Annotated in this window: 58 protein-coding genes, 2 tRNA genes and 1 riboswitch (2 of these 61 only partly in view); of the genes, 15 read left to right on the forward strand and 45 right to left on the reverse strand. The window is 72.9% G+C overall.

Features of this window, described 5'->3' with window-relative positions:
- The 4 genes in view from smc to IMZ35_RS02100 are tightly spaced (at most 56 nt apart) and all read right to left on the reverse strand, a layout consistent with a single transcriptional unit that may run on beyond the window.
- Positions 1–421 carry the beginning of a chromosome segregation protein SMC gene (gene smc / locus IMZ35_RS02085; protein WP_199439126.1) on the reverse strand. 3242 nt of this gene lie to the left of the window's left edge, so only the first 421 of its 3663 coding nucleotides appear in the window; its start codon is at positions 419–421; its stop codon lies beyond the left edge, outside the window.
- A 56-nt stretch (positions 422–477) separates the two neighbouring features.
- The gene (locus tag IMZ35_RS02090; protein ID WP_199439127.1) at positions 478–1245 is read right to left on the reverse strand and encodes a zf-HC2 domain-containing protein; all 768 of its coding nucleotides are present in this window, start codon (positions 1243–1245) and stop codon (positions 478–480) included.
- Positions 1242–1787, reverse strand: a complete 546-nt coding sequence (locus IMZ35_RS02095; protein ID WP_438816808.1) for a sigma-70 family RNA polymerase sigma factor — start codon at positions 1785–1787, stop codon at positions 1242–1244. The genes IMZ35_RS02090 and IMZ35_RS02095 overlap by 4 nt, the downstream gene beginning before the upstream one ends.
- A 16-nt stretch (positions 1788–1803) precedes the next feature.
- On the reverse strand, positions 1804–2064 hold the full coding sequence (locus IMZ35_RS02100; RefSeq protein ID WP_199439598.1) for an acylphosphatase: 261 nt from the start codon (positions 2062–2064) through the stop codon (positions 1804–1806).
- Between the two features lie 165 nt (positions 2065–2229).
- On the opposite strand from IMZ35_RS02100, the gene IMZ35_RS02105 reads away from it, so the two are divergent.
- From IMZ35_RS02105 to IMZ35_RS02115, 3 genes are all read left to right on the forward strand, one after another.
- Complete coding sequence (locus IMZ35_RS02105) at positions 2230–2949, forward strand: CAP domain-containing protein (protein ID WP_229369259.1); 720 nt, start codon at positions 2230–2232, stop codon at positions 2947–2949.
- A gap of 24 nt (positions 2950–2973) precedes the next feature.
- The gene (locus IMZ35_RS02110; RefSeq protein WP_199439129.1) at positions 2974–3639 is read left to right on the forward strand and encodes a hypothetical protein; all 666 of its coding nucleotides are present in this window, start codon (positions 2974–2976) and stop codon (positions 3637–3639) included.
- A gap of 210 nt (positions 3640–3849) precedes the next feature.
- The gene (locus IMZ35_RS02115; protein ID WP_199439130.1) at positions 3850–4392 is read left to right on the forward strand and encodes a hypothetical protein; all 543 of its coding nucleotides are present in this window, start codon (positions 3850–3852) and stop codon (positions 4390–4392) included.
- A 197-nt stretch (positions 4393–4589) separates the two neighbouring features.
- Here the strand turns inward: IMZ35_RS02115 and IMZ35_RS02120 are convergent, their stop codons facing one another.
- Both IMZ35_RS02120 and IMZ35_RS02125 read right to left on the reverse strand, forming a co-directional pair.
- Positions 4590–5273 carry a response regulator gene (locus IMZ35_RS02120; RefSeq protein ID WP_199439131.1) on the reverse strand — a complete coding sequence of 228 codons (684 nt, stop codon included), beginning with the start codon at positions 5271–5273 and terminating at the stop codon, positions 4590–4592.
- Entirely contained in the window at positions 5270–7810 is a 2541-nt protein-coding gene (locus tag IMZ35_RS02125) for a sensor histidine kinase (protein WP_307867669.1), read from the reverse strand. The genes IMZ35_RS02120 and IMZ35_RS02125 overlap by 4 nt, the downstream gene beginning before the upstream one ends.
- Positions 7811–8140: 330 nt before the next feature.
- Here IMZ35_RS02125 and IMZ35_RS02130 point away from each other — a divergent pair, with 330 nt between their 5' ends.
- A complete protein-coding gene (locus tag IMZ35_RS02130) occupies positions 8141–8578 on the forward strand; it encodes a MarR family winged helix-turn-helix transcriptional regulator (RefSeq protein ID WP_199439132.1) in 438 nt (145 codons plus the stop codon).
- A gap of 130 nt (positions 8579–8708) precedes the next feature.
- Here the strand turns inward: IMZ35_RS02130 and IMZ35_RS02135 are convergent, their stop codons facing one another.
- The 12 genes from IMZ35_RS02135 to IMZ35_RS02190 form a co-directional block, all read right to left on the reverse strand.
- On the reverse strand, positions 8709–9887 hold the full coding sequence (locus tag IMZ35_RS02135) for an HAAS signaling domain-containing protein (protein WP_199439133.1): 1179 nt from the start codon (positions 9885–9887) through the stop codon (positions 8709–8711).
- Complete coding sequence (locus IMZ35_RS02140) at positions 9884–10207, reverse strand: PadR family transcriptional regulator (protein WP_199439134.1); 324 nt, start codon at positions 10205–10207, stop codon at positions 9884–9886. The genes IMZ35_RS02135 and IMZ35_RS02140 overlap by 4 nt, the downstream gene beginning before the upstream one ends.
- Before the next feature lie 110 nt (positions 10208–10317).
- On the reverse strand, positions 10318–11208 hold the full coding sequence (gene mutM / locus IMZ35_RS02145) for a bifunctional DNA-formamidopyrimidine glycosylase/DNA-(apurinic or apyrimidinic site) lyase (protein ID WP_199439135.1): 891 nt from the start codon (positions 11206–11208) through the stop codon (positions 10318–10320).
- A gap of 109 nt (positions 11209–11317) precedes the next feature.
- On the reverse strand, positions 11318–11485 hold the full coding sequence (locus IMZ35_RS02150; protein ID WP_229369261.1) for a hypothetical protein: 168 nt from the start codon (positions 11483–11485) through the stop codon (positions 11318–11320).
- A gap of 66 nt (positions 11486–11551) precedes the next feature.
- The gene (rnc, locus tag IMZ35_RS02155; RefSeq protein WP_199439137.1) at positions 11552–12349 is read right to left on the reverse strand and encodes a ribonuclease III; all 798 of its coding nucleotides are present in this window, start codon (positions 12347–12349) and stop codon (positions 11552–11554) included.
- Between the two features lie 28 nt (positions 12350–12377).
- Positions 12378–12560 carry a 50S ribosomal protein L32 gene (gene rpmF, locus IMZ35_RS02160; RefSeq protein ID WP_199439138.1) on the reverse strand — a complete coding sequence of 61 codons (183 nt, stop codon included), beginning with the start codon at positions 12558–12560 and terminating at the stop codon, positions 12378–12380.
- A 2-nt stretch (positions 12561–12562) separates the two neighbouring features.
- The gene (locus IMZ35_RS02165) at positions 12563–13150 is read right to left on the reverse strand and encodes a YceD family protein (RefSeq protein WP_199439139.1); all 588 of its coding nucleotides are present in this window, start codon (positions 13148–13150) and stop codon (positions 12563–12565) included.
- A 103-nt stretch (positions 13151–13253) separates the two neighbouring features.
- Positions 13254–13970: a flotillin family protein gene (locus tag IMZ35_RS02170; protein WP_199439140.1), complete on the reverse strand. Its 717-nt coding sequence runs from the start codon at positions 13968–13970 to the stop codon at positions 13254–13256.
- Positions 13971–14239: 269 nt separating this feature from the next.
- Positions 14240–14722 (reverse strand): pantetheine-phosphate adenylyltransferase, encoded by a 483-nt coding sequence (gene coaD / locus IMZ35_RS02175; RefSeq protein ID WP_199439141.1) that lies wholly within the window; start codon positions 14720–14722, stop codon positions 14240–14242.
- A gap of 54 nt (positions 14723–14776) precedes the next feature.
- On the reverse strand, positions 14777–15343 hold the full coding sequence (gene rsmD, locus IMZ35_RS02180) for a 16S rRNA (guanine(966)-N(2))-methyltransferase RsmD (RefSeq protein WP_199439142.1): 567 nt from the start codon (positions 15341–15343) through the stop codon (positions 14777–14779).
- Positions 15344–15416: 73 nt separating this feature from the next.
- Positions 15417–16496 (reverse strand): MBL fold metallo-hydrolase, encoded by a 1080-nt coding sequence (locus IMZ35_RS02185; protein WP_438816809.1) that lies wholly within the window; start codon positions 16494–16496, stop codon positions 15417–15419.
- Between the two features lie 123 nt (positions 16497–16619).
- Positions 16620–19997: a pyruvate carboxylase gene (locus IMZ35_RS02190; RefSeq protein WP_199439143.1), complete on the reverse strand. Its 3378-nt coding sequence runs from the start codon at positions 19995–19997 to the stop codon at positions 16620–16622.
- 601 nt (positions 19998–20598) lie between these two features.
- Here IMZ35_RS02190 and IMZ35_RS02195 point away from each other — a divergent pair.
- Entirely contained in the window at positions 20599–21903 is a 1305-nt protein-coding gene (locus tag IMZ35_RS02195) for a coiled-coil domain-containing protein (protein ID WP_199439144.1), read from the forward strand.
- A 104-nt stretch (positions 21904–22007) separates the two neighbouring features.
- Here IMZ35_RS02195 and recG read toward each other — a convergent pair whose 3' ends face one another.
- Both recG and IMZ35_RS02205 read right to left on the reverse strand, forming a co-directional pair.
- The gene (gene recG / locus IMZ35_RS02200) at positions 22008–24221 is read right to left on the reverse strand and encodes an ATP-dependent DNA helicase RecG (protein ID WP_199439145.1); all 2214 of its coding nucleotides are present in this window, start codon (positions 24219–24221) and stop codon (positions 22008–22010) included.
- Positions 24222–24267: 46 nt separating this feature from the next.
- Positions 24268–25896 carry a DAK2 domain-containing protein gene (locus tag IMZ35_RS02205; protein WP_199439146.1) on the reverse strand — a complete coding sequence of 543 codons (1629 nt, stop codon included), beginning with the start codon at positions 25894–25896 and terminating at the stop codon, positions 24268–24270.
- Positions 25897–26066: 170 nt separating this feature from the next.
- Between IMZ35_RS02205 and rpmB the strand changes: the two genes are divergently transcribed.
- Positions 26067–26258, forward strand: coding sequence for a 50S ribosomal protein L28 (rpmB, locus tag IMZ35_RS02210; RefSeq protein ID WP_199439601.1), 192 nt, complete (start codon positions 26067–26069; stop codon positions 26256–26258).
- 262 nt (positions 26259–26520) lie between these two features.
- Here rpmB and IMZ35_RS02215 read toward each other — a convergent pair whose 3' ends face one another.
- The 4 genes from IMZ35_RS02215 to IMZ35_RS02230 form a co-directional block, all read right to left on the reverse strand.
- A complete protein-coding gene (locus IMZ35_RS02215) occupies positions 26521–27198 on the reverse strand; it encodes a uracil-DNA glycosylase (RefSeq protein WP_199439147.1) in 678 nt (225 codons plus the stop codon).
- An 11-nt stretch (positions 27199–27209) separates the two neighbouring features.
- Positions 27210–27737: a gamma carbonic anhydrase family protein gene (locus IMZ35_RS02220; protein ID WP_199439148.1), complete on the reverse strand. Its 528-nt coding sequence runs from the start codon at positions 27735–27737 to the stop codon at positions 27210–27212.
- Positions 27738–27831: 94 nt separating this feature from the next.
- Positions 27832–28308: a GNAT family N-acetyltransferase gene (locus tag IMZ35_RS02225; protein WP_199439149.1), complete on the reverse strand. Its 477-nt coding sequence runs from the start codon at positions 28306–28308 to the stop codon at positions 27832–27834.
- A 9-nt stretch (positions 28309–28317) separates the two neighbouring features.
- Positions 28318–29286, reverse strand: a complete 969-nt coding sequence (locus IMZ35_RS02230; RefSeq protein ID WP_307867670.1) for a thiamine-phosphate kinase — start codon at positions 29284–29286, stop codon at positions 28318–28320.
- A gap of 97 nt (positions 29287–29383) precedes the next feature.
- Here IMZ35_RS02230 and IMZ35_RS02235 point away from each other — a divergent pair, with 97 nt between their 5' ends.
- Positions 29384–29617 (forward strand): Lrp/AsnC ligand binding domain-containing protein, encoded by a 234-nt coding sequence (locus IMZ35_RS02235; RefSeq protein WP_199439150.1) that lies wholly within the window; start codon positions 29384–29386, stop codon positions 29615–29617.
- Between the two features lie 10 nt (positions 29618–29627).
- On the opposite strand, the gene IMZ35_RS32050 is transcribed toward IMZ35_RS02235, so the two are convergent.
- The gene (locus tag IMZ35_RS32050) at positions 29628–29753 is read right to left on the reverse strand and encodes a hypothetical protein (RefSeq protein ID WP_199439151.1); all 126 of its coding nucleotides are present in this window, start codon (positions 29751–29753) and stop codon (positions 29628–29630) included.
- A 94-nt stretch (positions 29754–29847) separates the two neighbouring features.
- Here IMZ35_RS32050 and IMZ35_RS02245 point away from each other — a divergent pair, with 94 nt between their 5' ends.
- Positions 29848–30402 (forward strand): DUF3515 domain-containing protein, encoded by a 555-nt coding sequence (locus IMZ35_RS02245; RefSeq protein WP_229369946.1) that lies wholly within the window; start codon positions 29848–29850, stop codon positions 30400–30402.
- A gap of 36 nt (positions 30403–30438) precedes the next feature.
- Here IMZ35_RS02245 and IMZ35_RS02250 read toward each other — a convergent pair whose 3' ends face one another.
- Entirely contained in the window at positions 30439–31509 is a 1071-nt protein-coding gene (locus tag IMZ35_RS02250) for a D-alanine--D-alanine ligase family protein (RefSeq protein WP_199439152.1), read from the reverse strand.
- 77 nt (positions 31510–31586) lie between these two features.
- Positions 31587–33020, reverse strand: coding sequence for a MocR-like pyridoxine biosynthesis transcription factor PdxR (gene pdxR / locus IMZ35_RS02255; protein WP_199439153.1), 1434 nt, complete (start codon positions 33018–33020; stop codon positions 31587–31589).
- A gap of 70 nt (positions 33021–33090) precedes the next feature.
- Here pdxR and IMZ35_RS02260 point away from each other — a divergent pair, with 70 nt between their 5' ends.
- Entirely contained in the window at positions 33091–33720 is a 630-nt protein-coding gene (locus tag IMZ35_RS02260) for a pyridoxamine 5'-phosphate oxidase family protein (RefSeq protein WP_199439154.1), read from the forward strand.
- Here IMZ35_RS02260 and IMZ35_RS02265 read toward each other — a convergent pair.
- The 4 genes from IMZ35_RS02265 to IMZ35_RS02280 all read right to left on the reverse strand — a co-directional run bounded on the left by IMZ35_RS02265 (position 33704) and on the right by IMZ35_RS02280 (position 37250).
- Positions 33704–34171: a cysteine dioxygenase gene (locus IMZ35_RS02265; protein ID WP_199439155.1), complete on the reverse strand. Its 468-nt coding sequence runs from the start codon at positions 34169–34171 to the stop codon at positions 33704–33706. The two genes, IMZ35_RS02260 and IMZ35_RS02265, sit on opposite strands and share 17 nt — an antisense overlap.
- A gap of 264 nt (positions 34172–34435) precedes the next feature.
- On the reverse strand, positions 34436–35527 hold the full coding sequence (locus IMZ35_RS02270; protein ID WP_199439156.1) for a cystathionine gamma-lyase: 1092 nt from the start codon (positions 35525–35527) through the stop codon (positions 34436–34438).
- Positions 35524–36534: an NAD(P)H-dependent glycerol-3-phosphate dehydrogenase gene (locus IMZ35_RS02275; RefSeq protein ID WP_199439157.1), complete on the reverse strand. Its 1011-nt coding sequence runs from the start codon at positions 36532–36534 to the stop codon at positions 35524–35526. Before IMZ35_RS02275 ends, IMZ35_RS02270 begins: the two co-directional genes overlap by 4 nt.
- Entirely contained in the window at positions 36534–37250 is a 717-nt protein-coding gene (locus IMZ35_RS02280; protein WP_199439158.1) for a lysophospholipid acyltransferase family protein, read from the reverse strand. The genes IMZ35_RS02275 and IMZ35_RS02280 overlap by 1 nt, the downstream gene beginning before the upstream one ends.
- Before the next feature lie 91 nt (positions 37251–37341).
- On the opposite strand from IMZ35_RS02280, the gene cofC reads away from it, so the two are divergent.
- The 4 genes from cofC (at position 37342) to IMZ35_RS02300 (ending at position 41583) form a co-directional block, all read left to right on the forward strand.
- Positions 37342–37989, forward strand: a complete 648-nt coding sequence (gene cofC, locus IMZ35_RS02285) for a 2-phospho-L-lactate guanylyltransferase (protein WP_307867672.1) — start codon at positions 37342–37344, stop codon at positions 37987–37989.
- 13 nt (positions 37990–38002) lie between these two features.
- The gene (locus IMZ35_RS02290; protein ID WP_229369265.1) at positions 38003–38281 is read left to right on the forward strand and encodes a hypothetical protein; all 279 of its coding nucleotides are present in this window, start codon (positions 38003–38005) and stop codon (positions 38279–38281) included.
- A gap of 70 nt (positions 38282–38351) precedes the next feature.
- Entirely contained in the window at positions 38352–40622 is a 2271-nt protein-coding gene (locus IMZ35_RS02295; protein ID WP_199439160.1) for an RNA degradosome polyphosphate kinase, read from the forward strand.
- 31 nt (positions 40623–40653) lie between these two features.
- Positions 40654–41583: an NUDIX hydrolase gene (locus IMZ35_RS02300; RefSeq protein WP_307867761.1), complete on the forward strand. Its 930-nt coding sequence runs from the start codon at positions 40654–40656 to the stop codon at positions 41581–41583.
- Positions 41584–41834: 251 nt separating this feature from the next.
- On the opposite strand, the gene IMZ35_RS02305 is transcribed toward IMZ35_RS02300, so the two are convergent.
- The 3 genes from IMZ35_RS02305 to leuC all read right to left on the reverse strand — a co-directional run bounded on the left by IMZ35_RS02305 (position 41835) and on the right by leuC (position 44851).
- Positions 41835–42599, reverse strand: a complete 765-nt coding sequence (locus IMZ35_RS02305; RefSeq protein ID WP_199439161.1) for an HU family DNA-binding protein — start codon at positions 42597–42599, stop codon at positions 41835–41837.
- Between the two features lie 219 nt (positions 42600–42818).
- The gene (leuD, locus tag IMZ35_RS02310; protein WP_199439162.1) at positions 42819–43421 is read right to left on the reverse strand and encodes a 3-isopropylmalate dehydratase small subunit; all 603 of its coding nucleotides are present in this window, start codon (positions 43419–43421) and stop codon (positions 42819–42821) included.
- A gap of 14 nt (positions 43422–43435) precedes the next feature.
- A complete protein-coding gene (leuC, locus tag IMZ35_RS02315; RefSeq protein ID WP_199439163.1) occupies positions 43436–44851 on the reverse strand; it encodes a 3-isopropylmalate dehydratase large subunit in 1416 nt (471 codons plus the stop codon).
- Between the two features lie 112 nt (positions 44852–44963).
- Between leuC and IMZ35_RS02320 the strand changes: the two genes are divergently transcribed.
- Positions 44964–45665 (forward strand): IclR family transcriptional regulator, encoded by a 702-nt coding sequence (locus IMZ35_RS02320; protein ID WP_199439164.1) that lies wholly within the window; start codon positions 44964–44966, stop codon positions 45663–45665.
- A gap of 333 nt (positions 45666–45998) precedes the next feature.
- On the opposite strand, the gene IMZ35_RS02325 is transcribed toward IMZ35_RS02320, so the two are convergent.
- The 4 genes from IMZ35_RS02325 to gltX all read right to left on the reverse strand — a co-directional run bounded on the left by IMZ35_RS02325 (position 45999) and on the right by gltX (position 48689).
- A tRNA-Glu gene (locus tag IMZ35_RS02325) sits at positions 45999–46071 on the reverse strand.
- Positions 46072–46142: 71 nt separating this feature from the next.
- Positions 46143–46214, reverse strand: a tRNA-Gln gene (locus IMZ35_RS02330).
- Between the two features lie 142 nt (positions 46215–46356).
- Complete coding sequence (locus IMZ35_RS02335) at positions 46357–47094, reverse strand: HAD family hydrolase (protein WP_307867675.1); 738 nt, start codon at positions 47092–47094, stop codon at positions 46357–46359.
- Positions 47095–47198: 104 nt separating this feature from the next.
- Positions 47199–48689 (reverse strand): glutamate--tRNA ligase, encoded by a 1491-nt coding sequence (gene gltX, locus IMZ35_RS02340; RefSeq protein WP_199439165.1) that lies wholly within the window; start codon positions 48687–48689, stop codon positions 47199–47201.
- A 96-nt stretch (positions 48690–48785) separates the two neighbouring features.
- On the opposite strand from gltX, the gene IMZ35_RS02345 reads away from it, so the two are divergent.
- Positions 48786–50066, forward strand: coding sequence for an FAD-dependent oxidoreductase (locus IMZ35_RS02345; RefSeq protein WP_199439166.1), 1281 nt, complete (start codon positions 48786–48788; stop codon positions 50064–50066).
- On the opposite strand, the gene IMZ35_RS02350 is transcribed toward IMZ35_RS02345, so the two are convergent.
- The 7 genes from IMZ35_RS02350 to IMZ35_RS02380 form a co-directional block, all read right to left on the reverse strand.
- On the reverse strand, positions 50063–50845 hold the full coding sequence (locus IMZ35_RS02350) for a fumarylacetoacetate hydrolase family protein (RefSeq protein WP_199439167.1): 783 nt from the start codon (positions 50843–50845) through the stop codon (positions 50063–50065). The genes IMZ35_RS02345 and IMZ35_RS02350 overlap by 4 nt on opposite strands.
- Positions 50846–50888: 43 nt before the next feature.
- Positions 50889–52493, reverse strand: coding sequence for a citramalate synthase (gene cimA, locus IMZ35_RS02355; RefSeq protein WP_199439168.1), 1605 nt, complete (start codon positions 52491–52493; stop codon positions 50889–50891).
- Positions 52494–52704: 211 nt separating this feature from the next.
- Positions 52705–53382 carry a (2Fe-2S)-binding protein gene (locus IMZ35_RS02360; RefSeq protein ID WP_199439169.1) on the reverse strand — a complete coding sequence of 226 codons (678 nt, stop codon included), beginning with the start codon at positions 53380–53382 and terminating at the stop codon, positions 52705–52707.
- Positions 53379–54371 carry an ABC transporter substrate-binding protein gene (locus IMZ35_RS02365; protein ID WP_199439170.1) on the reverse strand — a complete coding sequence of 331 codons (993 nt, stop codon included), beginning with the start codon at positions 54369–54371 and terminating at the stop codon, positions 53379–53381. The genes IMZ35_RS02360 and IMZ35_RS02365 overlap by 4 nt, the downstream gene beginning before the upstream one ends.
- The gene (locus IMZ35_RS02370) at positions 54361–55131 is read right to left on the reverse strand and encodes an ABC transporter ATP-binding protein (protein WP_199439171.1); all 771 of its coding nucleotides are present in this window, start codon (positions 55129–55131) and stop codon (positions 54361–54363) included. Before IMZ35_RS02370 ends, IMZ35_RS02365 begins: the two co-directional genes overlap by 11 nt.
- Positions 55132–56202, reverse strand: coding sequence for a FecCD family ABC transporter permease (locus IMZ35_RS02375; RefSeq protein ID WP_199439172.1), 1071 nt, complete (start codon positions 56200–56202; stop codon positions 55132–55134).
- Between the two features lie 82 nt (positions 56203–56284).
- Positions 56285–56400: riboswitch (cobalamin riboswitch) on the reverse strand.
- Between the two features lie 112 nt (positions 56401–56512).
- Positions 56513–56733: the end of a 3-isopropylmalate dehydrogenase gene (locus tag IMZ35_RS02380; protein ID WP_199439173.1), read on the reverse strand. It continues 820 nt past the right edge of the window; only the last 221 of its 1041 coding nucleotides appear in the window; its start codon lies beyond the right edge, outside the window — the gene reads right to left on this strand; its stop codon occupies positions 56513–56515.

Consider the following 56733-nt stretch of genomic DNA (forward strand, 5'->3'; position numbering starts at 1 on the left):
CGATCACGTGCATCTCGCGGCCGATGCCGGAGTCCGACAGCAGCTCCTGGACGTCCATCAAGCGGCACGAGCTGCCGTTGATCTCGTACTCGGTGGCGCCCTCGCGGAACATCCGCCGGGTGATCGAGACCTCGGTGTAGTCGATCGGCAGCGCGCCGTCGGTGTTGTCGATGGTCAGGGTCACCTCGGCGCGGCCCAGCGGCGCGCGGCCGGAGGTGCCCGCGAAGATGACGTCCTCCATCTTGCCGCCGCGCAGGTCCTTGGCGCCCTGCGTGCCCATGACCCACTTGAGGGCGTCGAGGACGTTGGACTTGCCCGAACCGTTCGGGCCGACCACGCAGGTGATGCCGGGCTCGAAGCGCAGCGTCGTGGCCGAGGCGAAGGACTTGAAGCCCTTCAGCGTCAGGCTCTTGAGGTGCACGTCGCGCTGCCCTCTCCACGGCGACCGGGGACGGTGGTCGGCCGAGGGTATACCGGTCAGCCCGGACGCAGTGTGACCAGCACCTCCGAGTCGGCGACGACCTCCAGGTGGGCGATCCTCCCCACCGGGAACGAGGTCGCGCCGGGGATGCGCTCGCCCCCGGTGGAGGCGCTGCCCCACCAGCCGCCGATCTCGCTGCGGCCGTTCTCGTCGTGCACGACGAGCTTGCAGCGCGCGCCGGGCGGCACGTTGCCCAGCTCCAGCTCCACCTCGGTGCCCCACGGCCGGTCGCGCAGGGCGGCCGTCGCCGAGGTTCCGGTGCCGTGGTCGGTCGCGGCCCAGGTCACCGCAGCGGCCCGTTCGCCGGTGCTGGCCGGTGGCGCGGACGTGGTCAGCTCCGGAGCCGCCGGAGCCCGCTGCCGGTCCAGCAGCTGCGGCAGCAGGCCCGCGAGCACGAGCAGCGCGCCGATGGCGAGACCGGCGGCGGCGAACAGCCAGCGCTTGCCGCGGCGGTCGTGACGATCACCGACGTCGTGGCGATCACGGAGGTCGACGAGGTCACCGGGGTCTCCGCGCTCGCGCCGCTTCCGGCGCGGGCGCTCGGGAGCGGCGATGGTGATCAGCGGCGGCAGGTCGAGGGGCTCGGGTGCGGGCAGGTCGTCCAGCGTGAGCTGGCCGAGCAGGCCGGGCAGCGGCGCCAGGCGGACCATCTCGTCGCGGCACCGCGCGCAGTCGGACACGTGCCGCTCGAACTCCGAGCGCTCCGCCGGGTCGAGCGAGCCGAGCAGGTAGGCGCCGAGCGCCACGGTGCGCGCGCAGCTCACGGCTCCGTCACCCCCCGCTCCTCCAGCGCGTTGCGCAGGGCGCGCAGGGCGTAGAACGCCCGCGACTTGACCGTGCCCCGCGGGATGCCGAGCGACGCGGCGGCCTCGGCCACCGTGTGCCGGCGGTAGTACAGCTCCACGACGACGTCGCGGTGGTCCGCGGTGAGGGCGCGCAACGCCTCCGCGATCTGCCAGGTCTGCAGTACGTGCTCCACCTCGTCGCCGACAGCGGGCAGGTCGTTCGGTTCGATCGGCACCTCCACCGCCCTGGCTCCCCGCCGGCGGTAACCGGAGATGACGAGGTTGCGGGCGACGGTGTGCAGCCAGGGACCGGCCTCCTCGGGGGTCAGCTCGCCGGAGTGCCGCCAGGCCCGCAGCAGCGTTTCCTGCACCACGTCCTCCGCCTGCTGGTGGTCCCCGCCGACCAGGCGCAGGACGTAGTTGTGCAGCGGGCCGCTCCACCGACCGTAGAGCTGCCTGACGACGTCCTCACCGGGGTCCACTCCCTGTACTACGCCGAAGCGGGCCGAGACGTTCAGCACCAGCGGCAACGTCCCCCTAACGCTCCACGAAACCCGCCGTTCCGCCCCTCGGCTCCGACCAGCGTTCCACCACCGTGTCCACCCGGCCGGGTGTTTCACCTGATCGGAGGGCGGCGAGGAGCGCTCGGCACGCCTCGTCGGACCCCTCCGCGACGACCTCGACCCGGCCGTCGCGCAGGTTGGCCGCGCTTCCGGTGAGACCGAGCGCCAGCGCGCGGCTCCTGGTCCACCAGCGGAACCCGACACCCTGCACGTGACCCCGCACCCACGCCGTCATGCGGACGGGGGTCTGCGGGTCGTTCTGAGCGGCACACACAGCGGAAATGATCCCTCGGGGGTGGAATCGGTCCCCGGCAACCCCTGATCACGTCACCCGTTGGTGGTACGGTGCGCCACCGTGAGTGCCCATCGCAGTAACCGAGGCGCCGTCGTCGGAGGCTTGTTGAGCCTGTTGATCGGCGCGGTCGGCGCGAGCGGAGCGGCCTTCGCCAGCATCGGCGTCGAGGGTGGCGCGTCCGCGGCGGAACAGCCCGTCGGCTTCCTCGGGCTCGACTCCGCCGGCAGCGTGAGCGGGCGGGAGCGGGGCGGGAACGGGGACGCCTCGTCGCCGGACGTCACCAGCGCACCTCCGCAGACGTCCTCCGCAGCCCCCACGACCACCACCGCGACCAGCACGACCACCACCACCACCGAGACGACGACCACGACCACCGAGACCACGTCGTCGACGACCGCTCCCCCTCCCGAGCCGCCGAGGACGACCACGACGAAGGCGGCACCTCCGCCGGCGTCGGCCGACGAGGAGGACCTGGTCGTCGCGATCGTCAACGCGAAGCGGGCCGAGGCGGGCTGCGCCGCGCTGAAGATCGACGACCGCGTCACCACCGCGGCCCAGAAGCACAGCTCCGACATGGCCGCGCGCAACTACTTCTCGCACACCACCCCCGAGGGCGTCGACTTCGGGACGCGGATGAAGGCGGCGGGCTACCCCAGCCCCGGTGGCGAGAACATCGCCGCGGGCCAGAGGACCCCCGAGCAGGTCATGGAGTCCTGGATGAACTCCCCCGGCCACCGCCGCAACATCCTGGACTGCTCGTTCGCGACGATCGGCGTCGGACTCGACACCAACGGCTGGTACTGGACCCAGAACTTCGGCCGCTAGGAAATACCCCCGCGAGGAGACGGTGTGAACGACGGGCCGCACGACGCCCAGCAGGACCCCACGCGCTTCGACGTCCTCCCGACCGGCGCCGACGACGGTGTCGAGCACGACGGCGCCGGGCACGACGGTGTCGAGTACGACGCTCCGCAGCACCGGCGGCCGCCGCTGCGCGCCGCGCCGCAGGTGGTGCTCGCGGCGGCCGGTGTCGTGGTCGCGACGCTGTTCGCGGCCGTGGCGACCATCGTCTCCGGCAGCGCGGACGAGGACGGGCCGGTGCGCCAGCCGACGCCGCGCGAGGACGTGGTCGCCCGCAGCACCCTCGGCAGCTCCGCGCCCCGCGAGACCAGCGGCACGCAGGTCTCCACGACCGAGGCTCCCCCGTCGAGCACGGTGCTCACGGACACCAGCACCGTGCCGTCGCGCGCCCCGCGCTACACGACGGTGACGCGGGCCGACGGCACCACGACCACGGTCGAGGACACCACGGTCCCCGTCGACGACGACACGCCCCCGCCCCCCGGTCCCGGCACGAACCCCGGCACGAACCCCGGTGCCGATCCGGGCACGAACCCCGGCGGCGGTGGCACCGCGGTCGTCCCGCCGGAGACGACGGACACCAGCGTCCCCACGAACACCACGACGCCGGAGACCACCACACCGGAGACCACCCAGCCCAGCACCAGCACCTGACGGCCGCTCGCACCGGAGGGCCGCTCCCGCCACGTCGTTCGTGGCGGGAGCGGCCCTCCGGCGCGAGGAGGACCAACGAGCGGGGAACGCCGAGGTCACTGCACACCACACGAAGGTGTGATGACGCGGCCAGCGGCTGCGGACGACACGGCCGAGTGCCGATAACTCGAACGCAATTCCACCCCGATCGGGTCCCCTCAGGGAGATGGTGTGTTCGAGGAAGCTCCACAGGAGAGGCCGAAGCGGCGGACGCGCTCGGTGGTCCTGCTGTCCTTCGGCGGCGTCGTCGTGGCCACGCTGTTCGCGACGTTCGCCTCCATGCTCGCCGCGGAGAACGAGCGCGCCACGGAACCCCAGAAGAAGCAGCCCGAGGCCGGCCAGGAGTCACCTCCCCGCACCGAGACCTCCCTGGTGATCTCGCCGGACGGCACGACGTCCACCGTCGTGCTGACGGTCTCCACGTCCCCGCGCGACCGGTCGGTGCCGGTGTCCGGTGACCAGCCGCCGCGGGCGGGGGACGGGCCGTCCGACGGCGAGCACCAGCACCAGCAGCACGAGCACGAGGACGAGCAGCAGGAGCAGCACGAGCAGCGGCCGCAGGAGCAGGCCGAGGAGGAGCGCCCCGCGCCCCCCGTCACGGCGGTCCCCAGCTCACCGCCGTCGACGGCGACGACGTCCCAGCTCCCGTCGACCTCCCCGGTGGCAGAACCGACCACCACGACGCTCCCGCCCGCCCAGACCACCACGAGTTGATCGTTCAGGCACCACGGGTGGAGCGTTCCAGCACTCCGAGCGGACCGTTCGGAACGCGGACGTCGCGGCCGTGGAACGCGGCGACGCCCCGAACGCTCCACTCGCGGTGCTGGAACGCTCCACTCGCGGTGCTGGAACGCTCCACTCGCGGTGCTGGAACGCTCCACTCGCGGTGCTGGAACGCTCACCTCGCGCGGTCAGAGCTCGAAGCGGTAGCCCATGCCCGGTTCCGTCAGCAGGTGGCGGGGCCGGGAGGGCTCCGGTTCCAGCTTGCGGCGCAGCTGCGCCAGGTAGACCCGCAGGTAGTGCGTCTCCCTGGCGTAGGACGGCCCCCACACCTCCAGCAGCAGCTGCTTCTGCGCGACGAGCCGTCCCCGGTTGCGGACGAGGATCTCCAGCAGGCCCCACTCGGTGGGCGTGAGGTGCACCTCGGCGCCGTCGCGGCGCACCTTCTTCGCGGCCAGGTCCACGGAGAACGAGGCCGTGGTGACCACCGCCTCCTCGCCGTCCGGGGCTGCGGTGGCCGAGCGGCGCACGGCGGCGCGCAACCGGGCCAGCAGTTCGTCCATCCCGAACGGTTTCGTCACGTAGTCGTCCGCGCCGGCGTCGAGCGCCTCGACCTTGTCCGACGAGCCGACCCTGGCCGACAGCACGATGATCGGCACGCTGCTCCAGCCGCGCAGACCGGCGATGACCTCGGTGCCGTCGATGTCGGGCAGGCCCAGGTCGAGCACCACGACGTCCGGCCTGTCCTCGGCCGCCCGCGCCAGCGCGGTGGCCCCGTCGTGCGCGATCAGCACGTCGTAGCCGCGCGCGGTGAGGTTGATGCGCAGCGCGCGGACGATCTGCGGTTCGTCGTCGACGACCAGCACCGTGGTCATGCCGTGCCCTCCTCGTGCGCGGGCAGCGAGATGACGACGGTCAGGCCACCGCCGGGGGTGTCCTCGGCGCGGATGCTGCCGCCCATCGCCTCGGTGAAGCCCTTGGCCACGCTGAGACCGAGGCCGGTGCCGGGAGTGGCGTCCCGGTCGCCCAACCGCTGGAACGGCGCGAACACCTCGTCGGCCGCCCCGCGCGGCAGGCCGCGGCCCCGGTCCACGACGCGCAGCTCCACGAGGTCGGCGTGCGCGCTCGCCCGGACCGCCACGGCGGGTTCGCCGTCGTCCCGGCGCGGGTGCGCGCGGCCGTGCCGCAGCGCGTTGTCCACGACGTTCGCCACGACCCGCTCCAGCAGGCCCACGTCCGCCCGCACGGGCGCGAGGCGCTCGTCGACGTCGACCACGACCTCGTCGCGGTCGTCCACCCCGGACAGGGCGCGGGCCACGACCTCGTCGTAGCCGACCGCGCGGAACAGCGGGTGGACGGCGCCGGTGGCGAGCCGGGAGGAGTCGAGCAGGTTGTCCACCAGCCCGGCGAGCCGGTCCGCGGACTCCTCCACGGTCGCGAGGAGCTCGCCGGTGTCCTCCGGCGACAGCGTCAGCTCCGGGTCGCGCAGGCTGCTCGCGGCGGCCTTGATCGACGTCAGGGGCGTGCGCAGGTCGTGTCCCACGGCGGACAGCAGGGCGGTGCGCAGCTCGGTGGTCTCCGCACGGGCCTGCGCGGCACGGGTCTGCTCGGTCAGCCGCTGCTGGCGCAGCGCGAGCAGCGCCTGCCCGGCCGCCGCCTCCAGGACGCGCCGGTCGGACGCGGGCAGCGACCGGCCCCGCAGGGCCAGGTGCACGTCCGCGGTCACCGGCACGTCCACGTCGGCGTCGTCCGGCTCGTCGCACGGGGCCGGGCCGACGCACGCCACGCGCGTCCACCGGCCGCCGGTGTTCTCCAGCAGTGCCACCGAGTCGAGGCCGAAGTTCTCCCGCACCTTCTCCAGCAGCCGGGCCAGCGGGTGCGGGTGGGTGAGGACGGTGCGCGCGTAGGACGCGAGGAGCGTGGCCTCGGTGCGGGCCAGCGCCGCCTGCTCGGCGCGGCGCGCGGCCCGGTCGACCACCAGCGCGACGGTCACCGCCACGACGAGCATCGCGACGAGCGTGACCAGGTCCTGCTGGGTGTCGACGGCGAAGGTGAACAGCGGCGCGGTGAAGAAGAAGTTCAGCAGCAGGGCGGAGAGGACGGCCGCGCACAGCGCCGGGCCGAGGCCGCCGACGAGCGCGACGAGGATCGTGGCGAGGAAGTGGTCGAGGACGTCGGTGGACAGGAGCAGGTCGTCGTGGAACACCAGTCCCGCGGTGGTGGCCGCGACGGGGGCGAGCACGGCGAGCAGCCACCCGAGAGCGCGCCGGGACGGCGACAGCGCGCTGCGGACCCGCCGACCGCGCCTGCCGCCCGCGGAGTGCTGGTGCGTCACCGCGTGCACGTCGATGGAGCCGGACCGCTGCACGACGGTCGCCCCGATGCCCTCGTCGAACAGCCTGGCCAGCCGGGAGCGCCGCGACGTGCCGATCACGAGCTGGGTGGCGTTGACGCCGCGGGCGAACTCCAGCAGCGCCGTGGGCACGTCGTCGCCCACGACGGTGTGGAACGTGGCTCCCACGTCGTCGCTGAGCCTGCGGTACCGCGCGACGGCGTCCGGCGGGGCGCCGGCGAGACCGTCGCCGCGCAGCACGTGCAGCACCATCAGCTCCGCCCCGGCCCTGGTGGCGATGCGGCGCGCCCGGCGGATCAGCGTCTCGCTCTCGCCGCCGCCGGTGATGGCCGCCACGACGCGTTCGCGGGCCTCCCAGGTGTCGGTGATCCGCTGCTCGGCCCGGTAGCGCTGCAGCGCCACGTCCACCTGGTCGGCGACCCACAGCAGCGCCAGCTCGCGCAGCGCGGTCAGGTTGCCCACCCTGAAGTAGTTGCCGAGCGCGGCGTCGATCTTGTGCGCGGGGTGCACGTTGCCGTGGGCGAGACGGCGGCGCAGCGCCTCGGGGGTCAGGTCCACCAGTTCGACCTGCTCGGCGCGGCGCACCACCTCGTCGGGCACGGTCTCCCGCTGCGGCACGCCCGTGATGCGCCGCACGACGTCGTTGAGGCTCTCCAGGTGCTGCACGTTGAGGGTGGACAGCACGTCGACGCCCGCGTCGAGGAGCTCCTCCACGTCCTGCCACCGCTTGGCGTTGCGCGAGCCGGGAGCGTTGGTGTGGGCGAGCTCGTCCACGACGGCCACCTCGGGGCGGCGGGCCAGCAGCGCGTCGAGGTCCATCTCGGTGAGGTCGAGCCCGCGGTGCCGCTCGACCCGGCGCGGCACCTCGTCGAGCCCGGCGAGGAGCTCGGCGGTCCTGGGCCTGCCGTGGGTCTCCACGAGCCCGACGACGACGTCGGTGCCGCGCTCGCGGCGGCGGTGCGCCTCGCCGAGCATCGCGAAGGTCTTGCCCACGCCGGGAGCGGCGCCCAGGTAGATGCGCAGCTCCCCCCGGCGCGGTGTCGTCGGTGTCCCGTCCACGCGATCAGTCTGCTCCCCGGACGGCGCGCTGGCCGGTGCTCGCGCGGTGTGCTGGGTGATCGGTCCGCGCCCCGTGGCGGTCACCGGGGGAAGAATGCGCCGACACGTCGGCCGATCGGGTGACACTGACGGAGTTTTGACGCTTCTGATCTCGGCTTTTACGCGATCCTGAGACGGGAGGTGACGACGGTCTCCCCAGTGGTCCTGTCGGGTGACGACCGCACGGGCGCGCGGCGGCGGGCCGCGGGTGCGCCCGGTTGGACACCGCAGGTGCGGGGATGCCAGTGTCGCGTCCGGATCGGACGGACGAGCAGGGCGACGGGGTGTGCCATGACGGCGATCGTGACCAGCCAGGAAGCACTTCAGCTCGTGGTGTCGGTGCACCGGCTGGTGCGCGGCCTCCGCCAGTCGGTCACCGCGCCGCGGCTCCAGCCCACGCAGCTCCTGGTGCTCTCCGAGCTGCACCAGCACGGACCGATGCGCATCGGTGAGATCGCGGTGCGCGCGCTGTGCTCCCAGCCGACGGCGACGACCGTGGTCACGGGTCTGGAGGCGGTGGGGTTCGTCAGCCGCGAGCCCGATCCGGCGGACGGGCGAGCGACGATCGTCGCGATCACCGAGCAGGGCCGGGAGACGATCATCTCGGTCGCGCACGGCGAGGCGGAACTGCTGTCGGTGCGGATGGCCGACCTGTCGGCCGAGGAGCTGGCCGTGCTGCGCGCCGCCTCACCCGTCCTGCGTCGCCTGGCCGAGCCGACTCCGCGCTGAACGAGAACACGCCGAACGAGAACACACCGGACGAGAACGCGCCGAGCCACCGCACCCCCCGGTGCGGCGGCTCGGCGTCGTCGAGCGCGGGTGGACCGGACTCCCCCCGACGGAGCCCGCTCCACCCGGCTCACCCGGTCGTCACCGGGGCGCTCGGCGGAGTCGACGCCGAGGACAGGGCCGACGGCTCCGACTGCGGTGCGGTGGTCGTCGGCAGGGTGGTCGTCGGCACGGACGTCGTCGGGACGGTGGTCGTGGGCGCCGAGGAGGAGCTGCGGTACGGCCGCTCCGTCGGGATCGCCACGGCGAACGGCACGCCGTCGAGCACCCGGCACCCCTGCGGCCCGCCGTAGTCGACCCTGGGCTTCGGGTAGCGGTTGTCCTGGTCGCTGTAGCCCGCGCAGTCGTAGTGCGCGGAGTCCAGCGGACGCCCGTCCTGGTCGTAGAGGTACACGCCGGTGAGCGCGTTGCCCTCCGCGTCGAACACGTAGACGTTCTCCGGCAGCGACGGCTGCTGAGGCACGTGGGACACCCCGTAGGAGCTGGGGTTCGAGCTGACGCCGAGGACCACCACGCCGAGGCCGAGCAGGACCGTGCCGACCGCCAACCCGTTGGCGGGCAGGCCGATGAACAGCCAGCGGCGGTCGCGCTGCGAGCGGGAACCGGCGAGGAACGACAGCACGGCCAGCACCACGAGGAACAGCACCAGCTCGTGGTAGCGGCCGATGAGGAACGGCGACATCAGCACCAGCAGCGACCGGGCCACCCACCAGCCCGGTTGCAGCGTCTTCAGGTACGTCAGCAGCTTGCCGAGGCCGTCGTCCCGCCGCGCCCGCTCCAGCGCGTCGAACAGCGACCGCGCCTCGGGCAGCTCGGCGATCCTGGCCACGCTGACGAGCCCCCCGAAGACCGCCGCGGCCAGCGCCGCGACGCCCAGCAAGGTGAAGAACAGCGGCACGAAGCCGTCCCGGCCACCGGCCACGACGACCGTCGCGACCGTGCCCAGCGCGAGGCCCCAGAAGGCCAGCCGGTCGATCAGCCGGTACCGCGGGGCGGCGGGGGTCGACGCGGCGGCAGGTGCGGGGTACCCGGCGGCGGCGCGCAACTCCTGCGCGTACGCCTCGGGGCTGCCCAGCCGCCGCACGAGCGCGTCGGAGGAGAACTCCTCCCCCAGCTCGTCGGCGATCTCCACGACGTGCGTCTCCGCGTCGTCCAGCACGTCGGCGACCTCGGCGGCCGGCAGATCCGACAGCGCGGCGCGCATCCGCTCCAGGTACGCCTGCACCTCGGTGCGGGTGTGCGTGCTCATGCGACCTCCCCCAGCATCTGGTCCATCGTCTTCGCGAACACCTGCCAGGTCTTCCCCGACTCGGCCAGGCGTTCGCGTCCCGGCTCGTTCAGGCTGTAGTACTTGCGATGGGGTCCCTCCTCGCTCGGGACCACGTACGAGGTGAGCAGCCCGGCGTTGTAGAGCCGGCGCAGCGTCCCGTACACCGAGGCGTCGCCCACCTCGTCCAGACCCGCGCTCCGCAGCCTGCGGAGCACGTCGTAGCCGTACCCGTCGTCCTTGCGCAGCACCGCGAGGACCGCCAGGTCCAGCACCCCCTTCAGCAATTGACTCGTGTCCATCTGCGTCTCCCCCGGTGGTGTGCGTGGAAGACTACTACGGATAGCGCAGTACTGTCGACAGCGGAGTTCTTCGCGGTGGACCGAGCAGCTGGAACGAGGTGCGACCGGAGTCAGGGCCGCTTCTGGCACCTCGGGCAGGAGTACGAGGAACGGTTCATGAAGGACTCGCGGACGACCGGCGTGCCGCAGCGCGGACACGGCTCGCCCTCCTGCCCGTAGGCGTTGAGCGAACGGTCGAAGTAGCCGGACTGGCCGTTGACGTTGACGTAGAGCGCGTCGAACGACGTGCCGCCCTGGGCCAGCGCCTCGCGCATCACGTCGGTGGCGTGGCCGAGCAGGGCGAGCCCCTGCGCGCGGGTGATCCCGGCGGTGGGCCGCTCGCCGTGCAGCTTCGCCCGCCACAGCGCCTCGTCGGCGTAGATGTTGCCCACCCCGGAGACCAGCGTCTGGTCCAGCAGCGCCCTCTTGACGCCGGTGCGCCTGGCCCGCAGCGCCCGCACGGCCGCCTCCGCGTCGAACCGGGGGTCCATCGGGTCGCGGGCGATGTGCGCGACGGGAACGGGCAGACGCGCGCCGTCGACGACCACCACGTCGGTCAGGGCGAGGCCGCCGAACGTGCGCTGGTCGACGAAGCGCAGCTCGGGTCCGTCGTCGGCGAAGCGGACGCGCACCCGCAGGTGCTTCTCGTCCGGCGCGTCGGCGGGCTGGACGAGCATCTGCCCGCTCATGCCCAGGTGGGCGAGCAGCGCCTCACCGGCGTCGGCGCCGACGTACTCGCCGGACGTCGCCGCCGGACCCGTCAGCTCGATCCACAGGTACTTGCCGCGCCGGTGCGCGGCGACGGTCTTCTGCCCGGCCAGGCGGGCGGCGAAGTCGTCGGGGCCGGGCACGTGGCGGCGGACCGCGCGCGGGTGCAGGACCTCGACCTCGGAGATCACCCTGCCGGACACGTGGGCGTCGAGGCCGCGGCGCACGACCTCCACCTCGGGAAGTTCAGGCACGCGCCCATTGTCCCGCACGTGCGACCCGCGGTGCGCGGCGGTGGGCACGGCGAAACGCCCCGTCGTGCCGCGAGGGCACGTTCGGGGCGTTCGGCCGATCAGAAGAGGATCAGGCCTCCGCGCTGGCGGCCTCGACCTCGCGAGCCGCCTCGATCTCCTGCATCGCGTCGTACGCGGCGGACTGCGGCTTGGAGGGCTTGAGCAGCCAGACACCCGCGCGGCTGGTGTCCCGCACGAGGACCAGCCCCTGGATGCCGCCGCTGTGGCAGGCGGTCACCGGGCGAGCGGTGCGCGTGGAGCGAACACGACGGTTCGTCCTGCTGGTCGTGGCATACATCGGCGTTCAGTCTTCCTCGGTGTGTGAGGTGTCGGGTGTCGCCGAGCCCAGGGCGCGGCCGTCGGACGTCGAGCCGTTCTCGGCCTCGACGCGCTCGAACAGCACGCGGTACGCGGCTTCCGCTGCCTTCTGCTCGGCTTCCTTCTTGGTGCGCCCGTCGCCGGCCCCGTAGGAGTTGCCGCCGACCACGACGGTGGCGGTGAACTCCTTGCGGTGGTCGGGGCCCTGGTCGTCGACCCGGTACTCGGGCACGCCCAGACCCGCCGAGGCGGTGAGCTCTTGCAGGCTGGTCTTCCAGTCGAGGCCCGCGCCGCGAAGAGGCGCTTCCACCAGGAGCGGGTCGAACAGCTTGTGCACCAGTGCACGCGCGGTGTCTATGCCGAACTGCAGGTAGACCGCGCCGATGACGGCTTCGAGGCCGTCGGCGAGAATGCTCGCCTTGTCCCTGCCACCGGTCAGCTCTTCACCGCGACCGAGCAGCAGGTGTCCGCCCAGCCCGTCTTCCCCGAGTCCGCGAGCGACTCCGGCGAGCGCGTGCATGTTGACCACGCTGGCCCTGAGCTTCGCGAGCTGCCCCTCGGGCAGGTCGGGATGGGTGCGGTAGAGGTGATCGGTGACCACGAGTCCGAGCACGGCGTCCCCGAGGAACTCGAGACGCTCGTTCGGTGGCAGGCCACCGTTCTCGTACGCGTAAGACCTGTGTGTCAGAGCAAGCACGAGGAGCTCGGCGTCCAGGTGGACGCCGAGCGCTTCGAGCAACGGGCCGCGGTCAGCGGACTGACCGCGCGACGACCTACCCCCCACGATTCGCCAATTCCTCGGCCGGAGGAGATCAGGCCGGCTGGACGACCTGGCGGCCGGCGTACTGACCGCAGGCCGGGCAGGCGATGTGCTGCGGCTTCGGCTGACGGCACGCCTTGTTCTGGCACGCCACCAGGTGCACGGCAGCGGTCTTCCACTGGGCGCGGCGCGAGCGCGTGTTCGAGCGCGACATCTTCCGCTTCGGGACGGCCACGACTAGTTCTCCTCCGAGTTATCACGATCAGCACCGAACCGCTTCTGCAACGCGGCCCAGCGAGGATCCATCGTCTCATGCCCGTGGTCGGGCCCGAGCTCCGCCAGCTTGCCGCCGCACTCCGAGCACAACCCTCGGCAGTCCGGAGAGCACAGCGGCACCTGCGGCAGTGCGAGCACGATCGCGTCCCGCACCACAGGTTCGAGGTCGATCAGGTCGTCGATCAGACGGCTGACCTCGTCTTCGTCGGTCGTGGCGTCCGTGGCGCTGTGCGGGTACGCGTACAGCTCCATCAGGTCCACCTCGACCTCACTGGACAGCGACTCCAGGCAGCGCGAGCACTCGCCCACGACCACGGTCCGCGCGGTCCCGGAGGCGAGAACACCCTCCACGACCGATTCCAGCAGCAGGTCCAGTTCGACCTCGCCACCGTCCGGCACCGCGATCACGCCCTCCAGGCCCATACCCGAAGCGGGTACCTCCCGGTGGTAGGAGCGGCTGGAGCCAGCTCGACGACCGATGTCCCTGGTGTCGAAGACCCAGGGCCCGGCTGCTGTGGGACGCGCGGCGGCGTGACGGTGCTCAGTCATGATGTGGTGGTGCTGGTGGGGGACCTACCACGACCAGCCGCTCCAGGGTACGGGACGACGGGTCGGATGGTGAAATCGGCAGGTGACCCGGTATCGAGGTCACCTAGTCGTGGTAGTCGAAGGGCGCCGACACCCCGGCGACGGCGGGCCCCCGCAGGTGCGACCGGCCCTTGCCGACGCTGCGCAGGGTGTGGGCGAGGAGGTCCTCGAAGTCGGCCAGCTTCGCGTCCACGTAGGCGTCGCACTCGTTGCGCAGCCGCAGCGCCTCGGCCTCCGCCTCCTCGCGCACGCGCGCGGACTCGGCGTGGGCGGCCTGCACGACCTCGGTCTGGTCGACCAGGCGCGTCTGCTCGGCGCGGCCCTCCTCGACGGCGCGCTCGTAGTTGGCGCGACCGGCCTGGACCATGCGCTCGGCCTCCGAGTGGGCGCGGCCGACCAGGTCCTCGTACTCCTGCCGGCCGGAGGCGACGGCGCGTTCCGCCTGGTCCTGCGCCTCGGCGACCATGCGCTCGGCGCGCGCCCTCGCCTCGGACAGCATCCGCTCGGCCTCGGCCTGCGCCTCGGCGAGCATCCGGTCGGCGTCGGCGCGGGCCTTGCCGACGCCCGTCTCCGCCTCGTGCTGCGCCTTGCCGACCAGCTCGTCGCGGTGGTCGAGCACGTCCTGCGCGTCGTCCAGCTCGGTCGGGATGGAGTCCCGGACGTCGTCGAGCAGTTCCAGCACGTCACCACGGGGAACGACGCATCCCGACGTCATGGGGACCCCGCGGGCCTCCTCGACGATGGTGACGAGCTCGTCGAGGGCCTCGAACACGCGGTACACGTCACACTCCTCGCACGGCCGGCCAGAACCTGTCGGCCAAGTCTGCCCTGCCGGGCCCGTCCGTGCGGGGAGGACACGACGGTGTGTCCGGTTCCTCACCGAAGCCGCTCCCAGGCGACCCGTACCGGGGCAGAACGCGACGCGGAGACCGTCGAACGGGCGACAGGACGACCACGCGGAGTTCACCACCGGGCGGACGCGGCGGGACGACGTGCCTCCGATCGTGCGAATGCTCGCCGACGGCCGCGGGAGCGGCCGGGCGAGCCGGGTCAGCGCTTCTCGCCGAGGCGCTGCACCAGGCGCTGCTCGATGCTCGCCGGCAGCAGGGTGGAGACGTCGCCCCCGTAGGTGGCGACCTCCTTCACCAGGGAGCTGGCGAGGTAGCTGTAGATCGGGTTGGTGGGCATGAACAGCGTGTCGACCCCCGACAGCTGGTGGTTCATCTGCGCCATCTGCAACTCGTAGTCGTAGTCGCTGACCGCGCGCAGGCCCTTCACGATCGCCCGGACGTCGTGCTCGCGGCAGTAGTCCACGAGCAGTCCGTGCCAGGAGTCGATCCGCACGTTGGGCCACTGCGCGGTGACCTCGCGCAGCATCTCCATGCGCTCCTCGACCGAGAAGAGGGTCTTCTTGTTCTTGTTGATGAGGACGGCGACGACCACCTCGTCGAACAGCGAAGACGCTCTCTCGACGATGTCGAGGTGCCCGTTGGTCACCGGGTCGTAGGAGCCGGGGTACACGGCACGCGTCATGGTTTCGGACGGTAGCACCAGACCGGACGACCCCCGCCGACGTCGTGGTCCGTGTCACCCGTCCGCAGCGCGGTGCACGGCCCAGTGCAGGGCCGTGTCGCCGTAACGCTTGGTGCGCAACGGTTCCAACGGACTGGGCCACTCGGGCTCGGGCCCCCGCGCCGCGCGCTCCACGACGACGACCGTGCCCGGCGCGGTCCAGCCGTGACCGACGAGGTCCACCAGCACCCCGGCCAGGTCGGCGTCGGTGACCGCGTAGGGCGGGTCGGCGAAGACCACGTCGCACGGCGCGGCCGCGCTGGTCGCGACGGCCGACTCGGCCGAACGGGCGAGCACCTCGGCACCCGGCAGGCCGAGGTCGCGGGCGTTGCCGCGCAGCACGTCGGCGGCTCGCCGGTCGGACTCGACGAACACGGCGTGCGCCGCCCCCCTGGACAGCGCCTCGAACCCCAGCGCGCCGGACCCGGCGTAGAGGTCGAGCACGCGGGCGCCCTCGAGGTCGACGGTGTTCTCCAGGGAGCTGAACAACGCCTCCCGCACCCGGTCGGAGGTCGGCCGCGTGCCGCGGGGTGGCACCCGCAGCCGCCGCCCGCCGGCACTCCCGGCCACGATGCGCGTCACGGCCCCAGTCTCCCACCCCGCGAGCTGACCGTCGCAGCACCACGAGTCGGACGTCCGAGCACCCCGGTCGGGATCAGCCGAGGGCCTGCCACCAGCCGTCGACCTCCGGCGGGTCGTCCACGTCGATCCGCTGTCCCGGCCTGGGCACGGCCAGCGCCACGTCCTTGGCCTTCGTCTCGGCCCACACCCGGTCGACGGGTTCGGACCAGTCGTGCAGCGCGAGCGAGAACGTGGCCCAGTGCACGGGGATCATCAGCCCGCCGCGCACGTCGACGTGCGCCTGCACGCCGTCCTCCGGCGTCATGTGGATGTCGGGCCAGCCGTCGCCGTACGCGCCGATCTGCACGAGCGAGGCGTCGAACGGCCCGTGCTTCTCGCCGATCTCGCGGTAGCCGTCGAAGTAACCGGTGTCGCCGCTGTAGTAGACGCGGCGGGTCGGTCCGGCGACGACCCACGACGCCCACAGCGTGGTGTCGCGGGTGAACAGCCTGCCGGAGAAGTGCTGGGCGGCCGTCGCGGTGAGCTTCAGATCGCCCACCTCGGCCGTCTCGTCCCAGTCCAGCTCGACGATCCGGTCGGCCGGCACCTCCCACCGCTCCAGGTGCGCCCCGATGCCCAGCGGCACGACGAACGGCGCGCTCTGCGTGCGGGTGAGCGCGCGCACGGTGGGCAGGTCGAGGTGGTCGTAGTGGTCGTGCGAGATGACGATCGCGGTCAGCGCCGGGAGCTGGTCCAGCGTGTGCGGCACCGGGTGCAGGCGCCGCGGCCCGACCAGGGCGGACGGTGAGCAGCGGTCGCTCCACACCGGGTCGAACAGCACGGCCGAGCCCTCGATCTCCACGAGCGCCGAGGCGTGGCCGTACCAGGTGATGTGCAGTCCGCCGGTCACCGGTGGCCGCGCGGCCACGAGCGGAACCGCTCCGGACGGCTTGCGCCGGTCGCCGTCGCGCAGGAAGTCGCGCAGCACGCCGCCGCTGTTGCTGGGGGTCAGCGTGCTGGTGACGGCCCTGTTGTGGAACACGCCGTCGCGGAACTGCGGCGAGCGCTTCATCTTCGCCGGGTCCGGTGTGCCACCGATCGCAGCCGGCACGTCCTTGAGCGCCCACGCGGCCGCGGTGGCCGCGAGTCCCGCGGTGAGCAGTTTGCCGATCACGGAACCTCCCCTCTGTCGTCCTGGCAGAGCAACGCGCGGGGGGACGCGGGCGTTCCCGCGCCGGGCCACCGTCACAGCGCACCATCACAGCGCACTGACACAGCAGCCCGGCGCGGCGCTCGTTCACTCCAGGACGACGAGCAGGTCCCCGCCCTCCACCTGCTGCACGCCGCCGATCGCGAGACGGGCGACGACACCGGCGACGGGAGCGGTGATGGCCGCCTCCATCTTCATGGCCTCGATGGTGGCGACGGTCTGCCCGGCGTCGACGCTGTCGCCCTCGGCGACCGACGGCGTGACGACCCCGGCGAACGGCGCGGCCACGTGGTTGGGGTTGCCGTGCTCGGCCTTCTCCGCGACCGGCAGGTCGGACGCGACGGACCGGTCGCGCACCTGGATGGGCCGGAGCTGACCGTTGAGGGTGGCCATGACGGTGCGCATCCCGCGCTCGTCGGCCTCTCCGATCGCCTCCAGGCCGATGAGCAGCCGCACACCGGGCTCCAGGTCCACCTGGTACTCCTCCCCCGGCCGCAGGCCGTAGAAGAAGTCCTTGCTGCGCAACACGCTGGTGTCGCCGTAGGCCTCGCGGTGGGCCAGGTACTCCTTGGTGGGAGCGGGGAACAGCAGGCGGTTCAGCGTGGCCCTGCGGTTCTCCGCGAGGCCGCGCAGGTCCTCCTCGCCCAGCTCCTCCACGCCGCGGGGAGCGCTGCGGCCCGCGAGCGCCTTGGTGCGGAACGGCTCCGGCCAGCCGCCGGGCGGGTCGCCCAGCTCACCGTGCAGGAAGCCGATCACGGACGCGGGGATGTCGTACTTGCCGGGGTCGGCCTCGAAGTCCTCCGGGGCGACGCCCGCGCCGACGAGGTGCAGCGCGAGGTCGCCGACGACCTTGGACGACGGCGTGACCTTCACCAGGTGGCCGAGCATCCGGTCGGCGGCGGCGTACATCGCCTCGACGGCCTCGAACTTCTGGCCGAGTCCCAGCGCGACGGCCTGGGTGCGCAGGTTGGAGAGCTGGCCGCCGGGGATCTCGTGGCGGTACACGCGGCCGGTCGGCGAGGGCAGACCGGACTCGAAGGGCGCGTACACGCGGCGCGCGGCCTCCCAGTAGGGCTCCAGGTCGCACACGGCCGTGAGGTCGAGCCCGGTGGCGTGCTCGGTGTGGTCGGTGGCGGCGACGATCGAGGACAGCGCGGGCTGCGACGTCGTTCCGGCCATCGACGCCGCCGCGCCGTCGACCGCGTCCACACCGGCCGCGATCGCGGCGAGGTAGGTCGCGAGCTGACCGCCGGGGGTGTCGTGGGTGTGCAGGTGGACGGGGAGGTCGAACTCCTTGCGCAGCGCGGTGACCAGGCGGGTCGCCGCCGGTGCGCGGAGCAGTCCGGCCATGTCCTTGATCGCGAGGACGTGGGCTCCGGCGGCGACGATCTGCTCGGCGAGCCCGAGGTAGTAGTCGAGCGTGTAGAGCCGCTCGTCGGGGCTGGACAGGTCCGAGGTGTAGCAGAGCGCCACCTCGGCGACGGCCGTCCCGGTCTCGCGCACGGCCTCGATCGCCGGACGCATCTGCTCGACGTCGTTCAGCGCGTCGAAGATGCGGAAGACGTCGACGCCGGTCTTCGTCGCCTCCTGGACGAACGCGGTCGTCACGGCCTCCGGGTACGGCGTGTACCCGACGGTGTTGCGACCGCGCAGCAGCATCTGGAGCGCGATGTTCGGCACGGCCTCGCGCAGCGCGGCCAGCCGCTCCCACGGGTCCTCGGCGAGGAACCGCAGCGCCACGTCGTAGGTCGCGCCGCCCCAGCACTCCAGGGACAGCAGCTGGGGGGTCAGCCGGGCGACGTGCGGGGCGACCGCGAGGAGGTCCTTGGTGCGGACCCTGGTGGCGAGCAGGGACTGGTGGGCGTCGCGGAAGGTCGTGTCGGTGACGCCGACGGCCCGGCTCTCCCGCATCCAGCGGGCGAAGCCCTCCGGACCGAGCTCCAGCAGCCGCTGACGCGAGCCGGGCGCGGGCTCGGCCTTCAGGTCGGCGGCGGGCAGCTTGTCGCGGGGGTCCACGATGGACGGCCGCTCGCCGTGGGGCCGGTTGACGGTGACGTCGGCCAGGTAGGTCAGCAGGCGCGTGCCGCGGTCGGCGGAGTGCCTGGCGGTCAGCAGGTGCGGACGCTGCTCGATGAACGAGGTGGTGACCCGGCCCTCGTAGAAGTCGGGGTCGTCGAGCACGGCCTGAAGGAACGGGATGTTGGTGGAGACGCCGCGGATGCGGAACTCCGCCACGGCCCGGCGCGAGCGGGCGACGGCGGCGGCGAACGTGCGGCCGCGACAGGTGAGCTTCACCAGCATCGAGTCGAAGTGCCCGCCGATCGCGGTGCCCGCGCCGGTGGTGCCGCCGTCGAGGCGGATGCCGGAACCGCCGGGCGAGCGGTAGGCGCTGATCATCCCGGTGTCGGGGCGGAACCCGTTGGCCGGGTCCTCGGTGGTGATGCGGCACTGGAGGGCGGCGCCGCGCAGCTGCACGGAGTCCTGGCTCAGACCCAGGTCGGCGAGGGTCTCACCGCTGGCGATGCGCATCTGGGACTGCACGAGGTCGACGTCGGTCACCTCCTCGGTGACCGTGTGCTCGACCTGGATGCGCGGGTTCATCTCGATGAAGACGTAGTTCCCGGCGCGGTCGAGCAGGAACTCGACGGTGCCGGCGTTGCGGTAGCCGATGTGGCGGGCGAAGCGCACCGCGTCGGCGCACATCCGCTCGCGCAGCTCGGGATCGAGGTTCGGGGCCGGGGCGATCTCGATGACCTTCTGGTGCCGCCGCTGCACGGAGCAGTCGCGCTCGAACAGGTGGATCACGTCGCCCGCGCCGTCGGCGAGGATCTGCACCTCGATGTGGCGCGGCTCGACGACGGCCTGCTCCAGGAACACCGTGGGGTCGCCGAAGGCCGACTCGGCCTCGCGCATGGCCGCTTCGAGCGCCTCGCGCAGCGCGGCGGGCTCCGCGACGCGGCGCATCCCGCGGCCACCACCACCGGCGACGGCTTTCACGAAGACGGGGAAGGTCATGTCCTGCGACGACGCCAGCAGCGCGTCGACGTCGGCTGACGGCTCCGACGAGCTGAGCACGGGCAGTCCGGCCTCGCGGGCCGCGGCGATGGCGCGGGCCTTGTTGCCGGTCAGCTCCAGCACCTCGGCGGTCGGGCCGACGAAGGTGATGCCCGCCTCGGCGCAGGCCGTGGCGAGGTCGGGGTTCTCCGACAGGAAGCCGTAACCGGGGTAGACGGCGTCGGCACCGGCCCTGCGCGCGGCGGCGATGATCTCCTCGACCGTCAGGTAGGCCCGGACGGGGTGACCGGGCTCGCCGATCTCGTACGACTCGTCCGCCTTCAGGCGGTGCAGGGAGTTGCGGTCCTCGTGCGGGAAGACCGCGACGGTTCCCGCGCCGAGCTCGTAGGCGGCGCGGAACGCCCTGATCGCGATCTCGCCACGATTGGCGACAAGAACCTTTCGGAACATCTGTCGTTCCCTCCCGGTAGCTCGGCGGTCCGAGTGGCACGCTACCGCGCTCGTTCCGGCAGGCGGGAGATCTGTCTCACGTGACGGACGTCATCTCGATCGACGTCCGACGCGGTTCAGCCGATCGCCTCACCGGCGTGTGAGCTGGGCGCACGGTGCAGCAGTCTGCCCGAGGCATGCCCCGTGCGCAGCCCCCGACGGAGGTGTGCGGTTAGCGCTGGATCACGCGCCCCTTGATCACCCGAACGCGGTGCCGCCTGGCGGGGAATGAGAGATCTCGACCGATTCGCACATTTCGACGTGTGACGAAGGGTGCTCGTATTCGGTTCGACCGCTCCTGATGTCGATCTTCACGTCGCGCAACCCGCGTACCTGCGGCGTTGCCGCGCGACACCTGTGACGGAGAACACAGGAGAGGTGTCCGGGCCGTCGCCGTGGTGCGCGGTGCCGCACCGGGGCGGCAGCCTTCACCGGATGGTGTGCAGGACTCCCGGAATTTCTCGGTAGGGTTGGGAATATGGCCGGGGCTGACGCGAACGGGCACTCCGGTGCCCGAACTCCGCACTTTGACGTTGTTCTGCGCGGGTACAACCAGCGCCAGGTGAACGAGAGAGTCACCAGGCTGGAGTTCGACCTGAAGAACGCGAGTCGGAGTCGCGATGCGGCGGCCGCCCAGGCCGCCGAGCTGACCAAGATCCTCTCCAGCACGCGCGCCGAGCTGGACAAGGTCAAGGGGCAGCTGAGCAGCATCGCCAACAGCCCGGTCAACGCCTCCAACGTCACCGAGCGCGTCCGCGTGATGATGGGCCTCGCCGAGGAGGAGATCGCGGAGATCCGCAAGACCGCGATGGACCAGGCGAACGCCACGATGGGCGAGGCCGAGCGGCACGCCGCCGAGCAGAAGGCGCTGCACCAGCGGTTGCTCGGTGAGACCGAGGAGCGCCGCAAGCAGCTGGAGGCCCAGTTCAGCGGTCGTCAGGCCGACCTGGAGAAGCAGTACGAGCAGCGCCGCGCCGAACTGGAGACCGAGCACCAGGAGCTGCGCGCCAAGCTGACCGCCGAGCACGAGGCCCTGGTGGCCGAGGCGCGTGCGGAGAAGGAGCGGACGACCGCCGAGTTCGAGGCGAGGACCACCGAGCTGGAGGAGCGCCGCAGCCAGCTGGAGAAGAAGTACTCCACGTACCACGACGAGCTGGACAAGGAGTACGACCAGCTCAAGACGACGCTGACGAAGGAGCACCAGCTCCTCGTCGCGGAGGCGCGCGCCAAGGCCGACACGATCGTCGCCGAGGCCGAGGAGCGCCGCACGACCGTGCTCGCCGAGCTGGACGGCACGCTGTCCTCCCGCACGGCCGAGACCGAGAAGCTGATCGCCGAGCTGGAGTCCGACGCGCTGACGAAGGCCGAGCAGCTCACGGCGGAGGCCGCCGAGAAGGCGGCGACGCTGCTGAGGGAGGCGACCGAGGACGCCGCCCGCCGCACCGCGGAGGCCGACGAGCGCACGGCGGCCATGCTGGCGACGCACCGGGCGCTCGCCGAGCAGTTCACCGCGGCGCAGGCGGCCGTGCAGGCCGCGGTGAGCAGCCTCGCGCCGGTGCCCGGCGGGGCCGCGGAGGCCACCACGAAGGTTCCCGAGGCGCAGGCCCCCGAGGTGCGGACTCCAGAGGTGCGGACTCCAGAGGCGCAGGCCCCCGAGGCGCAGGCTCCGGTCGCGCAGGCTCCCGCGGCGCAGACTCCGGTCGCGCAGACTCCCGCGGCACAGGCCCCGGTCGCGAAGGCCGCCGGGGTGAGGGCCGCGGGCGTCAGGGCCGCGGAGCCCAAGCCGGAGAGCACCGGCGTCGAGCGGCCGGTCGGCGTCGCGGACGAGAAGACCAAGCGGATTCCCAGGGCGGGCGGACGCCGCTGATCCGGCGGCGCGACCAGCTCGGCGACCGGGTTCGGGGTGCGCACGGGGGCCACACCGGTCCCCGTGCCACCACACCCCGACAGGTCCGCTCGACCGTGTGATCTCTACGCCTTCTCCAGGTACTCCGCGCGGTCGTCGGTGAGCAGGCCCGAGACCATCCCGGCGAGGCCGGGGTGACGCACCAGGTCCGGATCGTCGTCCACGAACCGCTGCGCCTCGGCGCGCGCCTCGTCGATGAGGTCCTCGTCGCGCAGCAGCGACAGCATCTTCAGCCCGGACCGCTTCCCGGACTGGGCCGCGCCGAGGATGTCGCCCTCGCGCCGCAGCTCCAGGTCGAGCTGAGCCAGCTCGAACCCGTCCAGGGTGGACTCCACGGCCCGCAGCCGCTGCATCGTCGGCGTGGCCTCCGGCATCTCGGTCACCAGCAGGCACAGGCCCGGCGCGCTGCCGCGCCCCACCCTGCCGCGGAGCTGGTGCAGCTGGCTCACGCCGAACCGGTCGGCGTCCATGATCACCATGACCGTGGCGTTGGGCACGTTCACGCCGACCTCGACGACGGTCGTGGCCACGACGACCTGGATCTCGCCCGAGGCGAAGGCCCGCATCACGGCGTCCTTCTCCTCCGGCGGGAGCTTGCCGTGCAGCACCTCCACGCGCAGGCCGTGCAGCGCGCCCTCCCTGAGCCGCGCTGCCACGTCGGTCACCGCCAGCGGAGCGCGGCGCTCGCCCCCGCCGCCGTCCTCGGCCGGTGGCTCGTCCAGCTCCGGGTCACCGCCGTCGTCCTCGGCCGAGCCGTCGCCGATGCGCGGGCACACCACGTACGCCTGGTGGCCCTTCGCGACCTCCTCGACGATGCGCTGCCACGCCCGGCCGAGCCAGGCGGGCTTCTCCGCCACGGGCACCACCGACGTGCTGATGGGCGAGCGACCCCGCGGCAGCTCGCGCAGCGCGGAGACCTCCAGGTCGCCGTAGACGGTCATGGCGACCGTGCGCGGGATGGGCGTGGCGGTCATGACGAGCACGTGCGGGTTCGTCTCCCCCGCACGCGTGCGCAGGGCGTCGCGCTGCTCGACGCCGAAGCGGTGCTGCTCGTCGACCACGACGAGGCCCAGTTCGGCGAAGACGACCCCGTCCTGGATCAGGGCGTGCGTGCCGACGACGATCCCGGCCTCGCCGGAGACGATCTCCAGCAGCGCCCTCTTGCGCTGCGCGGCGTTCATCGATCCGGTCAGCAGCGTCACGCGGGTCGCCTGCTCGGCCCCGCCCAGCTCACCGGCCATCGCGAGGTCGCCGAGCGACTCGCGCAGCGACCTGGCGTGCTGCGCGGCGAGGACCTCGGTGGGCGCGAGCATCGCGGCCTGCTTGCCCGCGTCGACCACCTGGAGCATCGCCCGCAGCGCCACGAGCGTCTTGCCGGAGCCCACCTCGCCCTGGAGCAGGCGGTTCATCGGCTGGGTGCCCGACAGGTCCCGCGCGACCTGCTCGCCGACCTCCCGCTGACCGGCCGTCAGCTCGAAGGGGAGCCGCTGGTCGAACGCCTCCCGGACGCCGTCCGGACGCGGCGGGCACGCCGGGGCGGGGCGGGCGGCGGCGGACGTGCGGCGCTGGGCGAGGGCGAGCTGCACCGCGAGCGCCTCGTCCCACTTGAGCCGCTGCTGCGCCACGGTGACCTCGGCCCAGCCGCGCGGCCGGTGCACGTCGCGCAGCGCCTGCTCCAGCGGCACCAGCCCGTGCCGCTCGCGCAGCTCGCGCGGCAGCGGGTCGGCCTCGTCCGGCACGCCGTCCCACACGTCGAGGAGCTGCTTGACGCAGTTGGCGACGTTCCAGCTCTGGATGCCCTTGGCCGCCGGATAGACCGGGATGAAGCCGCCCGCGAAGTCCTCCACGGCCGACTCGTCGTCGGCGCCGTCCAGCAGCTCGTACTCGGGGTGGGCGAGTTGCAGGACGTTGCGGAACTTGCCGACCTTGCCCGCGAACAGCGCCTGCCTGCCCGGCAGCAGCTCCTTCGCCGCCTTGTTGGCGGGACCGCTGAAGAAGACGCAGTTCAGCGTGCTGGTGCCGTCGGTGAGGACGGCCTCCAGCATGCTGCCGCGGCGCGTGCGCATCTGGCGCTTGTTCGCCGACTTCACCCGCGCCTGCACCGTGACGTACTCGTCGAGCTCCAGGCTCGCGATGTCGGTCAGCTTGCCGCGCTCGTCGTAGCGGCGCGGGTAGTGGCGCAGCAGGTCGCCGACGGTGAGCACGCCGAGGCCCGCCTCCAGCGCGTCGGCGCTCTTGGCGCCCAGCAGCGGGGCCAGCTTGTCGTCGAAGGTCGTCATCGCGCTCCATTCAACCGCAGGCGTCCGACAGACCCGCCGAAGCGCGTCACTCCACGCCGAGCAGGAGCAGCGAGTCCGGCTGGCCGCCGACGTAGGCGGTCAGCTCGACCTCGGGGTGCTCGGTGCGCAGGTGGGCCTCCAGGGCGTCGGCCAGCCCCGCGGGCGCACCGGCCCCGACGAGGGCGGTGACCAGCTCTCCGCCGCCGCTCAGCATCCGGTCGGCGAACCGGCGCACCAGCTCCGTGACGACGTCGTCGGTGGCCGGTCCGGGCTGCACGAGCACGACCTCGCCGTCCAGCATCCCCAGCACGTCGCCGGGCGCGCAGCGGCCCACCCAGGTGATGGCGTCCCGATCGGAGACGGCGACCTCGCCGCGCCGGGTCGCCGCGGCGGCCTCCGCCATCGCCACCACGTCGTCACCCGCCCTGCGGCCCGGATCGTGCACGGCGAGCGCGGACAGGGCCTGCACCGGGGACGCGGTGGGCACGACGACGACGTCCTGGCCCGCCTGCACCGCCTGGCCCACCGCCTCGTCCAGGACGGGACGCAGGTCGGGGTCGCCCGGCAGCACGGTGACGTGCCGGGCGCGGGTGCCCGCGACCACGGCCAGCAGGTCGGCCGCCGCGACGCCGGACGTGGTGGACAGGTCGAACACGGTCGCGCCCTCCGCGCCGAACAGACCGGCCGTGCCGGCGCCGCTGACCAGCACGACGACCGCGCGGTCCCGCACGAACCGGGGCGCCTGCGCGGTGATCTGGTCGGCGAAGCGCGACACGGTGATGCGGTGCGGACGCCCGGCCACGACACCCGACTCGATCGCGGCGCCCACGTCGTTGCAGTGCACGTGGACGGTCCACAGGTCCGCGCCGTCGCCGACGACCGACACGCAGTCGCCCAGCGCGCCGAGCGCGGTGCGCAGCGCCTCCGCCTCCGGCTCGCCGCAGCCGTCGAGCAGGTACATGACCTCGTACTCGAACTCGCCGGACCCGGACTCGCGGGCGGTGGTCAGTGCCTCGGGCGTCCTGGCGAGCAGGACCGGTGTCGCCGCCCCGGTCACCTCGTCGCCGGTGACGACGGCCACGAGCGCGTCCAGCAGCACGAGCAGGCCGCGCCCGCCCGCGTCGACCACACCGGCCCTGGCGAGGACGGCGAGCTGGCTGGGCGTGTCGGCCAGCGCGACGGCACCGGCCCTGGCCGCCGCCGTGGTGACCGCGTCGAGGTCGTCGCAGTCGCAGTCGCGCGCCGCCTCCGCCGCGGCGTGCAGCACCGACAGCACGGTGCCCGCGACGGGACGCGACACGGCGGCCGTGGCCAGCTCGTCCGCGCGCTGCAACGCGCCGCGCACGGCGGCCCCGCCGACCGTGGAGGCCCCGGCGACGGCCTCGGCGAGCCCGCGCAGCACCTGGGACAGGATCACCCCGGAGTTGCCGCGCGCCCCGGCCAGCGCTCCCCTGGCCAGCTCCGCCAGCGACGTCCCCACCGCGACCCGCGCCTGTTCCGGCGCGCGCAGCAGGGCGTCCAGGGCGGAGCGCATGGTGTGCAGCAGGTTGGTGCCCGTGTCCCCGTCCGGCACGGGGAAGACGTTCATCCTGTCGATGGCCTCGCGGTGGGCGTCCAGCGACCGGACGCAGGCGTCGGCCCAGCGACGCACCGCCGTGGCATCCAGAGCGTCCACCCGACGTCCTCCCGTGCTCGTGCTGCGGCGAGGGTAACGGGGCCGGTTTGGTCCGCGTGCCGCCGACCGGTTACCCTGACTGGGTTGCCATGCCCGGCTGAGGCTTGTGCACGCTTGCGCGCCCGCCGGGGCGTGAGACCCGCTTTCGCAACCCTGAAGGAGTGGCTGACGTGGCTGCCGTGTGCGACGTCTGTGGCAAGGGGCCGGGCTTCGGTCATTCGGTCTCGCACTCTCACCGGAAGACCAACCGCCGGTGGAACCCGAACATCCAGTCCGTGCGTGCGAAGGTTTCGTCCTCGCAGCGCCAGCGGCTGAACGTGTGCACCTCCTGCATCAAGGCAGGCAAGGTCGTGCGCGGCTGATACACCGCCGCAGAACGTCAGAGGGGCCCGGACGGACTTTCCGTCCGGGCCCCTCTGCTCGTGGCGGTGGCACTCCCCCGTCCTCGCACCGTCCGGCCCCTTCAGGCCCGGCACGGGAGGTGCGGCCGAACCGGCGTGCCCGCACGGGTCGTCCTCCTCGCGCCGCCGGCGCGTTCCTCCTGCGGCGACGCCGATCGCGGCCAGCGACGGCGCGGCACCCGTCGGCGAACTGACCGGTTCCCACCCGGCGCGCCCCCTCCGATCAGGGGAGCTGCCAGTTCACCGGCTTCGCGCCCTGCTTCTCCAGCAGCTCGTTCGCCCGGCTGAACGGGCGGGAGCCGAAGAAGCCCGCGTGCGCCGACAGCGGACTCGGGTGCGCGGACTCGACGCAGGGGAAGGGTTCCAGCAGCGGGCGCAGGTTGCGGGCGTTGCGACCCCACAGGATCGCCACGAGGGGCTCCTCGCGGGCGGCGAGCGCCTTGATGGCCTGCTCGGTGACCTGCTCCCAGCCCTTGCCCTGGTGGGCGTTGGACTTGCCGGGCTGCACGGTGAGCGCCCTGTTGAGCAGCAGCACGCCCTGCTCGGTCCACGGCGTGAGGTCGCCGTTGGACGGCTTCGGCAGGCCGAGGTCCTCCTCGTACTCCTTGTAGATGTTGACCAGGCTCTTGGGGATCGGCCGCACGTCGGGCGCGACGGAGAAGCTCAGACCGACGGCGTGTCCCGGCGTGGGGTACGGGTCCTGGCCGACGATCAGCACCTTGACCTCGTGGAAGGGCTGCTTGAACGCGCGCAGCACGTTCTCCCCCGCCGGCAGGTAGGTGCGTCCGGCGGCGACCTCCTGGCGGAGGAACTCCCCCATGGCGGTGATGCGGTCGGCAACGGGGGCGAGCGCCTCGGCCCAGCCGGGCTCGACGATCTCGTTCAACGGACGTCCGGTCACGGCGGACAAGGCTACTCCCGGTCGATCCGGCGAAGATCCCTGCGGTACGTGGCGGCGGCGGCGACGTACTTCTCCACGATGTAGCGCCACGCCCCCTCGGGGACGACGTGGCCCTCGCGGATCTTCGCGGGCACGCCCAGCGCCATCGACCGGGCCGGGACGCGTCCGTCGAAGGACACCACGGCGCCCGCGCCGACGATGGAACCCGCTTCGACCACGGCTCCGTTGAGCACCACCGAGCCCGACGCGATCAGGCAGTCGTCGCCGATCGTCGCGCCCTCGACGTGCGCGTTGTGACCGATCACGCACTCGCGGCCGATGATCGCCGGGTGGAACTCGGTGCAGTGCACGACGGTGCCGTCCTGCACGCTGGTGCGCTCCCCGACCTCGATCCGCCCGTAGTCGCCGCGCAGCACGGCCCCCGGCCACACCGAGGCGTGCGCGGCGATCCGCACGTCGCCGATCACGGTGGCGTCGGGGTGGACGTAGGCGTCCGGGTGGATCTGCGGTTCCTGCTCGCCCAGCGCGTAGATCGCCACGCCCGTCCTCCTCGATCGCGGAAGGCCCAGTCTGCAACACGGGTCGGCGGGACAGCACCTCCGTCCGCGGCGGACCGCCGGCGGGCGGGCGGTGCTAGCTCGGCAGGGACTTCGCGAAGCAGACGCTCTCCGGGTGGTCCCGGTAGACGCCGAAGTTGCGGATCTGCTCGTAGCCGCTGGAGCGGTAGAGGGAGATGGCCTCGGGCTGGCGGATGCCGGTCTCCAGCACGAGACGGCGGCGACCGGCCAGTCGGGCGGCGTGCTCCAGTTCGGCGAGGACCTGCCGGGCGAGTCCCCTGCCCCGCGCGGACGAGGAGACGTACATGCGCTTGATCTCGGCGTCGCCCGGCTCGTGATCGGGCGCGGGACCGTCCTGGGCGCGCCAGCCGCCGCAGGCCACGGGCACGCCGTCGAGGTAGCCCACGACGAAGTGGCCGAGCGGGGGCGCGAACTCGGCCGGATCGACCGGCGTGACGTCCTGCTCCCCGTAGCGCTCGACGTAGACCTGCTGCACCTCGTCGATCAGCTTCATCGCGTCTGGATGATCATACGCGATCGTGCATAGTTCCATGCGTCGATTCTACGTCCGCCAGTGCTCCCAACCTGAAGGCTTTTCGTAGGTCCTGCCGTCGACCGTCACACCCGAACCGCGGCGCACGCTGCCGATCGTCTGCCAGTCCTCCGGGACCGCAGCGGGATCGGGGAACGTCGCCGCCAGCGCGTGGTCCTCCCCGCCCGTCAGCGCCCAGTGCCGCGAGTCGGCGCCCAGCGCGGAGGCCACGTCCACCAGTCGCGGGTGGACCTGGAGCAGTTCGGTGCGGATGTCGATGGCGACCCCCGACGCGGTGGCGACGTGTCCCAGGTCGGCGAGCAGACCGTCCGAGGTGTCCACCATCGCGGTCGCTCCCGCCGCCGCGGCCTGCGGTCCCGCCGGGTAGGGCGGCTCGGGCGAGCGCTGCGCGCCCACGACCGCCACCGGCGAGCGGAACCCCCGGCCCAGCACGGCCAGCCCCGCCGCCGCCCAGCCGAGCTTCCCGCACACGGCGACGACGTCGCCCACCCGCGCGCCGGACCGGGTGACCGGCTCGACGCCACCCAGGTCGCCGAGCGCCGTGATCGAGATCACCAGCGTCGCGGACGTCACCATGTCGCCCCCGACCACGCCCGCTCCGGCGACGCGGGCCTCGCGCCACAGCCCCGCCGTGACGCCCTCTACCAGCTCGGCCGGTGTGTCGGGCGGACACGCGATGCCCACGAGCAGGGCCGTGGGCCGCGCCCCCATCGCGGCGATGTCGGCCAGGTTCACCGCCGCCGCCTTGCGCCCGACCTGCTCGGGGGAGGACCAGTCCAGCCGGAAGTGCACGTTCTCGACCAGCACGTCGGTGGAGGCCACGACCCGACCGTCGGGTGCGGCGATCACGGCGGCGTCGTCGCCGGGGCCGAGCAGGGTGGTGGGCGGCTGCACCCTCCCAGAAGTCACCCTGCGGATGAGACCGAACTCACCCACCTCAGCGACCGTGTCCGCGTTCTGCGGCGCGTCCGGGCGCACGATTGCCTCCCACTCTGAGCATTCGGAACCCCGGCTGGGGTACGTTGCCGCTGACGTTCCTACCCCGACCCAGCCCGTCGCGACGAAGGGGCACGCCGTGGTGCACGCATACATCCTCATCCAGACCGAGGTCGGCAAGGCCGCGGCCGTCGCGGCGGAGATCTCCGGCATCGCCGGTGTCGCCACCGCCGAGGACGTGACGGGTCCGTACGACGTGATCGTCCGCGCTGACGCGGACACCGTCGACCAGCTCGGACAGCTCGTGGTCGCCCGCATCCAGAACGTCGAGGGCATCACCAGGACCCTGACCTGCCCGGTGGTCCACCTCTGACCCCGTGCTGTCATAGCGGGGTGTCAGCAGACGAGGCCCCCGGCGCACGCCGGCCAGGAGACGACGCGGACGACGCCGTGATCGACAGCACCGCCCCGGAGAAAACCGCGCCGGAGAAGACCGCGCCGGAGAACATCGCCCCGGAGAAGACCGTGCCGGAGAAGACCGCGCCGGACGACGCGGCGGCTCCGCCGGACGAGCGGAGCCCGGTGGAGGCCGAGCACGTCTCGCTGCTGCCGAAGCCGCTGCTGGCCGTGGCGATCGGACTTCCGGTGCTGCTCGTGGCCGGTGTCGCCGCGGTGGGCCTGGTGCTCGGCGCGAGCGGCACGTCCGACCCCGCCGCGCCGTCGGCCGACCGCGCGGGGCCGCTGGGCCTGGTGGCCGTGCCCGCCCCCGCCGCCGGGTCCTCGGAGTGCGCGGACCTCGTGAGCACGCTGCCCGTGTCGCTGCTGTCCGACGAGGTCGTGCTGGAGCGGCGGGAGATCGCCGAGCCGGCGCCCGCGGGGGCGGTCGCGTGGGGCAGCGCCGAGCGCGACCCCGTGGTGCTGCGGTGCGGCCTCGACCGGCCCGGTGAGCTGACGCCGACCTCGGCCCTGCGGGTCGTGTCCGACGTGCAGTGGTTGCAGGTCGAGGGCGAGGGCGCGTCCACCTGGTACGCCGTGGACCGCGCGGTCTACGTGGCGCTGACCGTGCCGGACGACGCGGGGACCGGTCCGCTCCAGGACGTCTCCACAGCACTGCGCGACCGCCTGGCCGCCCGGCCGGTCGACACCGGCGGGAGCTGAGGAGGAGCGTTCCCGCGGGAACGCTCCCCCGCTCGGTCAGCGCAGTCCGGTGCCGCGGGCGACAGCCGTGTCGACGAGCGTGCTGATCAGCTCCGGGTAGTCCACGCCCGTCTCCGCCCACATCCGGGGGAACATGGAGATCGGCGTGAAGCCGGGCATCGTGTTGATCTCGTTGACGACCAGCTCACCGCCGTCGCCGACGAAGAAGTCCACCCTGGACAGGCCCTGGCAGTCCAGGGCGCGGAAGGCGGTCACGGCCATCGCGCGCAGCTCGGCGGACAGGTCGTCGTCCAGCTTCGCCGGGATGTCGAACTCGCACACGTCGTCGACGTACTTGGCGTCGAAGTCGTACCACTCGACGCCGTCGCCGACGAGGCGCAGCTCGGCGGGCAGCGACGACTCCACGCGGCCGTCGGGGAACTCCAGCACGCCGCACTCGATCTCGCGGCCCGACACGGCGCTCTCGACGATGACCTTGGGGTCGGTGCGGCGGGCGAGGTCGATCGCCTCGTCCAGCTCGGCCCAGTCGGTGACCCGGCTGATGCCCACGGAGGACCCGGCGCGCGCCGGCTTGACGAACACGGGCAGACCGAGGCGCTCCCGCTCGTCGGCGCTCAGCGTCTCCTGGTCGCGCCGCAGCACGGCGTACGTGCCGACGGGCAGCCCGGCCGCGGCGAGGAGGGTCTTGGTGAAGACCTTGTCCATCGCGACGGCGCTGGCGAGCACACCGGGACCGACGTAGGGCAGGTCGGCGAGTTCGAGCAGGCCCTGCACGGTGCCGTCCTCGCCCCACGCGCCGTGCAGCACCGGGAACACCACGTCCACGCCGTCGAGGGCCTCACCGGGCTGCACCGGCACCAGCGCGGTCTCCCCGGCGGGCACCAGCGCGGCGACGGTGGGCATGTTGCCGTCGCGGATCTCCAGCGAGTGCGCCGTCTCGCTGCCGCCGACCACCCACGCCCCCTGCTGGGTGATGCCGACCGGGACGACCTCGAAGCGGTCGCGGTCGATGTGGGACAGCACGCTCCCGGCGGACACGCAGGACACCGTGTGCTCGGTGCTGCGTCCGCCGAAGACGACGGCGACCCTGGTCTTGCGCTGCGTCATGGGGTCAACCTACCCGGATGGCTCAACCGCACCGACCCGGTCACCGGGCGGGGTGACGAGGACGTCACCTGCGCCGATCACCGGTCCCCTCCGGAGATCGTCCGGTCCCGGGTGGACAGCAGCGACACGAGCACGGGCAGGGCGGCCACGAGCTGCTCGCGGGAGCACGCGCCGTACCCGATGGCGGCACCGTGCACGACCGGGCGTCCCGCGTGGTGCCGTCCCAGGCCGTCCAGCCGCAGGCCGCGCTGCTCGGCGGCGGCCAGCAGCTCCCGCTCGGCCCGGTCGGACGCCAGGCGGACCACGACGTGCGCGCCCGCGTCGTCGCCCACGACCTCGATCCCGGCCTCGCCCAGCGCGTCCACCAGCAGGGCCCGCCGCTCGGACAGCTCGCGCCGCAGCCGCCGCAGGTGCCGTCCCAGGTCGCCGTGCCGGGCCAGCTCCACGAGCACGCGCTGCCCCGCGGGGGCCGGGCTCGTCCCGGTGCGGTCGCGGTGCGCCAGCACCTGCGCGGCGACGGCCTCCGGGGCGACCATCCAGCCCGCGCCGAGCGTCGGCGTGAGGATCTTGCTGGTGGTGCCGAGGTGCACCACCACGTCCGGGGCGAGCGCGGCGAGCAGCGGCAGCGGCGCCACGTCGTAGCGCAGCTCGCCGTCGTAGTCGTCCTCCACCACGAGCCACCCGTCGCGACGGGCCCGCTCCACCAGCGCCACGCGGCGACCGGCGGACATGCGCCCGCCCAGCGGGTACTGGTGCGCCGGTGAGCAGTAGACGGCCCGGACACCGGCGGGGACGCCCTCCACGAGCAGCCCCTCCTCGTCCACGGGCGCGGGCAGCACGCGCAGGCCGGCCCCGCGCAGCGCCCACACCGCGCGCTGGTAGCCGGGCTCCTCCACGGCGACCGCGTCACCGGGCCGGAACACGGCCGCGGCGAGTTCGGTGAGCGCGGCGGTCGTGCCTCCGGTGGCGAGCACCAGCTCCTCGCTCGGCCCGCTCTGCACGGCGAGGCCGCGGTGACTCCGCACGGCCAGACCGCGGTGGCGCAGCAGGTGCTCGGCCACGACCGACAGGTACTCGGGCAGTCCGGCGCGCTGCGGCCGGAACAGCGGCGCCGCGTCGGCCGCGGCGCGCCACGCCCGCCGCCACGCGGCCCGGTCCAGCCCGTCGGCCCACGGCGCACCGGGCGCGAGGTCCACCACCTCGGTGCTGCTGGGCGCGGGCGCGGCCTTGCGCGAACGCTTGCGCAGCGCGCCGGGCGGGGTGGTGGTGACGTAGGTCCCGGAGCCGTGCCGCCCGGCGATCCAGCCCTCGGCGTGCAGCTGCTCGTAGGCGGCGGCGGTGACCGTCCTGCTCACGCCCAGCCGGGTGGCCAGGGCGCGCGTGGACGGCAGCCGGTCGCCGCTGCGCAGCCTGCCCTCGGCGGCGGCGGTGCGCAGGGCGTCGGCGAGCTGCACGGCGAGCGGTTCGGCCGACGTGCGGTCCAGGGTCACCGGCAGTGCGGTCTCCGCCATGAAAGTGGCCTTTCAGAAAACTTGCAAACTGGAGCTTTCAGGATGCCACTTCAGCGTCGACAGTGGGCACATGACGCTCTCACCCACTCCCCGCAGCACCGTCCGGCGCGGCAAGGCGCGGGTCGAGACCGACCGCGCCGTGCTGCACGAGATCCTCGACGCCGGTCTGGTCTGCCACCTCGCCGTCGTCGTCGACGGCACGCCCGTGGTGCTGCCGACCGGCTACGGGCGCGACGGCGACGTGCTCTACCTGCACGGTTCCACAGGAGCGCGCACGATGCGCGAGGCGAGCGCCGGAGCGCCGGTGTGCGTGGCCGTGACGCACGTCGACGGCGTCGTCTACGCCCGGTCGTCGTTCCACCACTCGATGAACTACCGCTCGGCCGTGGTGCACGGCGTCGCGGTCCCGGCCGCCGACCCCGAGCACGCGCTGCGGGTGCTCACCGAGCACCTCGCGCCCGGCTCGTGGGACCACGCCCGCCGCCCCGCGCCGCGCGAGCTGGCCGCGACGGCCGTGCTGGCCCTGGACCTGACCGAGGCGTCGGTGAAGGTGCGGACCGGCCCGCCCGGCGACGACGAGGCCGACGTCGAGGCGAACACGGCGTGGGCCGGGGTGCTGCCGCTGCGCGCGGTGTGGGGCGAGCCGCTGCCGGCGTCGGACCTCGCGGTGCCCCCGCACGTGCTCAGCCGAGCGCGGTAGGCCCGTCCACGGGGTCGAAGCGGTAGGGGGTGGTGGCGCGCGGCCCGTGCCGGTAGACGTGCACCGTCACCGCCGGGTCCGGCCCGTCGTTGCGGACCCGGTGCACGTACCCCGGCCCGAACACCCTGGACTGACCGGCGTGCAGGTGGTGGACGACCTGCACCGCTCCTCGCGCCACGGTCTCCGACAGCGCGCCGCGGACGAGGGTGAACGCGCCGGAGGCGGGGCCGTGGTCGTGCAGGTCGGTGTGCTGGCCCGGCAGCCAGCTCATCAGCCAGACCTCCTGCTCGGGGGTCCGCTCGACGAGCGCCGCGAAGCGGGTGTCGGGGTCGTAGCGCAGCAGGTGGCGCCAGCGCTCGCGATCCGCGGCGACCTCCAGCGCGATGCGCACGGGGTGCAGGGCGGCACGGGATTCGGGCAGGGCGACGGTGTTCTCCGGCACGGCGAACATGGGAGTCGTGTTCCTTCACGGGTGAACGAGCGGACACCGGTTCACGGGGAACCGGCCGGACGCGAGACGATCACCGAGAAGGACAGAGCGCGCTGGCGACCAGGCCGAGGTCGATGTGACCCCGCCCGTCGATCATGGCGCGAAACAGCACTCCACGAGGGTTCCAGCGCTCACCACACCGGTCAACCCGGTCCCACCAGGTGGACCCGATCGGGTTCAGGACGGGGCCGTGTCAGGACAGAGCCGTGTCAGGACGGAGCCGTGTCAGGACAGAGCGGTGAGCACGTCCGCCACCAGGTCGTCGGTGTCCTCGCACCCCGCCGACAGGCGGACCAGGCCCTCCGGCACCGGGTCGCCCCACTGGGCGCGGCGGTCCAGGTTGCTGTGCAGACCGCCGAAGCTGGTGCTCGCGTTGATCAGGCGGCTGCGCGCCAGGAACCGCTCCACCTCGGGCAGCCCGGCCAGCTGGAACGTCAGCACCCCGCCGAAGCGGCGCATCTGCCTGGCCGCCAGTTCGTGCGCCGGGTCGTCGGCCGCGCCCGGCCAGCGCAGCCCCGTCACGGCCGGGTGGTCGCGCAGGGCGGCGTGCAGGGCGGCGGCGTTGGCCGCCTGCCGCGCGAGCCGCAGGTCGAGCGTGCCCAGCCCGCGGTGCGCGAGCCAGGTCTCGAACGGGCCGGGGATGGCGCCGCTCACCGTCCGCGCCGAGCGCAGCCGCTCGGCCAGGTCCGGATCGGACACCGTCACGTGCCCGAGCAGCACGTCGCTGTGCCCGGCCACCGCCTTGGTGTCGCTGGCCACGACGACGTCGGCGCCCAGCGCGAGCGGGCGCTGCCCCAGCGGGGTCGCGGTGGTGTTGTCCACCGCCAGCAGCGCGCCCGCCGCGTGCGCGGCCTCCGCGAGCCCGGCGATGTCGCACACGTCCAGACCGGGGTTGGACGGCGACTCCAGCAGCACCAGCCGCACACCGGTGAGGTCGGGCCACGGCCCGGCGGTCGGTGTCTCCCGCACGTCCAGCCGCAGCGGCGCCAGCTCCTGCGCCACGTACTTGCGGGTGAGGAAGTAGCCGTCGGACGGCAGCACGACCGCGTCACCGGCGTCGAGGACCGACCGCAGCAGGGTGGAGATCGCCGACATGCCGGACGGGAACAGCACGCACTCCCCGCCGTCCAGCTCGCCCAGCGCCGTCTCCAGCGCGCGCCAGGTCGGGTTGCCCGACCGGCCGTAGGTGTCGTCGCCGCCCAGGTGGAACGCCGAGGCGAACACCGGGCTCGACATGAACGGCCCGCCGCCGACGCGCTCCGGCTCACCGCCGTGCACGCACCGCGTCCCGTCGCCCCACCCCGTGTCCGTCGTCACTGCCGTTCCGCCTTCCGCTCACGACCGATGAGCGCCGCTCCCAGCGCCCTCGGGTCCAGTCCGTCGTGGCACACGCCGTGCACACCGTCGGTGATGGGCATCTCCACGTCCAGCCGCCGCGCCAGCTCGCGGATCGACGAGCACGACTTCACCCCCTCGGCGACCTGCCCGTGCGCGGCCTCCTGCGCCTGCGCGAGGGTCTCGCCGCGGCCGAGCCGCTCGCCGAAGGACCTGTTCCGCGACAGCGGCGACGCGCACGTCGCCACCAGGTCGCCCAGTCCGGCGAGACCGGCGAACGTCAGCGGGTCCGCGCCCAGCGCGGCCCCCAGCCGGGCCGTCTCGGCCAGGCCGCGGGTGATGATCGAGGCCATCGTGTTGTCGCCGAACCCCAGCCCCGCCGCCATGCCGCAGGCGAGCGCGATCACGTTCTTGCACGCGCCGCCGAGCTCGCAGCCGACGACGTCGGTGTTGGTGTAGGGGCGGAAGTAGCCGTTGGAGCAGGCGCGCTGGAGGTCCACGGCGCGGTCGTGGTCGGTGCACGCGATGACCGTGGCCGTGGGCTGCTCCGCGGCGATCTCCTTGGCCAGGTTCGGTCCGGACACGACGGCCACCTGCGACTGCGGCACGCCCGCGACCTCGCCGATCACCTCGCTCATCCGCTTGAGCGTGCCCAGCTCCACCCCCTTGGCGAGACTCACCAGCGTCGCCCCGGAGGGCAGCAGCGGTCGCCACGCCGACAGGTTGGCGCGCAGGGTCTGGCTCGGCACGGCCAGCACGACGGCGTCCGCGCCGCGCAGCGCCAGCCCCGCGTCGGAGGTCGCGCCGAGGTTGTCCGGCAGCACCACGCCGGGCAGGTAGCCGGTGTTGATCCGCTCGCGGGTGATCGAGTCCGCGATCTCGTCGCGCCGCGCCCACAGCACGACGTCGGTGCCGGAGTCGGCGAGGACCTTCGCGAAGGCGGTGCCCCAGGACCCCGCCCCGAGGACGGCCACGCGTCGCACGGCCATCAGTCGCTCGTCCCGGTCGGACCGGAGCGGGGGAACCCGTCCGGCGGTTCCTGCCCGCGCACCTCGGCCAGCAGCGTCGTCACCCGGTTCATCAGCAGGTCGGTCACCTCGTGCAGCAGGTCGGCGTCGGCGGTCCTGCCGCGGTGCGCCGACAGGTCGACGGGTTCGCCCACGACCGTCACCACGGTCTTGCGCGGCAGCGGGCGGAACCTCTTGCGGTAGTGGTCGTACACGTCGAGCGTGCCCCAGCGGGCGACCGGGATCACCGGCACGTCGTGGGCCAGCGCGAGCCGCGCCGCGCCCGTGCGGGACGGTCCCGGCCAGCCGTCGGGGTCGCGGGTGATCGTGCCCTCCGGGTAGATCACGACGACCTCGCCGCCGGCCAGCGACGCGTGGGCCGCCCGCAGGCTCTCGCCCGCGTCGGCCGTGCCCCGGTAGACCGGGATCTGCCGGCAGGCCCGCAGCAGCGCGCCCGCCACCGGGATCTTCCACAGGCCGTGCTTGCCCATGAAGTGCGGCACGCGGCCGTGGCCGTGGACGAGGAGTGCGTCGTAGAACGGGTCGAGGTGGGAGACGTGGTTGAGCACGAGCAGCGCTCCGCCCCGCGCGGGGACGCGGTGGGCGTGGTGCTCGCGACGCCGGGCCAGCGCGGCCGTGAGCACGTGGCAGGCCACCGCGACGAACCCGACCCAGAAGCCGCCCCTCTCGCGTTCCACCCGATCCCCCGCTCGTCGTCGCCCGCTCGCCGGTGGAGTCTTCACCGGTGGCCCCGGCCAGGTCCAGCCGAGATCGGGGAGTATGGCGTCCGTGCGTTCAGACGTGGATCTGGTGGTGCCGGTCAAGACACTGGACCGGGCGAAGTCGCGACTGCTCGGCGCGGCGGACCGCGGCGCGGGCGACCCCGTCGCGCACGCGACCCTCGCGCTGGCCCTCGCGCTGGACACGATCGGGGCCGCCGTGCGCGCCACCCGCGTGCGGTCGGTGATCACCGTCACGTCCGACCCGATCGTGAGAGCCGAGCTCGCCGCGCTGGGCGTCGAGACGGTCGAGGACCCCGTTCCGTCCGGGCTGAACGAGGCGCTGCGGCACGGCGCCGCGGTGCTGCGCGCCCGCGACCCCGGCTCGGTCGTCGGCGCGCTCCAGGCCGACCTGCCCGCGCTGCGCCCCGCCGAGCTGGACGACGCCGTCGCGCGCGCCGGTGGCCGCAGGGCGTTCTGCCCGGACCGGCAGGGCACGGGCACGGTGCTGCTGCTCTCGGCGCGCGGCGGGGACCTCGATCCGCGCTTCGGCGTCGGCTCGGCCGCGGCGCACGGCGCGGACGCGCACCTGCTCGCGGGGCACTGGCCGTCGCTGCGGACCGACGTGGACACCGCGGCCGACCTCGACGCGGCCGGCGCGCTGGGCCTGGGCCCCCGCACCTCCGCGCTGTGCGCCGCGGCCTGCGCGCGGCGCTGAGTACGGTGTGACCGTGCCAGAGCGGACAGTGCCGGAGCAGACCGTCCCCGAGCAGACCGTCCCCGAGCAGACCGTCCCCGAGCAGACCGTGCCGGAGCGGACCGTGCCGGCCACCGTCAGCGCCTTCCACCCCGACGGTTCCGCGGTCGTGCTGCGGGACGACGGGCTGCTGGTGGACGTCGACGCCGCCGCGGTGCGCCTCGGCGGCTGGCGCTTCCTGCGTCCCGGCCAGCGGGTCCGGCTCCTCGGCGAGCCGGGAGAACCGGTCCGGAAGGTGGCTCCGCCCTGCTGAGAGGGTGTAGTTCATCTCCCCGTCGTCCCAGTTCGGCGCGATTCAGCGCATCGTGGGCGACAATGGCCGGGTGAGCACGGAGAACAACGACGAGCAGGGGACTCCTCCCGCGAGGGTCCGTCGAACGAGGACCTCCACCGCCGCGGCAGGGAGCCGACGGGCACCCCGCGCGGCGTCCCGTCGCAGTTCCAACCCGAAGCCCGAACCGGAGCCCGGGCAGACCGAGTCGCACCGGTCGATCCCGGCCGCTCCCCCGGCGGTGACGGTCGAGCACGATCCCACCGCCGACCTGCCCGACGACCGGTACTTCAACCGGGAGCTGTCCTGGTTGGACTTCAACGCCAGGGTGCTCGCGCTCGCCGAGGACTCCTCCCAGCCGCTGCTGGAGCGGGCGAAGTTCCTGGCGATCTTCGCGTCGAACCTCGACGAGTTCTACATGGTCAGGGTCGCCGGGCTGAAGCGCCGCGACGAGACCGGTCTGTCCGTGCGCAGCGCGGACGGGCTCACGCCGCGCGAGCAGCTCGCCAACATCGCCAAGCGCACCCAGGAACTCGTCGAGCAGCACGCGCGCACGTTCCTGGAACAGATCCGCCCCGGTCTGGAGGAGCACCGGATCAGCCTCGTGACGTGGGCCGATCTCACCGACTTCGACCGCGCGCGGCTGTCCACCTACTTCACCGCCCAGGTCTTCCCGGTGCTCACGCCGCTGGCGGTCGACCCCGCGCACCCGTTCCCCTACATCTCCGGGCTGTCGCTGAACCTCGCCGTCACCGTGCGCGACCCCGAGGGCGGCCGCGAGCGCTTCGCGCGCCTGAAGGTGCCGGACAACGTGCCGCGCCTGGTGCGGGTGGAGGCCGACCGCGCCAGCGGCTCCGCGACGTTCCTGCCGCTGGAGGAGCTGATCGCCGCGCACCTGAGCCACCTGTTCGCCGGCATGGAGATCCTGGAGTGCCACGCCTTCCGGGTCACCCGCAACGCCGACCTGGAGGTCGAGGAGGACCGCGACGAGGACCTCCTCAAGGCCCTCGAACGCGAACTGGCCCGCCGCCGCTTCGGTCCGCCGGTGCGGCTGGAGGTGGCCGACGACATGACCGAGCACATGCTGGAACTGCTGCTGCGGGAGATGGAGGTCGACCCGCACGACGTGGTCCAGGTGCCCGGTCTGCTCGACCTGTCGTGCCTGTGGCAGCTCTACGGCATCGACCGCAAGCAGCTCAAGGACCAGCCGTTCGTCCCGGCGACGCACCCGGCGTTCGGGGAGCGGGAGACGCCCAAGAGCATCTTCGCGACGCTGCGCGAGGGCGACGTGCTGGTGCACCACCCCTACCACTCGTTCTCCACGAGCGTGCAGCGCTTCATCGAGCAGGCCGCCGCGGACCCGAACGTGCTGGCGATCAAGCAGACGCTCTACCGCACCTCCGGCGACTCCCCCATCGTCGACGCCCTGATCGACGCCGCCGAGGCGGGCAAGCAGGTCGTGGCTCTGGTGGAGATCAAGGCGCGCTTCGACGAGCAGGCCAACATCACCTGGGCCCGCACGCTGGAGAAGGCCGGCGTGCACGTCGTCTACGGGCTGGTGGGCCTCAAGACGCACTGCAAGACCTCGCTGGTGGTGCGGCAGGAGGGCTCGACCATCCGCCGCTACTGCCACATCGGCACCGGCAACTACAACCCGAAGACGGCCCGGCTGTACGAGGACATCGGCATCCTGACCGCGGAGCCGGCGATCGGCGCCGACCTGACGGACCTGTTCAACGTCCTCACCGGCTACGCGCGCCAGGACGACTACCGCAGCCTCCTCGTCGCCCCGCACGGCGTGCGCCGCGGCATCGTGGAGCGCATCGAGCGGGAGATCGAGCACGCCCGCGCCGGCCGCCCCGCCGGTGTGCGGATCAAGGTGAACTCGCTCGTCGACGAGCAGGTGATCGACTCGCTGTACCGGGCGTCGCAGGCCGGTGTGCCGGTGCACGTCGTGGTCCGCGGCGTGTGCACGCTCAAGCCCGGCATCCCCGGTCTGAGCGACAACGTCCACGTGCGCTCGGTCCTCGGCCGGTTCCTGGAGCACTCGCGGGTGTTCCACTTCGTCGGCTCCGGCGAGCACTGGATCGGCAGCGCGGACATGATGCACCGCAACCTCGACCGCCGGGTGGAGGTCCAGCTCAGGGTGACCGATCCGAAGCTCACCACGCGGCTGGACGAGATGTTCGACTCCGCGCTGGAGCCGTCCACGCGCTGCTGGGTGCTGCGCACGGACGGCGAGTGGGAGCCGTCGCCGTCCAACGGCGCCAGGGTCAGGGATCACCAGGTCGCGCTGCTGCGCAAGTACGGCGCTTCGGGCTGAGGGAACAGTGGGCCACGAGGAACGGGACGTGATCCGGGCGTCCGGTGGGGTGCTGTGGCGCGAGCGCGCCGCGGGCGGGATCGAGACGGCCCTGGTGCACCGGCCGCGCTACGACGACTGGTCGCTGCCCAAGGGCAAGCTCGACACCGGGGAGACCGCACCGGCGGCCGCGGTGCGCGAGATCGCCGAGGAGACGGGTTTCCACGCCGTTCTCGGCCGGTACCTCCAGCGCGTCGACTACTTCGTGCGCGGGGTGCCCAAGGTCGTGGACTACTGGTCGGCGCGGGCGTGCTCCGGCGCGTTCGCGGCGAACGACGAGGTGGACCAACTGCGCTGGCTGTCGCCGGAGGAGGCCTTCCCGCTGCTGAGCCACTCGCACGACCGCGAGGTGCTGGCGGCGTTCACGGCGCTCCCGGCCGACCTCGCGACGGTGCTGCTGGTGCGGCACGCCAAGGCGGGCAAGCGGGAGAACTGGCACGGCGACGACGACCTGCGCCCGCTCAGCTCCGCCGGGTGGCGACAGGCCGAGGCGGTGCGGGAACTGCTGCCGCTGTTCGGCGTGACCCGTGTGCACGCCGCGCCGCGGCTGCGCTGCGTGCAGACCGTGCGGGGCGCCGCGGACGACCTGGGCGTGCCCGTGCTGCGCGAACCGCGCCTCTCCGAGGAGGGTTACTGGCCGGATCCGGACGCGGGTCTGGTGCGATTCCTGGAGATCGTGCGCGGCGGCGGCGTTTCCACCGTGTCGAGTCAGGGCGGGGTGATTCCCGCTCTGGTGGGATCGCTGGCGGACATGAGCGGACTGCGGACGGGCGAGGTGCACTCGAAGAAGGGCAGCGCGTGGGTGCTGTCGTTCACCCGTCCTTCCGCGCCCTGGTCCACTTCGGATTCCGCGTCGACGTGGCCGAAGCTGGTGGCCGCGCACTACCTGGCGAGCCCGCTGCCCGCCCCGGTACCCCGCTGAGGGCCTTTCACACTCTCAGCGGGCAATTCGACGGCGAATTCGCGGCATCCCCGAGCGCATCGCGCGCGCCGGGCGAGAGCACGACGGGTGGGACGCGTCACCTCTCCCGGCGTGCGCCGGGAATTCGCCGTCCGCGGCGGCGGGCGAGCGGTGGTCGGTTTCCCCTTCAGACGTGAAACGCCCGCTGTGCCGGAACGCGTCCGTTCCGGTACAGCGGGCGCAGTTGCGCTTCAGCGAGCTGAAGCGGCGGTTCACTTCTTCTTGGCCGCAGCCGTCCTCCGTGCCGCGGGCTTCGCAGCCGCGGTCGTGGTGGAGGCGGCCTTCGCCGCCGCCGGCTTGGCCGCCGCCGAAGCGGTCGCCTTCGCCGTGGACGCGCGCTTGGCGGCCGGCTTCGCAGCCGGGGTCGCCTTCGCGGCCGGGGTCGCCTTCGCGGCGGGCTTGGCGGCGGTGGTCTTCGCCGCGGTCGCCTTGGTGGCGGTCGCCTTCGTCGCCGTCGCCGTCGACGCCTTGGCCGCCGGCTTGGCCGCCGCTGCCGCGGTGGTCTTGCGGGCCGGAGCCTTGGTGGCGGCAGCGGCCGTCGTGCGCGCGGTGGTGCTGCGCGCAGTGGTCGCACGCGTGCCGGCGGCACGCGTGGTGGTGGTGCTGCGAGCGGCCGGAGCCTTGGTCGCGGCGGCCGGCTTGGCCGCCGCGGCCGCACGAGCGGACGCGGCCGGCTTGGCGGCGGCCACCCTCGGCAGCTTCTTGGCACCGCTGACGACGTCCTTGAACGTCGAACCGGCGCGGAAGGCGGGCACGTTGGTCTTCTTGACCTTCACGGTCTCACCGGTGCGCGGGTTGCGCGCGGTGCGAGCCGCGCGGGCGCGCTTCTCGAAGACGCCGAAGCCCGTGATGTTGACCTTCTCGCCCTTGTGGACGCTGCGGACGATGACGTCGACGAGACCGTCGACCGCCACTGCCGCGTTCTTCTTGTCGCCAAGGCGCTCGGCGAGCGCCTCGATGAGCTGGGCCTTGTTCACCGTCAGTCCCTCCCAGGACGCTCACGGCCCTAGTCGGGCCGACTGCACGCCACGGTAAGCCCATGTGAAGGGAAATTCCAATCGCCACGCCAGATTTTTCGTTGGGGTGTGGGCAATTGTGCCCCGTCGAGGGACTGAATCGGCTGGAAGGGGGCCGGGTGATGGGTCCGGTGGCCTTGCGGATTCCCCCTGCGAGAAGGGGAATCCGCTGGCCCCCGATCAGCTCGCCGGAACCGGATCGGTGGTCGGCAGCCAGCTCTTCCGCCGCGACTCGAACTCGCCGATCTCGTCGGCGTGGCGCAGCGTCAGCGCGATGTCGTCGAGCCCTTCCAGCAGGCGCCAGCGGGTGTAGTCGTCGATCTCGAAGGGGGCGGTGAACTCCTTGGCGCGAACCGTCTTCGCCGCCAGGTCGACCGCGACCTCCGTGCCCGGCTCGTTCTCCAGCAGCTTCCAGAGCAATTCGACGTCCGACTGCGACAGCTGGGCGGCGAGCAGACCCTGCTTACCGGAGTTCCCCCGGAAGATGTCCGCGAATCGGGACGAGAGGACCACCCGGAAGCCGTAGTCCATCAGCGCCCAGACGGCGTGCTCGCGAGACGAGCCGGTGCCGAAGTCGGGTCCCGCGACGAGCACGCTGCCCGCCCGGAAGGGCTCCTGGTTGAGCACGAACTGCTCGTCGTTGCGCCACGCGGCGAACAGGCCGTCCTCGAACCCCGAGCGGGTGACCCGCTTGAGGTAGACGGCCGGGATGATCTGGTCGGTGTCCACGTTGGACCGCCGCAGCGGCACCCCGACACCGGTGTGGGTGGTGAAGGCATCCATGTCTGCTGGTCCTCTCAGGCGTGAGCGCTGATCAGGTCTTCGGGCGAGGAGAGCGTGCCGCGCACGGCCGTGGCCGCGGCGACGAGCGGGGACACCAGGTGGGTCCGGCCGCCCTTGCCCTGCCTGCCCTCGAAGTTGCGGTTCGAGGTCGAGGCGCTGCGCTCCCCCGGCGCGAGCTGGTCGGGGTTCATGCCCAGGCACATCGAGCACCCCGCCTGCCGCCACTCGGCGCCGGCGGCGAGGAACACCTCGTGCAGCCCCTCCGACTCGGCCTGCGCGCGCACGCGCATCGAACCGGGCACCACGAGCATCCGCACGCCGCTGGCCACCCGCTGGCCCCTGAGCACGTCCGCGGCGGCCCTGAGGTCCTCGATGCGGCCGTTGGTGCAGGACCCCAGGAACACCGTGTCGACGCGGATGTCGCGCAGCGGCGTGCCCGGCTCCAGCCCCATGTAGGCCAGCGCCTTCTCCGCGGCCACCCGCTCGTTGTCGTCGCCGATCGCCTCCGGGTCGGGGACGGACGCGCTCAGCGGCAGGCCCTGTCCCGGGTTCGTCCCCCACGTGACGAACGGCGTCAGCTCGTCGGCGTCGACGAACACCTCCGCGTCGAACACGGCGTCGTCGTCGGTGCGCAGCGTCTTCCAGTGCTCCACGGCAGCGTCCCAGTCGGCACCGGTGGGCGCGTGCGGGCGGCCCTTCACGTACTCGAAGGTCGTCTCGTCCGGCGCGATCATCCCGGCGCGGGCGCCCGCCTCGATCGACATGTTGCAGATCGTCATGCGCGCTTCCATCGACAGCCCGGCCAGCGCCGTGCCCCGGTACTCCAGGACGTAGCCCTGGCCGCCGCCGGTGCCGATCTTCGCGATGACGGCGAGGATCACGTCCTTCGCGGTGACACCGGGACGCAGCGTGCCGTCGATGGTGATGGCCATCGTCTTGAACGGGCGCAGCGGCAGCGTCTGCGTCGCCATGACGTGCTCGACCTCGGAGGTGCCGATGCCGAAGGCGAGGGCGCCGAACGCGCCGTGCGTGGACGTGTGGCTGTCGCCGCACACCACGGTCATGCCCGGCTGGGTGAGGCCGAGCTGGGGACCGACGACGTGCACGATGCCCTGCTCCACGTCGCCCATCGGGTGCAGCCGCACGCCGAACTCGGCGCAGTTGCGGCGCAGCGTGTCGACCTGGGTGCGCGACACCGGGTCGGCGATCGGCAGGTCGATGCCGATCGTCGGCACGTTGTGGTCCTCGGTCGCGATCGTCAGGTCGGGACGGCGGAGCGCGCGGCCCGCGAGCCGGAGCCCGTCGAACGCCTGCGGGCTGGTGACCTCGTGGAGCAGGTGGAGGTCGATGTAGAGCAGGTCGGGCTCAGCGCCACTGCCGTGACGCACGACGTGCGCCTCCCACACCTTCTCCGCGAGCGTGCGGCTCATCGCTTCTCCCCGTTCGGGTTTCGATCTCGTTCGTCTGCGGGAGCGGGCTCTCCGGGAACCGGGCCCCCGATACGTCTGGACTTCCCAGATAGCGGGAAGTTAGTATCGCGCTGTGGGACAGCATAGCGGGATCGGCGTCCTGGACAAGGCTGTGGCCGTGTTGAACGCCGTCGCGAAGGATCCGTGCGGGCTCGCGGAGTTGTGCAACCGGACCGGTCTGCCGAGGGCGACCGCGCACCGGTTGGCCGTGGGCCTGGAAGTGCACCGGTTGCTGCGACGGGGTTCGGACGGGCGCTGGCGTCCAGGTGCGGCACTGGCGGAGTTGGCCGGCGGGGCGACGGACCCGCTGCTGGACGCGGCGTCGTCCGTGCTGCCGCGGCTCCGCGACATCACGGGCGAGAGCGTGCAGCTCTACCGGCGGGACGGGATCCAGCGGATCTGCGTGTCCTCGGCCGAGCCGCCGAGCGGTCTGCGGGACACCGTGCCGATCGGGGCGCGCTTGCCGATGACGGCGGGTTCGGGGGCGAAGGTGCTGGCGGCGTGGGCCGACCCCGCGACGCAGCGCTCGGTCCTGACGGAGGCGGTCTACGGCGAGCGGACGCTGCTGGAGGTGCGCCGCCGGGGCTGGGCCCAGAGCGTCGCCGAGCGCGAGCCGGGAGTGGCGAGCGTCTCGGCCCCGGTGCGGGACAGCACGGGCACCGTGGTGGCGGCGATCAGCGTCTCGGGCCCCGTGGACCGCATGGGCAGACGTCCGGGGGCGAGATGGGCGGCCGACCTGCTGGCCGCAGCAGAAGCCCTCCAATCCCGCCTCTAGCAAAAGCAGAAGCCCGACGAAGGCCACAGGACAAAGTCCTGTGGCCTTCGCAACATTCACGGCAAGCCGCCCCGCCAAACCCCAAACCCCACCACTCAGCACCCAAAGCCCCACCACCGGTACGCGAACCGCCAACTCCCGGCACCAGAACCACCACCTCGCGACGCAAAGGCAAGCGGCGATGCCGAACGAGCAGCGATGCCGAAGGCGAGCCCACCGGGGGGGTGCAGGGGGGCGGAGCCCCTCCTGCCTGGGGGTTCGGGGGCTCGGCCCCCGATGTGACATGCGAAAGAGCCGCGACTCGCAGTGCGAGTCACGGCTCTTCCAGCTCTGTAGCCCCGATGGGATTCGAACCCACGCTACCGCCTTGAGAGGGCGGCGTCCTAGGCCGCTAGACGACGGGGCCCTAGGTACTACCTCTGTCTTCAGTTTTTCTTGCCCCGGTAGCTTACCATACTGCTTTTTCTACCGTTGCAGCTGGGGTACCAGGACTCGAACCTAGACTAACTGAACCAGAATCAGTCGTGCTGCCAATTACACCATACCCCATCGGCTTTCCCGATCAGCGTCCGGGTCTTGCTTCCGGGGCCGCTCGTTCCTGCCGAGATAAATACTAGACCACAGACCCCGCAGAAGTGAAATCGGCCCCCACCGACGTGCATCGCACGAGGTGAGAGCCGGTTCGGGTCGGTCAGGCGGTGGCGCCGGACAGCTCGCAGACGAGGAGCTCGGGGAGCTCCGAGAGGCTGCTGATGGTCGTCACGCCCCACGGCGTCGTCCCCTCGCACGGTCCGTGCCGGTTCAGCCACACCCCGCGCATCCCGGCGTCGCGTGCGCCGATGGCGTCGGCGTGCAGCCGGTCACCCACGTGGACGACGTCGTGGGGCGAGACGCCGAGTCCGACGCAGGCCGTGTGAAAGATCACCCTGTCGGGCTTGGCGCAGCCGACCTCGCCGGCGATCAGCACGCTGTCGAAGTACTGGGACAGGCCCAGCGCGGCGATCTTCACGCGCTGGTGGCGGCCGGAGGCGTTGCTCACGGCGGCGACGGGCAGGCCGCTGGCGCGCAGCCACTCCAGGCAGGGGACGACGTCGGGGAAGAGACGCCACCCCCTGGCCAGCACCTCCTGGCGGTGGCACTCCCGACGCGTCGCCTCGTCCAGGTCGAGGTCCTCGCCCAGCGCGGCGAAGAACGCGCGCGTGCGGATGTTGCGCATGGACTCGTACTGGAGCTCACCGGCGAGGAGGCGGTCGCAGTGCTCGTCGGTGATGCGCTGCCACAACGACCAGGCGTCGGCGTTACCGACCATCGAGGCCAACGCGGCCCGCGAGGAGGTGCTGTAGTCGACGAGCGTGTCGTCGACGTCCAAGCACACCGCGCGGATGTCGCCGGTTTTCTTCCGAACGTCTGTCGGGGACGCAGTTGTCACCCCGTGAGGCTAGGCGCGTTCACCCTCCTGCCGATTCGGCCGAGGAGGTGATTCCTCCGGGCACTTGCACGGTCAAGTCACCGCTCACGTGCCCGGAGGTGCGATCACGCGTCGCCGAGAGCGCGCCGCAAACGCCCGATCGAGCGAGCCCGTCCGAGGAGTTCCATGGACTCGTACAGCGGCGGGGAGACGGTGCGGCCGGTCACGGCGACCCGCACGGGGGCGAACGCCTTCCTCGGCTTCAGGCCGAGACCGTCCACAAGAGACGTCTTCAGGGCCTCCTCGACGCTCGCGGTCGTCCAGTCCGGCAGGGACTCCAGCGCGTCGATCGCGGCGCGCAGCACCGGTCGCGCGTCGTCACCGAGCGCCTTCGCGGCGGAGTCGGGCTCCGGCGCGAACTCCTCCTCGGTGGCGAAGAGGAAGCGCAGCATCCCGGACGCCTCGGACAGCACGACCAGCCGCTCCTGCACCAGCGGTGCGACGGCGCGGAGCTGGGCGACCTGCTCGGGAGCGGGGTCCGCGGACAGCACGCCGTCGTCCACCAGGTGCGGGACGACCCTGCCGACGAAGTCGTCGACGGGGAGTGCGCGCAGGTGGACGGCGTTGATCGCCTCGGCCTTCTTGAGGTCGAAGCGGGCCGGGTTGGCGCTCACCCGGTCGATGTCGAACGCGGCGACCAGCTCGTCGACGCTGAAGATGTCGCGGTCCTCCGCGATGGACCAGCCGAGCAGCGCGAGGTAGTTCAGCAGGCCCTCCGGCAGGAAGCCCCGGTCCCGGTACAGGAACAGGTTCGACTGCGGGTCCCGCTTGGACAGCTTCTTGTTGCCCTCGCCCGTGACGTAGGGCAGGTGCCCGAACTGCGGCGTGAACGTGGTGACGCCGATGCGCTGGAGCGCGCCGTAGAGCGCGAGCTGCCGCGGGGTGGAGGGCAGGAGGTCCTCGCCGCGCAGGACGTGCGTGATGCCCATGAGGGCGTCGTCCACGGGGTTGGTGAACGGGTAGAGCGGAACGCCGTTGGCGCGCACCAGCACCGGGTCGGGGGTGCTGCCGGCCTTGAAGGAGATCTCGCCGCGGACGAGGTCGTGCCACACCAGGTCGGTGTCGGGCACCCGCAGGCGCAGCACGGGCTCGCGGCCCTCCGCGCGGAACGCGGCGCGCTGCTCGTCGGTGAGGTCGCGGTCGGCGTTGTCGTAGCCGAGCTTGGGGTCCTGCCCGGCGGCGCGGCGGCGGGCCTCGACCTCCTCGTTGGTGGAGAAGGACTCGTAGAGCTCACCCGCCTCGAACAGGCGGCGCGCGATGTCGGCGTAGACCTCGTGGCGCTGGCTCTGCCGGTACGGCTCGTGGGGGCCGCCGATCTCGGGGCCCTCGTCCCAGTCCAGGCCGAGCCACCGCATCGCGTCGAGCAGGGAGAGGTACGACTCCTCGGAGTCGCGGGCCGCGTCGGTGTCCTCGATGCGGAAGACGACCTTGCCACCGTGGTGGCGGGCGAAGGCCCAGTTGAACAGTGCGGTGCGGATGAGCCCGACGTGGGGCGTTCCGGTCGGCGACGGCGAGAAGCGGACGCGGACCTCGGAAGGTGCGGATGCAGTGGTCATGGCCCCGTCAGGATATCGGCCGCGCTCCCCCTTGACCCGCCAGCCACCTCGGAGGATGCTCGAGTTATTCAACCGCTGTTGAAAAGGGGAACGGCGATGGAGAGGACGACGTGCGTCGTGGCCGGCGGAGGACCGGCCGGGATGGTGCTGGGACTGCTGCTCGCGCGGGCGGGTGTGCGGGTGACCGTGCTGGAGAAGCACGGCGACTTCCTGCGGGACTTCCGCGGGGACACCGTGCACTCGTCGACGCTGACGCTGCTCGACGAGCTGGGGCTCGGTCCCGCGTTCGAGCGGGTGCCCCACCAGCTGGTCGAACGGATGCAGGTGATGGTCGGCGAGGGGCTGGCCACGATCGCCGACCTGACGCGGCTGCCCGGTCCGCACAAGCACATCGCGCTCGTGCCGCAGTGGGACTTCCTCGACCTGCTGGCCGAGGCGGCGGGGGCGGAGCCCACCTTCGAGCTGCGGATGAACACGCGGGTGACGGACCTGCTGACCGAGGGGGGCCGGGTCAGCGGCGTCGCCTTCCGCACGGCGGACGGGTCCACCGGCGAGATCGCGGCCGACCTGGTGGTCGCGGCCGACGGCCGGCACTCGTCGGTGCGCGCGCGCAGCGGCCTGACGGCGCGGTCCTTCGGCGCCCCGATGGACGTGTGGTGGTTCCGCGTGCCGCGCGATCCCGGCGAACCGGCGGGCGGTCTGGCTCGCTTCGGCGCCGGGCAGGCCGCGGTGCTGCTCAACCGCGGCGACCACTTCCAGGTGGCGTTCCTGATCCGCAAGGGCAGCGACGCGCTGCTGCGGGCCGAGGGCGTGGAGTCGTTCCGGCGCAGGGTCGTCGCGCTGGTGCCGTGGCTGGCGGACCGGATGGACACCGTCGAGTCGCTCGACGACGTGAAGCTGCTGGACGTGAAGCTCGACCGGCTGCGGCGCTGGCACACTGCCGGGCTGCTGTGCATCGGGGACGCCGCGCACGCGATGTCGCCGATCGGCGGCGTCGGCATCAACCTGGCCGTGCAGGACGCCGTGGGGGCGGCCACCCTGCTCGCCGCACCGCTGCTGCGGGGCCGGGTCTCCACGGCGGAGCTGGCGCGCGTGCAGCGCAGGCGGTGGCTGGCCACGGCCGTGACGCAGGGCCTGCAACGGCTGATCCAGAACGCGTTCCTGCGCGGGACCGTGGAGGGCACGCGCACGCCGGAGCCCGGTCTGCCGAAGCCGCTCGCGCTGATCCAGCGGTTCCCGGCGTTGCAGGTGGTCCCGGCCTACCTGGTGTCGATCGGGCTGCGGCCGGAGCACGCCCCGGTGTTCGCCCGCCGGAGCCCCGCTCCGGTGCCACGCGGACCGGAGAGGAGCACCGGCGGGCGGCCGGAGCGCGGCTAGCGGTCGACGACCCGGTTGGTGAGGGTGCCGAGGCCCTCGACGGTCACCGAGACCGTCTGGCCCGCCGTCATCGGGCCGACCCCGGCGGGGGTGCCGGTGAGGATCACGTCGAGCGGGCGCAGGGTCATCACGGCCGAGATGTAGGCGATCAACTCACCGACGTCGTGCAGCAGCAGCGACGTGCGGGAGTCCTGCTTCACCTCGCCGTCCAGCTCGGTGCGGATGGCGACGTCCGACGGGTCGAACTCCGTCTCGATCCACGGGCCGAGCGGGCAGAACGTGTCGTGCCCCTTCGCCCTGGTCCACTGGCCGTCGGCCTTCTGCTGGTCGCGGGCCGTGACGTCGTTGGCGATCGTGTAGCCCAGGATCGACGAGCGGGCGCGGTCGGCCGGGATGTCCCGGCCCCCGACGCCGACGACCACGGCCAGTTCGCCCTCGAAGTCCACGCGCCCGGAGCCGGCCGGCAGCTTGATCTCCGCGTTCGGCCCGATCACCGCCGTGTTGGGCTTGAGGAACATGATCGGGTTCTCGGGGACCTCGCTCCCCATCTCCCGAGCGTGGTCGGCGTAGTTCTTGCCGATGCAGACGATCTTCGGCGGCAGGAACGGGGTGAGCAGGCGGACGTCGGCCAGCGGCCACTTCCGGCCGGTGAAGGTCGGATCGGTCCACGGCGTCGTGCTCGGGTCGTCGGCGATCTCCACGGCCAGGAGGTCGTCGCCCTCCCCGTGCACGGCGGCGAACGCGACACCTTCTGGATGAGCGATACGGGCAATGCGCACGTCGTTCACCCTAGCCCGCTCGCGCGGAACCGGTGGACCTCCCTCACACCGCGGGGGTCCGCTCCCGCACCGCCTTGTGCACCAGCGCGTCGCGCAGGGCGAGCCAGCTCGCCTCGACGATGTTGGCGTGCACGCCCACGGTGGTCCACTCGCGCTCGCCGTCGGTGGACTCGACCAGCACGCGCGTCACCGCGTCGGTGCCGGGCCGGTCGGTGAGGATGCGCACCTTGTAGTCCGCCAGCTCCACCGCGCCGAGCCACCCGACGTGCGGCAGCAGCGCCGTGCGCAGCGCGGCGTCCAGCGCGTGCACGGGGCCGTTGCCCTCGGCGGTGGCGATCACCCGCTGCCCGCCGACGTGCACCTTCACCGTGGCCTCGCTGACCAGGTCGGCCCCGTCGGAGCGGTGGTCGAGCAGGACGCGGTAGGACTCCAGCTCGAACGGCGGCTCACCCAGCTCCCCCAGTTCGTCGAGCATCAGCAGTTCCAGCGACGCGTCGGCCGCCTCGAAGGACCAGCCGCGCGCCTCCAGCTCCTTGACCCGGCGCACGGCACCGCCGAGCGCGTCGGGCCGCCCGGCCAGGTCGATGCCGAACTCGCGTCCCTTGAGTTCGAGGCTCGCCCGGCCGGCCATCTCGGTGACCAGCACCCTCATGCCGTTGCCGACGGTCTCCGGGTCGATGTGGTTGTAGAGCTCCGGGTCCACCTTGATCGCGCTCGCGTGCAGCCCCGCCTTGTGGGCGAAGGCCGACGTCCCGACGTAGGCCTGGTGGGTGTCGGGAGCGATGTTCGCGATCTCGGCCAGCGCGTGGGAGACACGGGTGAGCTCGGCGACGCCGCCCTGCGGCAGCACCGGCATCCCGAGCTTGGTCACCAGGTTCCCCACCACGGCGAACAGGTCGGCGTTGCCCGCCCGCTCGCCGTAGCCGTTGGCGGTGCACTGCACGTGCGTCGCCCCGGCCTGCACGGCGGCCAGGGTGTTGGCGACCGCGCAGCCGGTGTCGTCCTGGCAGTGGATGCCGACCCGGAACCCGGTTCGGGTCACGACCTCGGCCACCGTGTCCGCGAGTCCCAGCGGCAGCTGCCCGCCGTTGGTGTCGCACAGCACCACGACGTCGGCCCCACCGTCCACAGCGGACTCCAGCACGCCCAGCGCGCAGTCGGGGTCGAAGGCGTAGCCGTCGAAGAAGTGCTCCGCGTCCACGAACACCCTGCGTCCCTCGCCGACGAGGAAGGCCACGGTGTCGCGCACCATCGCCCGGTTCTCCGCCTGGTCGGTGCGCAGGGCGAGTTCGACGTGCCGCCGGTCGGACTTCGCCACCAGCGTCACGACCGGCGCCTGCGAGTCCAGCAACGCCCTGACCTGCGGGTCGTCCTGCACCTTCAGGCCCACGCGGCGGGTGGCGCCGAACGCGACGAGCGACGCGTGCCGCAGCTGGAGGTCACCGGCGGCGGCCCTGGCGAAGAACTCGGTGTCCTTCGGCAGCGCCCCCGGCCAGCCGCCCTCGACGAACCCGACGCCGAGCGCGTCGAGGTGGCGGGCCACGGCGAGCTTGTCGGTCACGGAGTAGGAGATGCCCTCCCGCTGGGCACCGTCGCGCAGGGTCGTGTCGTAGACGTGGAACGAGTCGCCGAGCGGGAGGCTGGTCACGGTGTTCTCCTCGGAGGAGGGCGGGAGAAGAAGGGGGAGAAAACAAAAGACCCCCCGCGGGGTGCGGGAGGTCAGCGCGCCGGGGGCTCGTGGAGCACTACCCGGCGCGCTCGGAAATGATCGTGGAGAGCTGAACGGCCACGGTCGGATGGTGCCACAGGACCGGGTCGCGTACCAGCCTCCGGTCGATCCGTCCCGCCATGTGGGCGCGTCAGCCGTCGGAGCGGGCCGGGGAGTCGTGCAGCACGCACTCGGCGCAGTAGTCGCCGCCGGCCCGCCACCACTGGCAGCAGGTGCGCCGCCGCGCCGTCCAGTCGTCGCCGGTGCCGCGCAGCGACAGCAGACCGGCCCGCCCGGTGGCGTCGCGCAGCGCGCGGGCGGTCCCGAGCAGATCACCGGGCGCCCCGGCCGACGCGAGCCGCGCGGCCACCGCGCCGATCAGCCCCACGGGGTTGCCCCACAGCTCGGCGGCGTCGGCGCGCGGCCCGCCGATCGCCGCGAGCCCGCGGGCGAGCGGCGCGAAGAACGCCTCGGTCTCCCGCCACCACAGCGCGGACCGGTCGCCGTCGCCACCGTCGTCCACGGGATCGCCGAACCGCAGACCGGCCAGCCGCCCGCCCTCCCCCAGCACCGCGCCCGCGGAGGAGAGCGCGGGCAGCGGAAGTCCGAAGTGGATCTCCGGCACGGTGGCGCAGCACCCGAGCCAGCCCGCGCGGAACGCGATCAGCACGATCCCGGCGCGGCGGTGGGCGAACCCCCCGCGCCGCTGCCACTCCTGCGCGCAGCGCCGCAGGTGCTCCGCGTCCGGATCGCAGAACTCCGCCCACGGCACGACCGGACCGTCCGCCCGGCGCGGCAGGACCTCGTCGCAGCGAGCGGGCCAGGTCACGGGATCGCCGCCAGGAACTCGGCGAACGCCCGGATCGCGGCGGGGTTGCGCGGGCTCTCGACCAGCGCGGCGTACGGCAGGACGAAGAACCGCCGCTCCCGGATCGCCGTGACGTCCGCGATGGCCGGGTGGGACAGCAGGAACTCGCGCTTCGCGTCGGCGGTCGCCGCGTCCCCGTCGTCGTAGTCGTTGATCAGCACGACGTCCGGGTCGCGGTCGACGACGCTCTCCCAGCCCGCGGTGGTCCAGCTGTCGTCCAGGTCGTCGAAGACGTTGCGCCCGCCCGCGCGCGACACGATCTCCTGCGGCGCGGCGTTGGCGCCGGAGGTGAAGGGCTGGTCGATGCCGCTGTCGTAGAGGAACACGTCCGGCGCTGGTCTGCCCTCCATCAGCTCCTCCGCCTCGGCGACCTCCCGCTGGTACCGGGCGACGAGCGCCTCGGCCCGCTCGGGCACGCCGAAGATCTGCCCGAGGTTGCGCAGGTCCGTGTAGAGCGCCTCCAGCGGCGGCATGATGCCGCGCTGCGTGCCGGTGCCGTTGCGGCAGGACTCTGTGAGCAGGTACGTCGGCACCCCCAGGTCGGCGAGCGCGTCCGGCGTGAACCCCGTGCTCTCGGAGAAGCCGTAGTTCCACCCGGCGAACACCAGGTCGGCGTTCGCGCCCTGCACGACCTCGGCGGAGATCTTCGTGGCGATCTTCGGCCGGGCGGCGAACTCCGCCTTCCACGGCGAGGACTCCAGGTCGCTGGCGTGCCCGGTGCCGACGACGTACCCGGCCACCCGGTCGGCGAGGCCCAGCGCGAAGACGATCTCGGTGATGCCGGTGTCGTTGGTGACGATCCGCTCGGGCACCCGGTCGTAGGTGACCCGCTGCCCGCAGTTGGTGATCGTGACCGCGCCACCTCCGGCGTCCTCCTGCGCGATCGTGGCGCCGCACGCGGTGCTCAGCAGCACCGCGGCGAGGGCGAGCGCGAGCGTCCTACCGGCCACGGGGTTCCTCCAGGTGGTCGAACAGCAGTTGCGGAACCCCGCTGACGGGGTGGGCCACGACGTGCGCGCGGACGCCGAAGACGTCGCGCACGAGATCGGGGGTCAGCACCTCGGCGGGCGACCCGTCGGCGACGACCCGGCCGCCGGACAGGACCACGACGCGGTCGCAGTACGACGCGGCGAGGTTGAGGTCGTGCAGGGCCGTGAGCACGGTCAGCCCGAGACCGCGGACCAGCGCGAGCACGTCGAGCTGGTGCTTCACGTCGAGGTGGTTCGTCGGCTCGTCCAGCACCAGCACCTCCGGCTGCTGCGCGAGGGCGCGGGCGATGAGGACCCGCTGCCGCTCACCACCGGACAGCGTGAGGAAGCTGCGCGCGGCGAGGTGGCCGACCCCCAGCCGCTCCAGCGCCTCCCGGCACACGACGCGGTCGTGCTCGTCGTCGCGCTGGAACGTGGTCTTGTGCGGCAGGCGTCCCATCGCGACGACCTCGTCCACGGTGAAGTCGAACTCGACGTGACCGTCCTGGGTCAGCGCGGCCATCGCCCGCGCGCTCTCCGTCCTGGGCACGGCGCGCAGCTCGCGGTCGTCGAGCAGCACGAGACCCGCCGTGGGCGCGAGGGCGCGGTAGACGCAGCGCAACGTCGTGGACTTGCCGCTGCCGTTGGGGCCCACGACGCCCACGACCTCGCCGTGCCCCGCGGTGAAGCCGACGCCGGAGACGATCTGGCCGACCGCGACGTCCTCCAGTCGAACTCGCACCTAGCGCCCCCCGAAGACGTAGCCGCGCCGCCGCACGAGCAGCACGAAGCACGGCACGCCCAGCGCGGCCGTGATGACGCCGAGCGGGAGTTCCTGCGGGGCCGCGAACAGCCGCGCCGCCACGTCGACCCACACCAGGAACACCGCCCCGGCCAGCGGTGCGACGAGCAGCACCCGGCGGTGGTCCGAGCCGACGACGAGCCGCACGACGTGCGGGAGCATCAGCCCGACGAACCCCACCGCGCCGCTGACGGCCACCACGACGCCGGTCATGGCGGCCGTGACGACGAACAGCCGCCGCCGCAACGCCTCCGGGTCGAGCCCGAGCGTCGTGGCCGTCTCGTCGCCCATCGACAGCGCGTTGAGCGGTCGCGCGCAGGTCAGCAGGTAGCCGCAACCACCGGCGACGACCGCGGTCGCGATCGGCAGGTGGGTCCAGGTGACGCCGCCGAGGCTGCCGAGCAGCCAGAACAGCGCCGAGCGGGCGGCCTCGCCGTTGGGGGCGCGGAACACCAGCAGCGTGGTGATCGCGGAGAAGCCGTAGGCCATGGCCGTGCCGGTGAGCACGAGCCGCAGCGGGGAGAGGCCCTGCGCGGTGCGGGCGGTGACGTAGACCAGGGCCGTCGCGCCGAGCGCGGAGAGGAACGCGGCCGTGGACAGCGCGTAGATCCCGAGCGAGGCGAACACGCCGAACGCGGCGACGGCCGTGGCCCCGACCGACGCGCCGGAGGAGATGCCCAGGACGAACGGGTCGGCGAGCGCGTTGCGGACCATCGCCTGCACCACGACGCCGACCGCGCTGAGGCCCGCTCCCACCACGGCGGCCAGCAGCACGCGCGGCAGCCGGATGTCCCAGACGATGCGGTACTGCCCGACCTCGGCGGGTTCGATCTGCGCGCCGGTGACGGCGGCGTGCAGCAGTCGCAGCACCTGCCCCGGCGGCACGGAGACCGGCCCGAGCGCGACCCCGCAGACCACGGACGCGGCGAGCACGGCGAGCAGGGCGACGAGCAGCGGTCCGAGCCGCGACCGCGCGGCGGGTGCTGGTGGTGCGGACGGTCTGACGGACACCGTGGCCCTTTCGACCGGGCCTTCGAGGTGTCCCGCGCACGCCGCCAGGACCCCGTCCCCGCGGACCACGGCAGGAGTGGAGGTTCACGAACCGCCGCTCGCGGGTGATCGGGCTCGTCTGCTGCTGGAGCAGACCCACCGTTGCGGGTCAGCGCCGGATTTCGACCGGCTTCCCCCACGTGCGACGTTCCGATGCTGGTGTGCCGCGCCCGTCCGTGTCAACACCGCGTGGTCCGGGCCACTGCGCGCGCACGCGAGAGCGGCCCCCGGCACACGTGCCGGGGGCCGCTCTGCGACGTGCTGGAGCCGGTCAGGCCCCCGTGCGGACGTTCGACGAGACCAGGGCCGCCAGGCGGTCGCCGATCGCGTAGGTGGCTCCCGGCGACTGGTGGTCGCGGGTCGCCAGGTCGAACGCCACGGACGCCTCGATGCGGCGAGCCGCCTCGCTCTCGCCGAGGTGGTCGAGCATCAGCGCCACGGACAGGACCGCGGCCGTGGGGTCGGCGATGCCCTGACCCGCGATGTCCGGCG

The organism is Umezawaea beigongshangensis (assembly GCF_016464305.1).
GTDB classification, from domain to species: Bacteria; Actinomycetota; Actinomycetes; order Mycobacteriales; family Pseudonocardiaceae; genus Umezawaea_A; species Umezawaea_A beigongshangensis.

Coding starts and splice junctions, on each gene's coding strand:
- IMZ35_RS32050 (WP_199439151.1), bottom strand. CDS start 29,753: ATGTTCTCCGGCGCGGTCTTCTCCGGCGCGGTTTTCTCCGGGGCGGTG.
- IMZ35_RS02275 (WP_199439157.1), bottom strand. CDS start 36,534: ATGGCCGTGCGACGCGTGGCCGTCCTCGGGGCGGGGTCCTGGGGCACC.
- coaD (WP_199439141.1), bottom strand. CDS start 14,722: ATGACGCGTGCCGTGTACCCCGGCTCCTACGACCCGGTGACCAACGGG.
- IMZ35_RS02165 (WP_199439139.1), bottom strand. CDS start 13,150: ATGACTGAGCACCGTCACGCCGCCGCGCGTCCCACAGCAGCCGGGCCC.
- leuC (WP_199439163.1), bottom strand. CDS start 44,851: ATGAGCCGCACGCTCGCGGAGAAGGTGTGGGAGGCGCACGTCGTGCGT.
- IMZ35_RS02135 (WP_199439133.1), bottom strand. CDS start 9,887: ATGAGCACGCACACCCGCACCGAGGTGCAGGCGTACCTGGAGCGGATG.
- IMZ35_RS02250 (WP_199439152.1), bottom strand. CDS start 31,509: ATGACGCAGCGCAAGACCAGGGTCGCCGTCGTCTTCGGCGGACGCAGC.
- IMZ35_RS02190 (WP_199439143.1), bottom strand. CDS start 19,997: ATGTTCCGAAAGGTTCTTGTCGCCAATCGTGGCGAGATCGCGATCAGG.
- IMZ35_RS02100 (WP_199439598.1), bottom strand. CDS start 2,064: ATGACGGCGTGGGTGCGGGGTCACGTGCAGGGTGTCGGGTTCCGCTGG.
- gltX (WP_199439165.1), bottom strand. CDS start 48,689: ATGACCACTGCATCCGCACCTTCCGAGGTCCGCGTCCGCTTCTCGCCG.
- IMZ35_RS02120 (WP_199439131.1), bottom strand. CDS start 5,273: ATGACCACGGTGCTGGTCGTCGACGACGAACCGCAGATCGTCCGCGCG.
- IMZ35_RS02140 (WP_199439134.1), bottom strand. CDS start 10,207: ATGGACACGAGTCAATTGCTGAAGGGGGTGCTGGACCTGGCGGTCCTC.
- IMZ35_RS02225 (WP_199439149.1), bottom strand. CDS start 28,308: ATGGAACTATGCACGATCGCGTATGATCATCCAGACGCGATGAAGCTG.
- IMZ35_RS02130 (WP_199439132.1), top strand. CDS start 8,141: ATGACGGCGATCGTGACCAGCCAGGAAGCACTTCAGCTCGTGGTGTCG.
- recG (WP_199439145.1), bottom strand. CDS start 24,221: ATGACGACCTTCGACGACAAGCTGGCCCCGCTGCTGGGCGCCAAGAGC.
- pdxR (WP_199439153.1), bottom strand. CDS start 33,020: ATGGCGGAGACCGCACTGCCGGTGACCCTGGACCGCACGTCGGCCGAA.
- leuD (WP_199439162.1), bottom strand. CDS start 43,421: ATGGATGCCTTCACCACCCACACCGGTGTCGGGGTGCCGCTGCGGCGG.
- IMZ35_RS02265 (WP_199439155.1), bottom strand. CDS start 34,171: ATGTTCGCCGTGCCGGAGAACACCGTCGCCCTGCCCGAATCCCGTGCC.
- IMZ35_RS02260 (WP_199439154.1), top strand. CDS start 33,091: ATGACGCTCTCACCCACTCCCCGCAGCACCGTCCGGCGCGGCAAGGCG.
- IMZ35_RS02345 (WP_199439166.1), top strand. CDS start 48,786: ATGGAGAGGACGACGTGCGTCGTGGCCGGCGGAGGACCGGCCGGGATG.